The organism is Streptomyces sp. NPDC059582, from assembly GCF_042735715.1.
In the GTDB taxonomy this organism is placed as follows: Bacteria; Actinomycetota; Actinomycetes; order Streptomycetales; family Streptomycetaceae; genus Streptomyces.
Genome location: NZ_JBHWCC010000026.1, coordinates 1 through 48291, shown reverse-complemented (window position 1 = coordinate 48291; position 48291 = coordinate 1). Strand labels below are relative to the sequence as shown.

Annotated in this window: 42 protein-coding genes and 3 pseudogenes; 20 read left to right on the top strand and 25 right to left on the bottom strand. The window is 69.1% G+C overall.

Going from position 1 to position 48291, the window contains the following annotated elements:
* Positions 1-205: 205 nt before the first annotated feature.
* From ACFV0T_RS22375 to ACFV0T_RS22360, 4 genes are read right to left on the bottom strand one after another with little or no spacing between them, the layout of a single operon-like run.
* Positions 206-2224, bottom strand: a complete 2019-nt coding sequence (locus tag ACFV0T_RS22375) for an acetoacetate--CoA ligase (protein WP_385781796.1) — start codon at positions 2222-2224, stop codon at positions 206-208.
* Positions 2225-2240: 16 nt separating this feature from the next.
* Complete coding sequence (locus ACFV0T_RS22370) at positions 2241-3854, bottom strand: bifunctional 3-(3-hydroxy-phenyl)propionate/3-hydroxycinnamic acid hydroxylase (RefSeq protein WP_385781793.1); 1614 nt, start codon at positions 3852-3854, stop codon at positions 2241-2243.
* Positions 3851-4825, bottom strand: a complete 975-nt coding sequence (locus tag ACFV0T_RS22365) for a fumarylacetoacetate hydrolase family protein (RefSeq protein WP_385781790.1) — start codon at positions 4823-4825, stop codon at positions 3851-3853. The genes ACFV0T_RS22370 and ACFV0T_RS22365 overlap by 4 nt, the downstream gene beginning before the upstream one ends.
* Positions 4822-5967: a VOC family protein gene (locus tag ACFV0T_RS22360; protein WP_385781787.1), complete on the bottom strand. Its 1146-nt coding sequence runs from the start codon at positions 5965-5967 to the stop codon at positions 4822-4824. The genes ACFV0T_RS22365 and ACFV0T_RS22360 overlap by 4 nt, the downstream gene beginning before the upstream one ends.
* A gap of 137 nt (positions 5968-6104) precedes the next feature.
* Between ACFV0T_RS22360 and ACFV0T_RS22355 the strand changes: the two genes are divergently transcribed.
* Together ACFV0T_RS22355 and ACFV0T_RS22350 are read left to right on the top strand one after the other, a co-directional pair.
* Positions 6105-6740, top strand: coding sequence for a TetR family transcriptional regulator (locus ACFV0T_RS22355; RefSeq protein ID WP_385781784.1), 636 nt, complete (start codon positions 6105-6107; stop codon positions 6738-6740).
* Between the two features lie 188 nt (positions 6741-6928).
* The gene (locus tag ACFV0T_RS22350; protein WP_385781781.1) at positions 6929-9118 is read left to right on the top strand and encodes a SpoIIE family protein phosphatase; all 2190 of its coding nucleotides are present in this window, start codon (positions 6929-6931) and stop codon (positions 9116-9118) included.
* 375 nt (positions 9119-9493) lie between these two features.
* On the opposite strand, the gene ACFV0T_RS22345 is transcribed toward ACFV0T_RS22350, so the two are convergent.
* Positions 9494-10540, bottom strand: a complete 1047-nt coding sequence (locus ACFV0T_RS22345) for a zinc-binding dehydrogenase (protein ID WP_385781778.1) — start codon at positions 10538-10540, stop codon at positions 9494-9496.
* 130 nt (positions 10541-10670) lie between these two features.
* The gene (locus ACFV0T_RS22340; RefSeq protein ID WP_385781775.1) at positions 10671-13892 is read right to left on the bottom strand and encodes a cytochrome P450; all 3222 of its coding nucleotides are present in this window, start codon (positions 13890-13892) and stop codon (positions 10671-10673) included.
* Positions 13893-14825: 933 nt separating this feature from the next.
* On the opposite strand from ACFV0T_RS22340, the gene ACFV0T_RS22335 reads away from it, so the two are divergent.
* Together ACFV0T_RS22335 and ACFV0T_RS22330 are read left to right on the top strand one after the other, a co-directional pair.
* Positions 14826-15437 (top strand): TetR/AcrR family transcriptional regulator, encoded by a 612-nt coding sequence (locus ACFV0T_RS22335; RefSeq protein ID WP_385781772.1) that lies wholly within the window; start codon positions 14826-14828, stop codon positions 15435-15437.
* Entirely contained in the window at positions 15409-16365 is a 957-nt protein-coding gene (locus tag ACFV0T_RS22330) for a trehalase-like domain-containing protein (protein ID WP_385781769.1), read from the top strand. Before ACFV0T_RS22335 ends, ACFV0T_RS22330 begins: the two co-directional genes overlap by 29 nt.
* A 132-nt stretch (positions 16366-16497) precedes the next feature.
* On the opposite strand, the gene ACFV0T_RS22325 is transcribed toward ACFV0T_RS22330, so the two are convergent.
* From ACFV0T_RS22325 to ACFV0T_RS22305, 5 genes are all read right to left on the bottom strand, one after another.
* A complete protein-coding gene (locus ACFV0T_RS22325; protein ID WP_385781766.1) occupies positions 16498-17220 on the bottom strand; it encodes an alpha/beta fold hydrolase in 723 nt (240 codons plus the stop codon).
* 52 nt (positions 17221-17272) lie between these two features.
* Complete coding sequence (locus tag ACFV0T_RS22320; protein ID WP_385781982.1) at positions 17273-18025, bottom strand: TetR/AcrR family transcriptional regulator; 753 nt, start codon at positions 18023-18025, stop codon at positions 17273-17275.
* Positions 18026-18958: 933 nt separating this feature from the next.
* A complete protein-coding gene (locus tag ACFV0T_RS22315; protein ID WP_385781763.1) occupies positions 18959-19288 on the bottom strand; it encodes an NIPSNAP family protein in 330 nt (109 codons plus the stop codon).
* A 70-nt stretch (positions 19289-19358) separates the two neighbouring features.
* Positions 19359-19778: an SsgA family sporulation/cell division regulator gene (locus ACFV0T_RS22310; protein WP_385781761.1), complete on the bottom strand. Its 420-nt coding sequence runs from the start codon at positions 19776-19778 to the stop codon at positions 19359-19361.
* Positions 19766-20056 (bottom strand): hypothetical protein, encoded by a 291-nt coding sequence (locus ACFV0T_RS22305; protein ID WP_385781758.1) that lies wholly within the window; start codon positions 20054-20056, stop codon positions 19766-19768. The genes ACFV0T_RS22310 and ACFV0T_RS22305 overlap by 13 nt, the downstream gene beginning before the upstream one ends.
* Before the next feature lie 245 nt (positions 20057-20301).
* On the opposite strand from ACFV0T_RS22305, the gene ACFV0T_RS22300 reads away from it, so the two are divergent.
* Complete coding sequence (locus ACFV0T_RS22300) at positions 20302-20427, top strand: hypothetical protein (protein ID WP_385781757.1); 126 nt, start codon at positions 20302-20304, stop codon at positions 20425-20427.
* A pseudogene (locus ACFV0T_RS22295) lies at positions 20406-20552 on the top strand (FAD-dependent oxidoreductase); the annotation flags it as partial. The gene ACFV0T_RS22300 and the pseudogene ACFV0T_RS22295, both read left to right, overlap by 22 nt.
* Before the next feature lie 412 nt (positions 20553-20964).
* Here the strand turns inward: ACFV0T_RS22295 and ACFV0T_RS22290 are convergent.
* The gene (locus ACFV0T_RS22290; protein WP_385781754.1) at positions 20965-21600 is read right to left on the bottom strand and encodes a TetR/AcrR family transcriptional regulator; all 636 of its coding nucleotides are present in this window, start codon (positions 21598-21600) and stop codon (positions 20965-20967) included.
* Positions 21601-21987: 387 nt separating this feature from the next.
* Here ACFV0T_RS22290 and ACFV0T_RS22285 point away from each other — a divergent pair, with 387 nt between their 5' ends.
* Entirely contained in the window at positions 21988-24456 is a 2469-nt protein-coding gene (locus ACFV0T_RS22285) for a SpoIIE family protein phosphatase (RefSeq protein WP_385781751.1), read from the top strand.
* Between the two features lie 80 nt (positions 24457-24536).
* Entirely contained in the window at positions 24537-27020 is a 2484-nt protein-coding gene (locus ACFV0T_RS22280) for a SpoIIE family protein phosphatase (RefSeq protein ID WP_385781749.1), read from the top strand.
* Between the two features lie 305 nt (positions 27021-27325).
* Here ACFV0T_RS22280 and ACFV0T_RS22275 read toward each other — a convergent pair whose 3' ends face one another.
* The 5 genes and pseudogenes from ACFV0T_RS22275 to ACFV0T_RS22255 all read right to left on the bottom strand — a co-directional run bounded on the left by ACFV0T_RS22275 (position 27326) and on the right by ACFV0T_RS22255 (position 30485).
* Positions 27326-27511: a hypothetical protein gene (locus ACFV0T_RS22275; RefSeq protein ID WP_385781746.1), complete on the bottom strand. Its 186-nt coding sequence runs from the start codon at positions 27509-27511 to the stop codon at positions 27326-27328.
* Positions 27512-27910: 399 nt separating this feature from the next.
* Positions 27911-28537, bottom strand: coding sequence for a hypothetical protein (locus ACFV0T_RS22270; protein ID WP_385781744.1), 627 nt, complete (start codon positions 28535-28537; stop codon positions 27911-27913).
* Positions 28534-29109: an RNA polymerase sigma factor gene (locus ACFV0T_RS22265; protein WP_385781741.1), complete on the bottom strand. Its 576-nt coding sequence runs from the start codon at positions 29107-29109 to the stop codon at positions 28534-28536. The genes ACFV0T_RS22270 and ACFV0T_RS22265 overlap by 4 nt, the downstream gene beginning before the upstream one ends.
* A 321-nt stretch (positions 29110-29430) precedes the next feature.
* A pseudogene (locus ACFV0T_RS22260) lies at positions 29431-29725 on the bottom strand (DDE-type integrase/transposase/recombinase); the annotation flags it as partial.
* A gap of 238 nt (positions 29726-29963) precedes the next feature.
* Positions 29964-30485, bottom strand: coding sequence for a MarR family winged helix-turn-helix transcriptional regulator (locus tag ACFV0T_RS22255; RefSeq protein ID WP_385781979.1), 522 nt, complete (start codon positions 30483-30485; stop codon positions 29964-29966).
* Between the two features lie 276 nt (positions 30486-30761).
* On the opposite strand from ACFV0T_RS22255, the gene ACFV0T_RS22250 reads away from it, so the two are divergent.
* From ACFV0T_RS22250 to ACFV0T_RS22220, 7 genes are all read left to right on the top strand, one after another.
* Positions 30762-32435 carry a CocE/NonD family hydrolase gene (locus ACFV0T_RS22250; protein ID WP_385781738.1) on the top strand — a complete coding sequence of 558 codons (1674 nt, stop codon included), beginning with the start codon at positions 30762-30764 and terminating at the stop codon, positions 32433-32435.
* 857 nt (positions 32436-33292) lie between these two features.
* Positions 33293-34210: a pirin family protein gene (locus ACFV0T_RS22245; RefSeq protein ID WP_385781736.1), complete on the top strand. Its 918-nt coding sequence runs from the start codon at positions 33293-33295 to the stop codon at positions 34208-34210.
* Positions 34211-34249: 39 nt separating this feature from the next.
* On the top strand, positions 34250-34564 hold the full coding sequence (locus tag ACFV0T_RS22240) for an SDR family oxidoreductase (protein WP_385781733.1): 315 nt from the start codon (positions 34250-34252) through the stop codon (positions 34562-34564).
* A 388-nt stretch (positions 34565-34952) separates the two neighbouring features.
* The gene (locus ACFV0T_RS22235; protein WP_385781730.1) at positions 34953-36407 is read left to right on the top strand and encodes an MFS transporter; all 1455 of its coding nucleotides are present in this window, start codon (positions 34953-34955) and stop codon (positions 36405-36407) included.
* A gap of 237 nt (positions 36408-36644) precedes the next feature.
* Entirely contained in the window at positions 36645-37349 is a 705-nt protein-coding gene (locus tag ACFV0T_RS22230; protein ID WP_385781727.1) for a nucleotidyltransferase domain-containing protein, read from the top strand.
* Between the two features lie 240 nt (positions 37350-37589).
* Complete coding sequence (locus tag ACFV0T_RS22225; protein WP_385781724.1) at positions 37590-38348, top strand: hypothetical protein; 759 nt, start codon at positions 37590-37592, stop codon at positions 38346-38348.
* 144 nt (positions 38349-38492) lie between these two features.
* Positions 38493-38867 carry a hypothetical protein gene (locus tag ACFV0T_RS22220; RefSeq protein ID WP_385781721.1) on the top strand — a complete coding sequence of 125 codons (375 nt, stop codon included), beginning with the start codon at positions 38493-38495 and terminating at the stop codon, positions 38865-38867.
* Positions 38868-39050: 183 nt separating this feature from the next.
* Here ACFV0T_RS22220 and ACFV0T_RS22215 read toward each other — a convergent pair whose 3' ends face one another.
* A complete protein-coding gene (locus ACFV0T_RS22215; protein ID WP_385781719.1) occupies positions 39051-39818 on the bottom strand; it encodes a hypothetical protein in 768 nt (255 codons plus the stop codon).
* Positions 39819-39884: 66 nt separating this feature from the next.
* Between ACFV0T_RS22215 and ACFV0T_RS22210 the strand changes: the two genes are divergently transcribed.
* The 3 genes from ACFV0T_RS22210 to ACFV0T_RS22200 all read left to right on the top strand — a co-directional run bounded on the left by ACFV0T_RS22210 (position 39885) and on the right by ACFV0T_RS22200 (position 41162).
* Positions 39885-40115 carry a hypothetical protein gene (locus ACFV0T_RS22210; RefSeq protein WP_385781717.1) on the top strand — a complete coding sequence of 77 codons (231 nt, stop codon included), beginning with the start codon at positions 39885-39887 and terminating at the stop codon, positions 40113-40115.
* A 37-nt stretch (positions 40116-40152) separates the two neighbouring features.
* Positions 40153-40380, top strand: a complete 228-nt coding sequence (locus ACFV0T_RS22205; protein WP_385781714.1) for a winged helix-turn-helix domain-containing protein — start codon at positions 40153-40155, stop codon at positions 40378-40380.
* A gap of 410 nt (positions 40381-40790) precedes the next feature.
* Positions 40791-41162 carry an STAS domain-containing protein gene (locus ACFV0T_RS22200; RefSeq protein ID WP_385781711.1) on the top strand — a complete coding sequence of 124 codons (372 nt, stop codon included), beginning with the start codon at positions 40791-40793 and terminating at the stop codon, positions 41160-41162.
* A gap of 303 nt (positions 41163-41465) precedes the next feature.
* Here ACFV0T_RS22200 and ACFV0T_RS22195 read toward each other — a convergent pair whose 3' ends face one another.
* The gene (locus ACFV0T_RS22195) at positions 41466-42008 is read right to left on the bottom strand and encodes a TetR/AcrR family transcriptional regulator (protein WP_385781709.1); all 543 of its coding nucleotides are present in this window, start codon (positions 42006-42008) and stop codon (positions 41466-41468) included.
* Between ACFV0T_RS22195 and ACFV0T_RS22190 the strand changes: the two genes are divergently transcribed.
* Entirely contained in the window at positions 41904-42527 is a 624-nt protein-coding gene (locus ACFV0T_RS22190; RefSeq protein WP_385781707.1) for a hypothetical protein, read from the top strand. The two genes, ACFV0T_RS22195 and ACFV0T_RS22190, sit on opposite strands and share 105 nt — an antisense overlap.
* Positions 42528-42876: 349 nt before the next feature.
* Here ACFV0T_RS22190 and ACFV0T_RS22185 read toward each other — a convergent pair.
* From ACFV0T_RS22185 to ACFV0T_RS22160, 6 genes and pseudogenes are all read right to left on the bottom strand, one after another.
* Positions 42877-43575, bottom strand: a pseudogene (locus ACFV0T_RS22185) (IS701 family transposase); the annotation flags it as partial.
* Between the two features lie 112 nt (positions 43576-43687).
* Positions 43688-44125 (bottom strand): hypothetical protein, encoded by a 438-nt coding sequence (locus tag ACFV0T_RS22180; RefSeq protein WP_385781705.1) that lies wholly within the window; start codon positions 44123-44125, stop codon positions 43688-43690.
* 236 nt (positions 44126-44361) lie between these two features.
* The gene (locus ACFV0T_RS22175; RefSeq protein ID WP_385781702.1) at positions 44362-45015 is read right to left on the bottom strand and encodes an HAD-IA family hydrolase; all 654 of its coding nucleotides are present in this window, start codon (positions 45013-45015) and stop codon (positions 44362-44364) included.
* Positions 45016-45034: 19 nt separating this feature from the next.
* Positions 45035-45184, bottom strand: coding sequence for a hypothetical protein (locus ACFV0T_RS22170; protein ID WP_385781699.1), 150 nt, complete (start codon positions 45182-45184; stop codon positions 45035-45037).
* 147 nt (positions 45185-45331) lie between these two features.
* Entirely contained in the window at positions 45332-46081 is a 750-nt protein-coding gene (locus ACFV0T_RS22165; protein WP_385781696.1) for an SDR family NAD(P)-dependent oxidoreductase, read from the bottom strand.
* 326 nt (positions 46082-46407) lie between these two features.
* On the bottom strand, positions 46408-47481 hold the full coding sequence (locus ACFV0T_RS22160) for an alkene reductase (protein WP_385781694.1): 1074 nt from the start codon (positions 47479-47481) through the stop codon (positions 46408-46410).
* A 107-nt stretch (positions 47482-47588) separates the two neighbouring features.
* On the opposite strand from ACFV0T_RS22160, the gene ACFV0T_RS22155 reads away from it, so the two are divergent.
* Positions 47589-47960, top strand: coding sequence for a MerR family transcriptional regulator (locus ACFV0T_RS22155; protein WP_385781691.1), 372 nt, complete (start codon positions 47589-47591; stop codon positions 47958-47960).
* Positions 47961-48291: the final 331 nt, after the last annotated feature.

Below are 48291 nucleotides of genomic sequence, written 5' to 3'. Positions count from 1 at the left end.
AACATCTTTGCGGGGGGGGTGGTTTGTCACTGGGGGGGCGGGGGGTGGGTGTTTGTTAATTATCTTTTTTTTTTTTTTGGTGGGTTGGGGGGGGGGGGGGGGGGGGCCCCCCCCCCCCCCCACCACCCCGTGGGGACGGGTTTGCGGAGCCGGGCGGGGCACAAGGGCCCGGCGATGTCACATGGGCCGTGTCCCCTGGCCGACGTCATGTGTTGTGTGCTGACCGCTTGTGCCGCTCCGCGCCCAGGCGGGCGAAGTAGGCGATCAGGTCGGGGTTGTCGACCGCCGAGGGGTTCACGACCTGCTCGGCGGGAGCACCCTGGAGCAGTCGCTTGACGGGTACCTCGAGCTTCTTGCCGGTCTTCGTGTGCGGGAGCGCCGACACCGCGATGATCTCGTCGGGGACGTGGCGGGGGGAGGCGCCGGCGCGGATGGCGTCGCGGATCTTCTCGCGCAGGGAATCGTCCAGGCCGACCCCCTCGGCGAGGACCACGAAGAGCGGCATCCAGTAGCCGCCATCGGTTTCCTCCGCGCCGATGACAAGGGCCTCGGTGATCTCGGGAAGGCGTTCGACGACATCGTGGATGTCGGCACTGCCCAGACGTACGCCGTTGCGGTTGAGGGTGGCGTCGGAGCGGCCGTGGACGATCACCGAGCCGTGGGAGGTGAGCGTGATCCAGTCGCCGTGCCGCCACACGCCGGGGTAGGCGCCGAAGTAGGTCTCGCGGTAGCGGCTGCCGTCGGGGTCGTTCCAGAAATACAGCGGCATGGACGGCATGGGGCGGGTGACGACCAGTTCGCCGACCTGGTCGAGGACAGGGTTGCCCGCGTCGTCGTAGGAGGCCAGCGCCACGCCCAGGCCGGGGGCGGACAGCTCCCCCGCCCAGACGGGGGTCGTGGAGGCGCTGCCGGCGAAGCCGGAGACGATATCCGTGCCGCCGCTGGTGGAGGCCAGCTGGACGCCTGCGCCCACGTGGTCGCGGACCCAGGGGTAGGCGGAGGCGGGCAGAGCGGAGCCGGTGCAGCCGACGACGCGGATGGCCGACAGGTCGTGCGCGGAGGGTTCGATGCCCAGCTTGGCCATGGCCAGCAGGTATTGAGGACTGGTGCCGAAGACAGTGACCTTGTGACGCGCCGCCAGCTCCCACAGGACGTCCGGACGCGCCTGCGGTGCCGGGGTGCCGTCGTAGGTGCAGGTGGTGGCACCGGTCAGCAGGGTGGAGACGACCAGGTTCCACATCATCCAGTGGGTGGTGGTGTACCACAGCAGGCGGTCCCCGGTGCCCAGATCGGTGTGCAGGCCGAGCATCTTGAGGTGTTCGAGCAGGACCCCGCCGTGCCCGTGGACGATGCCCTTGGGCAGTCCGGTGGTGCCGGAGGAGAAGACGACCCACAGAGGGTGGTCGAACGGCACCGGGGCGATGGTGAGGTACTCGGCGCGGCTGGCCGCGTCGTGCCAGGGAACCGTCAGCCTGGTGTGCCCGTCCTCGGGCCAGGCGAGGCCCACGTGGTCCACGAGCACCGTGGCCTTCAGCGTCGGCAGGGCGGCGGCGAGTTCGAGCGAGGCATCGCGGCGGTAGTGGGTGGTGCCGTTGAAGAGATAGCCGTCCGCGGTGATGAGCACCGTGGGTTCGAGCTGGGCGAAGCGGTCGGCGGCGGCCTTGGGCGCGTAGTCCTGGCCGCACACCGACCACACCGCGCCCAGGCTTGCGGTGGCGAGGAAGGCGACGATGGCGTGGGGGGTATTGGGCAGATACCCCACCACCCGGTCGCCCTGTCCGACGCCCAGGTCGCGCAGGGTGGCGGCGACGGAGGCGACGCGCGCGCGCAGCTCCCGCCCCGTGATCTCATAGCCGGCTCCGGTCTCGTCCAGGGCGGTGATCGCGGGGGCGTCCGGCTGCAGGTTGCGCAGCGCGTGATGGGCGTAGTTGAGGGTGGCGCCGGGGAACCAGCGGGCGCCGGGCATGGTCTCCTCGGCCAGCACCTGCTCGTACGGAGTGGTCGCGTCGATCTCGAAGTACTCCCACACCGCGGCCCAGAACCCTTCGAGGTCGGTGACGGACCACTGGTACAGGGCTCGGTAGTCCGTGGGGCCCTGGATCGCTTCGGCGCCTTGGTGCCGAGCCGCCCATCGGGCGAAGTCCGCGATGCGGCTGTGGGCGGCCGACTCCGGGTCGGGAGTGAAGAAGGGTTCCGGATACGGCGCGGGGTGCGGGGTGGTCATGGTCTGGTGCTCCTCGTCAGGCGGGCCGGGCGTCGGCGGTACGGCGGGCCGTGTGCAGCAGGGGGGCCCAGGCGACGCTGTCCGTGAAGTCCCCGGCGCGGGCCGGGACGGTGTCCATCACGACGCGGTCGGGGCGCAGCAGGACGGCGTCCAACCGGCCGCGTGCCAGCCAGGCGGCCAGGGTGCCGTCGTCGCTCAGGTCGTCGACGTGGATCGTCGGGGCGCCCAGTGCCGTGGCCACGGCAGTCATCTGCGCCGTGGGCGGCACAGCGGTCAGGACGGCGAAGGAGTCCCCGAGGACGTCATCGAGGCGCACTCGCCTGCCGTCGTGCCGTACCCAGGGCTGCGGGCAGAAGGTGCCGGCCAGCACGCGGCCGGTCAGCCTGGGGCGGCGCCGTACGAGTGGACCGGCGGTCAAGGCGGGGCTGAGGTCACGGCTCACGGCCGCGGTCACGCCAGGCATGCGACAGGCCGCGCCCACGACGGCCCGGCGGAACGCCGCACCGCGGTCCTGTCCGCCGGTCATGGCCCAGCCGACGGCGACCGCCACGCGGATCACATGGCGGGCGTGCGGCTTGCGTTCGCGTTCGTAGGTGTCCAGTAGCCCCTCGTGTGCGCCCTGTTGGAGCACACGGGCGAGTTTCCAGGTGAGGTTCTGGGCGTCGCGCAAGCCCGCGCACAGACCCTGCCCGACGAAGGGCGGGGTGAGGTGGGCGGCGTCGCCCAGCAGGAAGACACGCCCCCTGCGCCACCGGTCGGCGAGACGGGCCCGGAAGGTGTACTGCGCCTGCCGCACCACCTCGAAGTCGTCGCCCGCCGAGGGAGCGGAGGACGGCAGGTCCACCCAGGGGGCGACCAGCTCGCGCAGGCGCTGCTGCCCTTCCGGGCCGTCCAGGTTTTGGTCCTCGGGCAGCCGGAACTCCCAGCGGTAGCGGTCCTCGCCGACGCGCATGAAGGTGGCCGGCCGGTTGGGACAGCAGATCTGCTCGGCGCCTTCCCAGCTGCGCACCTGGCGGGTGGTGCGCACGTCGATGACTCTCCAGCTCTCCTGGAAGTGCAGGTCTTCCCACACGGCACCGATGGAGTCACGGGTGAGGCTGCCCGCGCCGTCACAGCCGAGGACGGCATCGGCCCACACGTGCTCCTCCTCGTCGCTGCCGTCGCGGCGGAAGGTGACCCGGGCCGGACCCGCCGGATCGTTCGGTCCGTCGGTGTCCTGGGTGACGGACACGACCTCCACCCCGCCCTGCAGCTCGCACTCCGGGCGGCGGGCCAGGGCGTCGCGCAGCAGGCGTTCCAGCTCGGGCTGGTCGAACATGCTGGTTTCCGGGAAGCCGTGGTGTCCGCGCGAGGAGCGCGGGAACTCGGCGATCACGCGGTGCTCGGCATCGAGCAGCCGTAGCCCGCGCGCCGGGCGTGCGAGGGCGGCGAATTCTTCGTGGACACCGACGCTCTGCAGGATCCGGCGGATCTCGTCGTCCACGACGACGGCGCGCGGCAGTGGGTAGATGTCCCGGTGGCGTTCGAGGATCAAGCTGGGCACTCCGTGCCGGGCGAGCAGGAGGGCGGCCGTGACCCCGACGGGTCCCGCACCGATGATCACCACCGGTCTACGGGAAGCGGCCTTCATGCTGCGTCCGTAACGGGGGTCCGCTGCTCGCCGAGGTCGATCCGTCCGTCCGGGGTGGCGATCGTGGCGGTGATGAGGTCACCGCTGTGCAGGTACTTGGGGTTCTTGGCCTGCCCCTTGAAGAACGCCTTCCACTTCAGTGCGGGCGGCAGCAGCGCACCGATCTTCTCGGCCGCCTTGGGCGGGGCCTTCAGGGCCGTGCCGCCGGGAGTGCCGGTCAGCAGCAGGTCGCCCGGGTCGAGGGTCTGGAAACGGGCGAGCAGGGTGAGCGCCTGTGCGGGGCGTACGATCATGTCGGCCAGCGTGCGGTCCTGGCGCGGCACGCCGTTGACCGACAGCCGGAGCCGCAGGTTCAGCAGATGGGCGAAGTCCTCGGGCTCCAGCAGGGTCAGGTACGGACCCGTCGGGGTGAAGGTCGGATAGGACTTGCTCTCGTAGAACTGGGTCTTGGTCAGCTGGACGTCGCGGGCGCTGACGTCGTTGGTCAGGACGAGGCCGGCGACGTAGCGCGGCAGGTCGTGCTCCTCGACGACGGTGCCAACGGGCAGGGTGGCGCCCATGACGAGGCCGAGTTCCACCTCGTAGTCGAGGAACTTCACGTGCTCGGGGCGGATGATCGTGTCATGGGGGCCGCTCACCGAGCCGGACGCCTTGCGGAAGAAGGTGGGCGGAATGTCGCCGGTGAAGCCCGAATCCTTGGCGTGGCTGCGGTAGTTGACCATCTGGGCGACCACCCGGCAAGGGGTGGTGACCGGAGGCAGCGCCACCAGGTCGGCGACGGGCGTGCCGCTCTCGTCGGAGGCGGCGGCCTCGCGGACCGCGTCCCGGTCGGCGAGCAGTTCCGCCGTGGTGACCGCCTTGGTCGCGACGCGCACGGCGCGCTCGTCCCGGACGACCCACCAGCCTCCCCCACTCTCGGCTTCGCTCGAGCGGGAGGTGCCCCCAGTGGTGCGCAGAACGTTGGTGCTCATGAGCTCATCGCTTTCATCAGGCCCAGCAGGCGGGCGGGGTCGAGTTCGTTGTCGCCACGCAGGGCCGTCATGACCTCGCGCAGCTTGGCGGGGGACGGGTTGGCGCCCAGGAAGTCGCGGGTGACCGGCGGGCCCCACTGGGCCAGGCCGCTCGCCGACATCGGCGCCCAGCCGGGCTCCAGGTCGCAGGAGAACAGGTCGCCGTCGGCGAAGTGCTCCAGCATGAAGTGGTCGGGGTCGCGCCAGTAGTCGAACAGCTGGCTGCCCTGGATGTGCCGGCCGATGCCCCAGCTGCGCTGGTATCCGCGCTCGGCCAGGTACTCCCCGCCGGCGCCGATCGCGTCGAGGTCCGTGACCTGGTAGGCGGAGTGGACGTAGCCGGTTCCTGGCCCCAGGTGCAGGGCCAGCGTGTGGTGATCGACTGCCACGCTCCCCTGGTCGCACCGGATGAACGCCATCGTCGGCCCGCGTCCGCGCTGCCCGTCCAGGAACAGGAAGTCGGACACGATCATCCCGAGGGTGTCCAGGTACCAGTCCAGGGTGCGGGCGAACACCCGTGTCTCCAGCACCACATGGCCCAGCCGCTGGATACGGGACGGCTCACGGGGCGGACGCTGGGTGGCGTTCGTACGACGGTGATCGGTACCGAAGTTGAGAATCAGCGGCTCCTGCTCGGGCAGCGCGGGCAGCTGCTCGGCGCAGTGCACGACCCGGACCGGCAGGCCCGAGGGATCGAGCAGGGCGACCGACTGCCCACCGCCCGGTACGCCGACGTCCCGGACGGTACTGCCGGTGGCGCCGGCCAACCGGTCCAGGTCGGCCCGCTCGGCCGCGCGGAACGCCGGCCCGATGAACCGGGACGCACGCCCCCGCCGGATGACCATGCAGGGCGAACCCTCGAAGGTGCCGCGCAGCCACAGCTCCCCCTCGGTGCGGGCGGCGACCGCGAACCCGAAGTCACGCGCGAAGACCTCGGCCCGGTCCAGATCCGGCTTCTCGAACTCGAGCCAGGCCAGATCCGCCACCTTGATCACGGGATTCCGGGACCGTCCGGGGTGCTCTCCGCCCAGGGCGCCCTGCTCACTGTGGAGGTCTTGATGGGGGGTCTGGGGAGCGGCCTTGTTGACCGGGGTGTGGGACATGGTGTCCTCCAAGCAACACTGCTGTAATGAGGAAATCATCAACTTTGCTGTTACCCATCGTCAATAGGGAAGACCCAAAAAGTTGATGACTTCATCAGTAATGCCAGACCTATCGTGACGGTTGTTACACTCGTCGCATGCCGATGTCAGCCCCGCCCAAGAACCGCTTCGAGCGGCGCCGCGCCGAGACCCGTCAGGCGCTCGTCCGTGCGGCCCGGCAGATCCTCGCGGAGACCGGTGACACCAGCGCGAGCATCCAGGCCATCGCCGAGCGGGCGGACGTCGGTTTCGGCTCCTTCTACAACCACTTCGAGTCCAAGACGGAACTGTTCGACGCCGCCGTGACAGATGCCCTGGACGAGTTCGGGCAGGTCATTGACGAGCTGGTACAAGCAATCGACGACCCGGCGGAGCTCGTCGCCGCGGGCTTCCGGCTCACCGCCCGCATGGCCGACTCGCACCCTGAACTCATGCGGATCCTGCGCGACCGCGGTCTGGCACACATCCACTCCACCGGCGGACTCGCCCCGCGAGCGCTGCGCGATCTGGAGAACGGCATCGCCTCGGGCCGCTTCACCTGCCGCAACGCCACCACTGCCCTGTCCGCGTTGGGCGGCACCCTGATGTCCCTCGTGGCGCTGCGGCTGGCCCGCCCCGACCTGGACGGGGACGAGGCCGCCTCCGACCTGGCAGAGATGGTCCTGCGCATGCTCGGCGTCCCTCCGGACGACGCCCATGAGGTCACCCGGCGGCCGCTGCCCGACCTCGGTTGACCCGAGCACCAGCGGTTTCAGGCCCGTGGACGCCGGAAAGCCGTGGACGGCACCCCGTCCGCCGGTGACCGCGCGGACCCTCGTCCTCGACCACGCCCAGCCCGTGAGACCGGGTGCCTCCTGGCCACCGCGCAGCCAGATGCGGCCGACTGAGGCTTCGCGCGCCAGGGCGGCGTAACGTCGTCAGAGTGGACCTCACCGCGGACATTCTTCTGTCCCGTGCCGCGCATGAACTCAGCCCGCGAGCGGACGAGCTGATCCACGACATCGCGCAATGCCTCCGGCGCGAGGTCCCCGACCTGTGGGACGAACCGGGCATCGCGCGGATGACGGCGGACAACATCACTGAGCACGTCGGCGCCCTGCTTTTCGGCATCGAGCACGGCACCGAGGCAAGGCGGATCGAACCGCCGGCCGCCGACGTGGAGCGCGCTCGTCGGCTGGCTCAGCATGGCAAGCCGGTCACAGCGCTGCTGCGCGCCGTCCGGCTCGCGCAGGGCCTCATCCTCGACCGATTGCTCGAAGAGCTGCCCCGGCTGACCAGCGATGCCGAGCCGATCAGCGCGGCGACCCGCAAGCTGATCGCACTGGCTACCGAGTACACGGACCGCACAGCGGAGACGGATGTCCTGGCCTTCCAGGACGAGCGGGATCGCCAGGTGCAGTGGCGGCTGTCGGTCGTGAACGAGGCGAGCGTGCGTGTCGGCACCACCCTGGACATCGCCCGCACCGTCCAGGAGTTGGTGGACCTGGCCACCGAGCGCTTCGCCGACGCCGTCACCGTCGACCTCCTCGACACGGCCTTCGCAGACGAGCCTCTCGCGAAAAGCACCCTCATGGTCCGCCGGGTCACCCACCAGCCGGTGACCGACGGTGACCCCGGAACGGCCTACCTGGAAGCGATCTCCAAGGAATCGTCGGTTCCGCCGCAGCAGGTGCACACATATCCGGACGGATCACCACCGGCTCGCGCCCTGGTCACTGGGCGGCCCTCACACCACCGCCTCGGCCCGTCCGCATCCGTGCTGCTGATACCGCTGTGCGCCCGCGGCATCACGCTGGGTGTCGCTCAGTTCTTCCGTCACCACAGGTCCAACGCATACGGGGACGAGGACCTGCTCCTCGCCCAGGAGATCGCGGCCAGGGCGGCGGTGGCCATCGACAACGCCCGCCGATACACGCACGCGCGCGCCACCGCCCTCGCCCTCCAGCGCAGTCTGCTCCCCCGCAGCACACCCGCGCAGTCCGCCGTGGAGGTCGCCTGCCGCTACCTTCCTGCCGCCTCCCAGCTCGGCGTGGGCGGCGACTGGTACGACGTCATACCCTTGTCAGGTGCCCGGGTCGCACTCGTGGTGGGCGACGTGGTCGGCCACGGCATCCAGGCCGCCGCCACCATGGGCCGGCTGCGGACCGCCGTACGCACCCTCGCCGACATCGATCTGCCGCCCGACGAACTCCTCACCCACCTGGACGACGTCGTCATCCGTCTGTCCGCGGAAATCTCCTCCGAAGCCTCCGCCGAAACGGAACGCGAAGCCGCGGGGGACATCGGGGCTACCTGCCTGTACGCCGTATACGATCCCGTCGCCGGCTGCTGCACCCTGGCCAGCGCGGGCCATGTGCTGCCCGCCGTGATGACCCGGGACGGAACCGCCGACATCCTCGAGCTGCCCGTCGGCCCGCCACTCGGCCTGGGCGGCCTGCCGTTCGAGACGACGGAGATCGACCTGCCCGAGGGCAGCCTCATCGCCCTCTACACCGACGGTCTGGTCGAGGCCCTCGATCACGACATCGAGGCGGGCCTCACCCGACTGTGCCAAACCCTCGCACAGTCCTCCGCCTCCCTGGAGACGACCTGCGACACCGCCCTCGAAGCACTGCTGCCCGTGGACCGACCGCACGACGACGTGGCACTCCTCCTGGCCCGGACCCACGCCCTCGGGGACCGTCAGGTCGCCACTTGGGACGTGGATGCCGACCCGGCCGAGGTCGCCCGGGCCAGAGCGCGCGTCTCCGAGCAACTGACCGCCTGGGGACTGGAGGAACTCGACTTCACCACCGAACTGGTCGTCAGCGAACTGGTCACCAACGCCATCCGCTACGGCCGGCCTCCCATCCAGCTGCGTCTCATCCACGATCGCACCCTCATGTGCGAGGTCGCGGATACCGGCAGCACGACTCCGCACCTGCGCCGGGCCCGTGTCTTCGACGAGGGCGGCCGAGGTCTGTTCCTCGTCGCCCAACTCGCCGAGCACTGGGGAACGCGCCATGCCCGACGTGGCAAGACGGTCTGGGCGGAGTGCGCCCTGGGCTGCGCGCCGGAGCTCTTCTCGGACGCGGCAGTGCTGGACGTGGAGGCTATCTCCGGGATCGTATAGACACCATCGCGCCCGGGCCGCCGAGACGATCGCGAGGCTCCTCGGGGGCCTCGACCGGCTGACGATGCAGCGCCTGTCGGCATGCGTCCTGAATGCGGGCGAGGAGTCACGCGACTCCCCACTTCGGCGTGGCGCTCACCGGGAGACCTCGCGTTCCCCGTTCCTCGCACGGCGGCCAGCGCATCGGTGCGTCCCATGCGGTGGCATCACCCGGCTCGCTCTGCCCGGCTTCGCCCGCCCCGGAGTCGGTGTGCGCCGGACCCAGAGACCGGAAAGCCGTGGGCGCCGGTGCTCCCTCAAGCACCGGCGCCCACTCACCCCTGCCCGAGGTGGTCTTGATGAACTTTCGGTTCAGCTACGGGTTCTGTTCCGGTGTCAGGGGACGAGGATGAGGCGGATCGGGTCGCCGATCTTGTTCTCCAGGCGGTTGACCGCTTCGGCGGCCTCGGCGAGCGGGAGGTGGTCGGTGATGGAGGGGGCCAGGTCGAGGCGGCCGACCTCGGCGAGGCGGACCAGCTCGGTGACGGACTCGGGGCTGCCGCCGTAGTGGCCGCGCACCTGCTTGCCCAGGTAGTTGAAGGTCAGGCCCTCGGTGATGGTGAGGGGCCTGGGGCTGATGCCGACCAGGATGAGGACTCCGCCCAGGCCGAGTGCGGCGGCGGCCTGCTCGCGGACGGCGGGCACACCGGCGCAGTCGAAGGCGAAGTCGAGGCCCCGTCCGGCGGTGGCCGCGCGGACCTGGTCGGCGAAGTCGGGGGCGGCCGGGTCGAGGGCGAAATCCGCGCCGAAGGCCAGGGCGCGTTCGCGGGCGCTGGGCAGCGGGTCGACGGCGATGATCGGCGCGGCGCCGGCCAGCCGGGCGAGGCGTACGTTGTGCGCGCCGACTCCGCCTACGCCCCAGACGCCGACGGACTGTGCGGGGCGTACGCCCGCGGTGGTGACGACGGCGGCGTAGGGGGTGGAGACCGCGTCGGGGATGATCGCGGCCTGGTCGAACGGGAGGTTGTCGGGAATGGGGATGAGGGTGTCCTCGCGGGCGACGGTGTACTGGGCCCAGCCACCGTCGTAGTCGATGCCGGCGGTGCGCATCTGGGTGCAGGGGCGGCTGCGCACGCAGCCGGCGCACTGACCGCAGGTCTTGCCGGCTTCCAGGGTGACGCGGGTACCGACGGTCAGACCGCGCTTGAGGTCGGGGCCGAGGGTGTGGATCACACCGGCGACCTCATGGCCGACGGTGACCGTGTCGGAGGTGGCGAACAGCGGCACGAGGGAGCCGTCGATGAGGTGGACGTCCGAGAGGCAGACGCCTGCGGCCTTGACCTCGATGAGGACCTCGCCCGGGCCGGGCACGGGGACGGGGACCTCCTCCACGGCGAACTTCTTGCTGTCCAGGTGGAAGCGTCCGGCGAGCATGGTGTCCATGGTGCTCTGCTTTCTGTGAGCGGCACTCCGGCGGTTCGGGCCGACGGGTGCCGTGTGGTGCCTCGTGACGGGGTGGTGGCCGGGAGGGTGCGGGGTGTCAGGACCGCCGCGCCCTCCCGGTGTCTGGAGGTCAGGCGAAGACGTCCTGCTGGTAGCGCTCGTCCGCTTCCAGCTGGGCGAGCCACCGCTGGGCCGTCTCGTCGTCGCTGCCGGTGCGCTCGCGGTAGATGGCGGCGAGGGCCTCGCGGACGGCGGGTGCCATGCGGCGGCCGTCGCCGCAGACGTAGACGTACGCGCCGTCCTGGATGGCCTGCCACACGGTGTCGGCGGCGCCTGCGATGGCGTTCTGGACGAACCGGGCCGGGTGGCCGGTCACCGCGGAGTAGGCGGTGTGCACCTGGGCGATCCCGGCCTGCTCCCAGTCCTGCATCTCCTGGCGGTAGAAGTAGTCGTGCTCCGGGTGGCGGCAGCCGACGAAGACCTGGGACAGGCCGACCTGCGTGCCGTTCGCGTGCTGCCAGGCGCGCTCCTCGAGGAAGCCGCGCAGGGGTGCGATGCCGGTGCCGGGGCCGATGAGGACCAGCGGCGTGGCGGGGTCGGCCGGCGGGGCGAAGGTCGGGGAGGGCACGCGGACGTAGCCGTAGAAGACGTCTCCGGGCTTGAGGCCTGCGATGTAGGAGGAGCAGGTGCCGCGGTACTGGCCGTCGCCGGACAGGGCCGGCCCTTCCAGCAGACCCACGGTCAGCCGCACGTGGCGCGGGTTGGCCAGCGGGGCGGAGGAGATGGAGTAGAAGCGGGGACGGATCGGCCCCATCATGTCCAGGAAGACCGCCAGAGGCAGCTCGACCGCCGGGAACCGCTCCAGCAGGTTGAGCACGGAGACGCGCTTGCCCAGGACCTCGGTCTGGTAGCGCTCCTCGGCTTCGGCGGTGTCGGCCGTGTAGGCCTGCAGCTGCGGCCGGGTCCACGGGCAGTCGGTGTGCTCGGCCAGCGTCTGGATCTGGGAGCGGGTGGCCACGTCCTGCAGTTCCAGGAACTCGGTGAACAGCAGACCCGCGGTGACGGGTGTGCCCACCGGGAGGTGCGTGCGGCCGCCGGCGGGCTGGTCCAGGCGCAGGACCTGGTCGCGGTCGACGCCGAGCCGCGCGAGGGCGCGGTTGACCAGCGCGGGCTCGTTCTTGGCGAAGACGGCCAGGTGGTTGCCGGTGTCGTAGGTGACACCGTCGGGGAGTTCGATGGTGATGGACTTCGCGGCCGGGCGCGGCGGCTCGATGCTGAAGTCCCACAGGCCGGTGGCGTCGGCGACGAGTTCATCGTTGGCGACGACGGTCAGCGAGTAGGCCTGCTCGGAGACGATCGCGGGGCGCACGTCGGCCTCGGTCAGCAGCTGCACCTGGTAGCGCGGGCCGCTGGCCTGGGAGGTGTCGGCCGCGTACTCCTCGGCCAGGGTGGTCCACAGGGTGTCCATCCAGCGGCTGGCCATGCCGTCGAAGTCACCGGCCGCATCCGCGATGCCGCGCTCGATGACGGGGGTGGCGCCGGCGGCCAGCAGGCCTGCCTCGATCCGCTTGGGGAAGCCCTGGTAGGTGGCCACCCACTGGGTGTTGCCGGCACCCAGCAGCGCGAACCGCACGTCCTTCAGCGAGCCCTCCGGGAGTCCGGCGGCGATCAGGTCGTCGAAGCGCTGCGCGTTGTCCGGGGCCTTGCCGTTGTAGCTGGAGGCCACGACGACGAGCAGGCCCTCGGTGGGCAGGTTGTCGCCCAGCTCGTCCAGGCCGACCAGCGTGGTGCCGAACCCGGAGCGCTCGCTGCGGTCGGCGATGGTGCGCGCCAGGTCCTCGCAGGAGCCGAGGCTGGAGCCGTAGGCGACGGTCAGGTTCACACCCACACCACTGACCGCGGCCTGCTCCCGCGTGTCGTCCGCCTGCAGGTCCACTGCGCCGAACACGGTCCGCTCGTGCTCCCGACGGGCCCGCACCTTCAGTTCGAAGCCGCCGGGCTTGCGCGTCAGCGCCTCCTTGACGTCCATCTTGTAGTCGTCGGTGTCGGCGAACTTGAACTTCTGCAGCACCAGCGCCAGGGCCAGACGGGCCTCGGTGAGCGCGAACTGCCGGCCGATACAGGCACGCACGCCGTTACCGAACGGCTTGTAGGCGTGCGGGTGGTGGTCGACCCGGTTCTCCGGCAGCCACCGCTCGATGTCGAACTCCTCCGGCCGGTCCCACGCCTTGGGGTGGGTGTGCAACGGGCCCTCGAGGATGTTGACCCTTGCTCCCTTCTTCAGCCCGTAGCAGCCGCCGATGACGGTGTCCTCCAGCGGGGACTTGCCGATCAGCGGGATAGGAGCCCACAGGCGCAGGGTCTCCTCCAAAATCCGGGGGATGACGTCCATCTGCATGATCGTGTCGTAGTCCGGGACCGTGTCGCCCGGCAGCAGCCGGTCCACCTCGGCGTAGGCCTGGGCCAGCACCTGCGGGTTGCGCATCAGCGAGTAGGTGGCGAACGACAGCAGACCGCTGGTGGTCTCGTGACCGGCGATCAGGAACGTCAGCACCTGGTCACGGACGTTGTCGTCGTCCAGCCCCTTGCCGGTCTCCGGGTCGGTGGCCTCCAGCATCAGGCCCAGCAGGTCGTCCTCACCGGTGCCCTTCCCCTCACGACGCTCCTTGATCACACTCTCGACCAGGTCCCGCATCAGCTGGATGTTCGCGCGGTACTTCTTGTCATCGGCCTTGCGCATCTTGGTCATCATCGGCAGCTCCTGCGAGCGCCGCAGCGACTCGATCAGAGCCTCCAGCAGCGCGTTGAGGAAGGGGTGCAGATCCTCCTTGGCGAAGGAGCCGAACCGGTAGCCGAACCCCGACAGGGCGATGGTGTCCAGGGTCAGCCGGGTGTAGTCATCGGTGATGTTGACCGGCCGGCCCTCCCTGCGCTCCCACTTGCCCACCAGGTTCTGGGCGATCTCCAGCATCTGCCCGAAGTAGCCCTTCATCGCCCGCTGGCTGAAGGCCGGGAGGAGGACTCGGTGCGCCATGCCCCATTCCTCCTCGTGCTGGTGGGCCGTGAACAGGGCGGCTCCCGCGTAGTCCCGGACATGGGCCAGCGGCGTCTTGTCGATCTGCTTGAAGAACCGCGTCTCGTCGCAGACCTCGGCCACCAGGTCCGGGTCCCAGACGAAGACCTGCTCGATACCGGCGATCTCCATGCCGTAGATGCCCTCGGGGAACTGCTTGGACAGCTTGCCGAAGTACTCCACCGGGTTGGTACTGGGGACCTGCGGCGTGTGGCCGAGGATCGGGACGCCGCGCGGGGACCGAATGGGCCGCAGGCCGGTCTCGGACTGTGTGGTCATGGCTGGCTCCTTCAAGGGAAAAGGCAGGCAAGAGCATCGGGCGATACCGAGGTGCACCACGGAAACATACGCCGTATGGAATTATTACCATACACCGTACGGAAATTCGAGCGACGGGCCCCCGGGGGTCGAGAAACAGCCATGGTCGGCTCATCAGGAACGATGTCGCGCCCGCAAGGGGGCCGCAGCAATATCAGGCGCTTTCGAACGCGCTCCCGACTGGAGGAGGCGAGAGGCGAGAGGCGAGACCGGCCGCCGTCGGTCGGCGGCTCGACCGGGCTTTCCCAGCGGGGGCAGCCCATGGCGAACCCCGACGATCCGCGACGGCGGCCGCAGCAACATCCCGGTGAGCGGCCAACCCCCCTCCCTGCCCGCCGGCACGCATCGCGGAGTCGGGTCCGCACCCCTGCGCGTTGGCGGCTGACGGCAGCGCCGGAGAAGCAGGTGCGTGCGCCGCCTCGCGGCAGCGTCTCTACGTCTCTTCGCCGCGCTCGATCGGTCCGGCATCAGTCCGTGAAAGCGCACAAGGCAGGTTCGCCAGGGTCTCCTCAGCGGGGCATACCTGCGACCTGCTGCCGCAGGCGAGTACGCGGGGATGGAGCGGCCGACACGTCTCCCCCGGCCCTACGCCTGCACGCGACAGACGGCAGTGCGCCGCTGCTCGAGCGTCTTGTCCCCCCTCGACCGCGGCTTCCAGTCGAGCCTTCCGCTGTTCAAGGCGCGCCTTGGCGAGTCGTCGGCCACCACGCAAGGACTGTCCGCCGCCGGTCGGCGCCGCCCACCAGCGCGCGCAGCCCCGTGACCAGCCCTTCCGCGAAGCCGGAGGAATGGAGGACCTAAAAACGGCGCTGTCCCCACATGGCCGTCGGCGCTGATACCATACACCGTATGGTGACTGAACGGAAGCCCCCTCGGGGCACGAGGAAGAGGGACGTGCCGCTCACGAAGGACGGCATCTGCGCCATGGCGTTGCAGCTCATCGACTCCGACGGGGTCGAGGCGCTCACCATGCGCAAGCTCGCGGCGGCGCTGGACGCGAACCCGATGTCGCTGTACCACCACGTGCCGAACAAAGACGCCGTGCTGCGCGGCGTGGCCCAGCGGGTCGGTTCGCAGTTCAGCGCGGGAAAGCGGGAGGACGCCCCCTGGCAGGACCGGCTGCGTGAACTAACCCGGGACTTTCGCGAACTGTCGCACCGTCACCCGAAACTGATGGGGTATTCCTTCACGCGCCCCGACTACGTGCAGCCGGAGGACCCCTTCTGGCAGGCGCTGATCGACATCCTGGCCGCCGCGAAACTGCCCGAGGAGGAGACTCCGCGCGTCGCCGCGACCCTGGTCGGTGTGTTCACAGGTCTGCTGCTCAGCGAACTGAACGGGGCACTGCAGCGGTGGGCCACCCTGCCACCGGCACCGTCGGACCCCGACGAGGAAGGCGCACCCCCGCCCTCCAAAGACGTGATCGACACCATGTTCAACTCCGCGCTGGACGCCGCGGTCGCCGGAGTGGAGCACCATGTCGCACGAGCCCGCGAGGGGGCGTGACGGAAAGGGAACGGCTTCGTGGGGGGGCGCGCGGTCCGGCGGCGCCCCGCCGGGCCGACCTGATGGCGCCGCGATAGCGAAGGACCATAACGGAGGCAGGAACACAGAGAGGCTGCTGCGATGTCCGCGGCGCCGACACAGCACACATCGGCCCGGTACCTGCCGATCGCCGAGCACGGCTCGATCGGTATCCGCGCGCAGCGGCCCTGGTGGTACCGACGGGACCATCGACTGGTACTGCTGCCCGTCCTCCGACTCCCCGAGCGTGTTCGCCGCCGTCCTGGACGCGGACCTGGGCGGGGCGTTCCAACTGTCCGCGGCCGTGGGCGCCGGCACGAAACAGTTCTACTTCCCCGACACCAACGTACTGATCACCCGGTTCTTCACCGAGGACGGGCTCGGGAAGATCCAGGACTTCATGCCCGTGACGCACGCCGGCGAGTCCGGCCGTCACCGGCTGATCCGGCGGGTGGTGTGCGCCCGCGGGACGATCCCCTTCCGCGCGCGGGGGGGCTCCCGCTTCGGCTACGGCGCCCGACCGCACATCCTGCGGATACTGGAGGGCGCCGCCCTGTTCCGTTCCGATGCGCTGACGCTGACGCCCTGTCCCGTGTCACCGATGACACCCACTCAGAGAACCGGAGGGGGAGCTAGTGCCGCAGCAGGCAACGTTCGCCCCGTCCGACGCCCGGCACGCACTCCCGCCGCACCGGCCGAAAGCCCGAGTACGCCCGGTACGAGGACTTCCGGCCGGCACGCCGGGAGCACGCACCGGACGCCGCTCCTTCACGGGCGAACGTTGCCTGCCACGGCACTAGTCTTCATGTCCCAGTACCAGTTTCGTGTCTACACACTGCGCACCCCGAGGCGCTCGCCGCCTACGAGGCCATCTGGGCCAGACACGCACCGCTATTCCCCTCTGCGATGACCGGCGCGCAGGTCCCATCCCTGCCGTGGCCGAGATGAAGGGCCGGTCAGAAAATGGTCCCCCTGACTGGCCCCTCGGTGTCAGCGGCACCGAGGCCGGCCCCCGGTTGGCGAACCCGAGGGCGCCCCCTCGCTATGCAGTCCAGTGCGCCTCCAAGGCCGCAGCGACCTCGGCCGGCTTCTGGACTACCGTCCAGTGGTTGCAGTCCAGCTCGAGGACGCGCGACGCTCGCACGGCTCCGCCGAGTCTTCCGGCGAACTCGACCGGACAGGCGGGGTCGAGCGTGCCCCAGAAGACCAGGCACGGCGCAGACACGTTCGCCAGTCCCGGCTCCCACTGCGCACCCACCGTCTCGGCGGAACGGTACAGCTTGAGGATGCTGTCCCTCATGGTCCCGTCTACGCGCAGAACCATGTCCCCGGCCACCTCGGCCGGGAGATCGAAGCTCTCCATCAGATCCTTGGCGAAGGACGCCGGGTGGAGCTCGTCCATGAACCGGTCGCCCTTAACCGGGTCCTGCCAGATCTTGGCCAGCGGATGCCAGACGTACTCGACACTGACCGGAGCGCTACTGCCGGCCCACGTACGAACGAGGTCCGGCCGCAGGGAAGCGACGCGCGCGGTGAGGATGCAGCCCCAGTCATGGCCGACCAGGTCCACCGGCTCGCCCACCCGCTCCAGACGTTCGATGAGCCAATCGACGTACTCCTCTTTGGTGGAGCCGAAGCCGCTCGGCCGGGGCGTGCCGAAGCCGGGCAGATCCCAAGCCTCAACATCACTCCTGATCAGGTGTTGGCGCACGCCGTCCCACACGCGGTGGGTGTCGGGGACGCCGTGGATCAGAACTGCAGGCATGACTGAACTCCCTTATCGCTGAACAAAAACAGCATGTCGGGACTCTTGGTCCTCACTGCTCTTTCGGGTCGAAACCGGCCGCCATGTCCGAGACGGAGTTTCCCGGGGACTCTCCTTCACAGCGTGCGATTGGTGGGCGGAGTTGACGGGGGACGCGTCCGGAGAGACGCCCGGAGTTCTGCGGGGGCTGACCGTCGCGCCCACCGGCGTGATCAGCCGTGAGCCGGCTTTCCAGGCCGCCGATGATCGTGTCCAGCACCAGGCGGAACATGCGGTCCTCGCCAGAGCCCTCGTTCGTCGGCCCGTCCTCGCCGGAGGCGGGTGCGGCGGGCTGGAGGTTCGACCATCGGTGGAGCGCGCCGTTGAGCTCGGCGATCATCACGCCGATGACGACAGCGCACACGAGCGCGGCGAGCTGCGGGATCTCCGACTGCGGCACCCCTGCGGCGGCCAGTACGGCGGTTAGCGCGACCCAGAAGGGATCTTCGGGCTGGATGAAGTCCGGCTGGCTGAACGAGTAGGCCATGAGGTTGGGATGGCGGTGTGCCAGCGTCCGGAAATCCGTGGCAAGCAGGCGCACGCGCTCCTGCCAGGGAGCGTCCTCCAGTGTCACGGTGCGGAACCGGGTGCCGACCATTCTCGCCACACCACGCAGCAATGCGTCCTTGTTCGGCACGTGGTGGTACAGCGACATCGGGTTCGCGTCCAGCGCGGCGGCGAGTTTGCGCATCGTGAGCGCCTCGACCCCGTCCGCGTCGATGAGCCGCAGGGCGGAGGTGCAGATCCCCGCCTCGGTCAAAGGCACATCCCTCTTCCGGGTACCTCTAGGCGTTCGCTTCGCACTTTCCATACGATGTATGCTATCAAGCCGTACGTCGTATGGAAATGTCTTGCCCGGGTGGCCCGTGCGTTGCGGCGGCCGGGCGGGGGACTCGCCGCCCGTTGTGGCGTCCGGGGCGGACCAGCAGGTCGGCTGCCGGAGTTGTGGGCGGGCCGGCTGGCGCAGACGTTCTCCACGGCCCTTTTCCGCCGAAGGCGGTTCAGGCGCCGCTGCTGCCCGAGCAACTGGGCGCGGGACGAGTACGAGGACGCTGCCTCGGCGGGGCTCACTCCCCCGCTGCGGCGGCCCCTGCCGCGGTGAGAGCGGCGCCGCCGGCCATGGCATGCCTTTCCTGGGCTCCCTGTTGATCGCCTCGCTACGGGATCGCGCCCGGCCATGACGAGAACCGCGTCTCCGCCTGACGCTGGACACGATGATCATGGGTCTGGAGAGCCGCCTCGCCGCCGATGGTGACGGCCGGGACGCCGGTCATCGATCTTGCAGTCCTGCGGCGTTGCGGCCTGCGGTCGGCCTGGTCGGGCGGTCGGTCGGGCGGGCGGGCGGGCGGGCGGGCGGGCGCAGGCTGCCGCGCATGAGGAGGCACCCGTCACATCCCGAAAAGGGCTTGTGCACCGGCCGCCACAGATGCGCGGTGTGCTGCGGCTGTGCCGGGCGACCGACCTGCGAGGCCGACCTGATGGTTACACCGTCGGCGAATCCTCCACGTGCGCGCTCTACGGGCACACCCTGCCCTACGCTGACGCGCACTCAACCGGGTCTTTGGGTCACTGCGACCGTCCCCCCGACCTCACCGATCTCGTCCATGCCCGTTGCCGTCCGGCGACCGCCTTGGCGGGGTTGCGCGGCGCCCTGGCATGGACGAGAACTCACCGCAGACTTCGAGCGGCTCGGTGCCTGTCACCGCAAGGGTGAGTCCGCGGTGGGCGTCAGCACGGACTCGGCGACGCCGAGGATGTGGCCCATGTCGAAGCCCTCCATGTCCGCGCGGAATTCGGCGCTGGACAGGTACGCCTCCAGCCGCTCCTGAATGTCGTCGGCGTCCCGATAGGAAACGAGGGCGTACAGCTGGCGCTCCTCGCTCCCGGGGACCGCGGGCCCCGTCCAGACTCCGTGTGTGGCGATCCTGTGCTTGGCCATACCGGGAATGTGCTTGGACCAGATGTTCTCGTAGGCGCCGAGCGCCTCAGGGCTGCGCAGCGTGTAGACACGAAGCTGGTACTGGGACATGAACTCTCTTTCCTTCTCTTCTGTGGCCGGGACAAAGACCCCCATCCGCACGGCGATCGGGAGGCTTCTCTCAGCCTTTTGCGAACAAGTTCGCCAGTTCGAGGTCCCAGTCGATGTGTCCGGACTCGGTACCCCGTGGCACCAGCGCCTCCGTGTCCTCCAAGAACGCCTTGACGTCCCGCATGGGAACCTCGAGCAAGGCCGTGCCCGCGGGAGACCCGAGGACGATGTACACCGCTTGGTCACCACGGTCGACGGTCGACCAGACCCGGATGTCCCCACACCCTGCGGAACCTCTCAGGCCATCGGCCAGAAGATCACGCCCCAGGACCCATTCGGTCGGCTCGTCGGTGTCGGTGAAAAAGGCGGCACGGACGACATAGGGATCAGCGGGCTCGTACCGCAGGCTCATGCACATGGGCAGCGAGTAGGTGCGCGTGATGACCAGCTGCGCGGTCACTCCCCGCATGATGGTCTTCACAGACTCCATCGGCTTTCACTCCTGCCGCGGCGGCGGTCAGCCGTGATCTCGTCATGGCCGTCGCGGTGCCAGCCACGGATCTCGTCCCAGGAGTAGCCCAGTTCGAGCAGGTAGCCGATACCGCGGTCCCCTCGGTAGCCGTCGGCGTTGGCGCTGAGGGCCGGGCGCTGTACGTGCGCAGATGCAGAAGTCGCGGCCAAAGCGGTGCTCCCCGCGCCGAAAACGGCGGCACCCGCTACCGCCACGGAGGAAGCGGTGACGGCAACGTGCCTCATGAACGTCTTCATGGTCTTTCCTTCCCAAGTGATGCATCTGCACCATCAGCTGCATGCAGGCGAAGTGCGGCGCCTGGCGTGGCCCGAGCAAGCTCTTCCATACGCCGCACGGAAGCGTCATCCAGTAGTACCATACAACGTATGGAAATGTCGAGGCGTCCACATGGCCCGCACGGCATGGCAGCGACACGAAGAGTCGACGTCCTCTCCGGGACCGCGTCGGTCGCCTTGAGGGAGTCCGCCCGGCCTTCGAGAAGATGATCACCTGCACCAACCGTCTCGGACCCTCATGGCGGCTGGGCGTGCGCGCCACCGGGGTGGACCTGCTCGCGAAACAGGTGCTGCCGGCGGACGGCGAGTCCTGCCCTACGACCGACTGCTGATCACCACCGGGATCCGCGCGCGGCACTGCCACAACCTGGAGGAAGCCGCCCTGGACGAAACATTCACCCTGCGCACCCGAACCCGCGAGGACGCCGGCGGACTGGCCCGACGACTGACCGCCGGGCCGGAGCGCGTGCTGGTGATCGGCGGCGGCTTCACGGGCTCGGAGATCGCAAGAACCGCAACCCCAGGCGGTTTTGCGATCCCGACCACTTCGACCCCACCCGCCCGGACAACGAGTATCTCGGCTTCGGCAGCGGTATCCACCTCCGCTTCGACGAACCCGTCGTGCGCTTCGCACCCACTCGGCGCTCGGCGCGCCGCTCCCTCACCTGGGCACAGCAGACTTGGTCCAGGACCCGCCTCCCTACCGGCAGAACGCCATGCTCCGCGGCCTCCGCCACCTGCCCATCCAACTCTGAGGCTGAAGGACGGCGACAGTGGGCGGGAGAGGCCGGCCACCCTGGTCGATCACGCAGGCCGCGGGAGCCGGTGCGCAGTCGGCGCCAGTCGACCGGTGCGCGACAGGATCCTCTTCACGCTGCAGCGGGAAGGGGCCGCCGGGCGAGCTCACGGGCTTCTTCCGGGGAGAGGCCGAGCATGTGCAGAATCATCGCGGCCATGGTGCCTGCGGCCTGGTCGCTGTCGGCCTCGGGCTGGTTGCACCACAGTTCCAGGAGCGCCAGCAGGCTGCCGTTCAGCACGGTCAGGGCGATCACCGGGTCGACCACGGTGAACCGGCCTGCGGCCATGCCTTCCTCCACGTCGCGCTTCGCCCGCGGAGCCAGTCCGTCGCCGGCACATATCCGGCCGAGCTGGCTACGGCACAGCATCTCCATGATCTCCGGGTACGACTCAGCCATGCGCACGCTGAGCCGCACGCCCCCGGCGAGGCGCTCGGCGGGATCATCGACGCCGCGCAAGCGCTCGTCGACGGCTTGGGCGTACTCCTCCAGCGCATCGGCCACGGCCACGTCGAACAGGTCCGGCTTGCCCGTGAAGTGGTTGTAGAAGGAGCCGAGGCCCACGTCCGCGCGCTCCGCGATGGCATGGACACTGACGCCGACTCCACCGGACTCGGCCAGGATCTGCCGCGCGGCGCGGACGAGCGCCTGGCGGGTCTCGGCCCGACGGCGTTCGAATCGGTTCCTGCGTAGGGCTGGCATCGGCATGCCCCATGAATAAGAGCGGCAATTCTGATGGATTCATCATCACATCACCCGCCTCGAGTGTCCACCCGGGCTCACCAATCCCGAGTCGACGGCTGCGTGATCGGCAGGACACAGCCGCATCTGACGCTTTCATCAGTTTTGGGGGGCTTGACGAAGAAGCGTCTCGTATCTGACTATTTCATCAGAAGTGGACAAACCATTCCAAGGCTGGCAGGCGTCGCGCCGGTGGACCGCTCAAGGCCGCGCGCTCCATCACAGGCCCGGCACGGCGGTCCCGCCGGGCCGCTCCTCAGCCCCGGGCGACAACGTTCCACCACGGCTACAGCTCGCCCCGATGCCGCACATGCCGACGCCCTCTCACACCTCCGCACCGATGGGAAGAACCGGATGACCCAGACTGACCACACGCCACTCGCCGAGCCGGTGAGCCCCCGAGAGATACCCGATGCGGCAATAGCGATGCTCGATGCGGAGGGGACCGTCGTGGGGTGGACGCACGCCGCTGAGCAGCTTGTCGGGTACCCGGCCGGGGAAGTGGTGGGCCGGTCCGCCACCCACGTCCTGCGGCCCGCCCAGGACGCCCCGAGTGCTGCAGAGTTCGCCGAACAGTGTCGTGCCCAGGATGGCTGGTCCGGCTCCGTGACGGTCCGCCATCGCGACGGCCACGCCATCAATATGACGCTGCGGATCTCGCTACTGCGCGGGCAGGACGCCGGCACCCGGTGGCTGGTGTCCGTGACCGACATAGGCACCCTGTCCTCGGGGACGTCCAGCGGAGCCGTGCGGGAGTCGCTCCTGGCCCACGCACCGGTCGGCATCGCCGTCTATGACCCGCAACTGCGCTGTACCTGGGTCAACGACGTCATGGAGCGCCACGACCTCACTCCCCCGGAGCGACGGTTCGGGCGCCGCCTGCGGGACTCACTGCCCGCCGTCGAGGCCCACGCGCTCGAGGTGGTGATGCTGCAGGTGCTGGAGAGTGGCGCCACCATGGTCCACGAGTACCGGGCGTGGTCGTCGACGAAACGGCGCCGGGAACACGCGTACTCGGCCTCGTTCTTCTGCCTCCAGGACGCGGACGGCACGGCAATAGCGGTGTGCTCCATGAGCGTGGACGTCACCGGCAACCGGCGGGCGCGCGAGCGCCTTGCCATCCTCAGCGAAGCCGGCACGCGCATCGGCAGCACCCTCGAGGTCATGCGGACCGGGCAGGAACTGGCCGACCTCGCCGTGCCCCTGCTGGCCGACCACGCACTCGTGCACCTGATGGAGTCGGTGCCGTTCGGCGTGGACCCCTCGGCGGGGACCGGCAAGAAGAACGACCGCCCACTTGTGCTGCGCCGTGCCGGTGCGGCCTCCCTCGACCCGGGTGCCGTCAAGTTGCCGTGGGTGCGCGAAGAGGTGATCCGACCCTTCCCGACCTCGCTGTTCGCCACCGCCCTGCGCACGGGCAAGTCTCACCTGGAATCGGTGCTGGACACCCATTCAGGCCACTGGGGCTGGGCCCTTCACGAACCGGTGAGCACGCAGAAGGTCCGTGACAGCGGCATCCACTCTTTGATGGTCGTACCCATCCGTGCGCGGCACTGTGTGCTGGGACTGGCGGTGTTCGGCCGCTCCGAGGAGCCGACGCCGTTCCAGGAGGACGACCTCCTCCTCGCCGAGGAACTCGTCACGCGGGCCGCGCTCAGCCTGGACAACGCTCTCCAGTACGCTCACCAACGCACCGCGGCCCTGACGCTGCAACGCGACCTGCTCCCCCACCATGTGGGAGGCGGCGCCGCCCTCGATGTGGCCTCGCGCTATGTGCCGGCCGACATGGATCACGGCGTGGGGGGCGACTGGTTCGACGTGATCAAGCTGTCCGGCGCCCGGGTGGCGCTCGTCGTCGGAGATGTGGTCGGACACGGCATCAACGCCGCGGCGACGATGGGCCGATTGCGCACCGCCGTCCGCACGCTCGCGGACATGGAGCTGCCTCCCCACGAACTGCTGGCACGCCTCGATGACACGGTCAGGCGGCTGAGCGAGGAAGATGCCGACGCTGCGGACCAGCTCCCCGCGGCGGTGGGCGCCACCTGTCTGTACGCCGTCTACGACCCGGTCACCCGGCGGTGCACGATGGCGCGGGCCGGGCATCCCCCACCCGCGATCATCGACCCGCAGGGCCACAGCACTTTCGCCGACATGCCCGCCGGGGCCCCGCTCGGCCTCGGCCTCGGTCTGGTCCCCTTCGAGTCCGTGGAACTGGAACTGCCCCAGGGAACTCTGCTCGCGCTCTACTCCGACGGGCTGGTCGAATCCCGCGACGACGACATCGACGTGGGCCTGGATCGCCTGGGCGCCGCCTTGGCAGAGACCAGTTCGTCCCTGGAAGACCTGTGCTCTCGGGTGATCGAGTCCTTGCCGACTCAGTCCCCGGCCGATGATGTCACCTTGCTCCTCGCGCGGACCCGCGGACTCGAACCGGCCCAGGTCGCCTCCTGGGAACTGCCGAACGAGCCGGCCGCCGTCCGCATGGCCCGGCAGGCAGCCGCCCGTCAGCTCGGCGAATGGGGGCTCGAGTATCTGGTGAGCACCGTGGAGCTGATCGTCAGTGAACTGGTCACCAACGCCATCCGCTACGGAGAGGGACCGATCCGCCTACGGCTCATCCAGCACCAGCTCTTGACGTGTGAAGTCTCCGACAGCAACACCAGCCACCCACGCCCCCGTCAGCCCCACACCATCGACGAGAACGGCCGCGGTCTTTTCCTCGTCGCTCAGCTGTCCCGCAGGTGGGGCTCCCGTTCCGTAACGGACGGCAAGGTCGTCTGGGCCGAACAGGACCTGCCCTCCAAAGCCGCTGCGGTGTGACGCGCTGCCGACCGGGCCGCCGACGGCCGCCACAGCATGCGGTCTCCAGAGCCGCAGACTCTCCGTTGAGGAAGCCAAAGATGGATATAGAAAATGTCAAGAACGCCTGCTCGGCAGGCGCCACAGGATCAGCGGGCCTCTCCGGCTCCGGTCCCAGCGGCGGGTCGCACGCCTTCGACGGTCTGGCAGCCGCCGTGCTCGACACTCGAGGGGCGGTGGTGCGGTGGACCGGGACAGCACAGGACCTGACGGGGTTCCGCGCCGAAGAGGTCTGCGGCCGCCCCGTGCAGGAACTGGTGGCCTGCTTCCCAGACGACCTGAGCCGCGCTGCAAAGATGCCCATGTCCGGCCGGGTACGGCTGTGGCACCAGTGCGGCGACACCATCGATGTCACCTTCCGGACCACCGAGGTGGGAGGCTCCGGCTCGGCAGAGATCCTCGTCCTGGCGGCCCCTACCCACCACGTCACCCACCACGAGCAGGGCGCAGCGCTCCTGCGTGCGCTGTCCGCACAGAGCGGGATCACGATCGCCGTGCACGACACGAACCTCACCACCGTGCAGACGAACGCCACGCCGGGCACGCTCGACGGCCGTCCAGTACAGCCCGGAGCTCGGCTGAGCGACGTGCTGTGCGCCAAGGACGCCGAGCACCTCGAGGCAGTACTGCGCCAGGTACTCGAGACGGGTGCCCCAATCGTCCGCAGAAACCAGCAAGTGAGCTGGCGGCACGATCCGGCGCGGCAGCACGCGCTGTCGCTGTCCGCCTTCCGTCTGGAGGACACACGAGGACGACCCACGGGGGTCGCAGCCCTGTACATCGACAACGCCGACCAGATGCGTGCCCGCCGTCATCTGGATCTCGCCCGCGAGGTGGCCGAGCGAGTAGGGGGATCTCTGGATGTCCTGCGCACCGCGCAGGACCTTGCGGACGTTCTCGCACCTGCGTTCGGGGATTTCGTCGCAGTCGGCCTTGCGCACTCCGTTCTCGACGGGGACGAACCCGCGAAGCAGTTGGACGGTGGAAACATGTGCAGCGCGGCCCTTGCGCCGGCTACCGCGGTGTGGCCGGCCGGCATCAAGCGGGGCGAGTCCATCCCGCCCCTTCCGGACCACCCCCTGCGGCGCAGCTTCCGCCGCAGCGAGCCAGTCGTCGTCGGCCTTGACGACTTCATCGCCATGGTCGGCGACCCGCAGCTGGTCGAGTATCTCGTCCCGAAGGACGCCCATTCGATACTGGTGGCGCCGTTGCACGCCCGTGGGTTCACGCTCGGCGCCATAACGGCCTGGCGCTGCGGCCGATCCGACCCCTTCACCGAGGACGAGGCGGATCTCATGAAGCAGATCGCCTCACGGGGTGCGCTCGCCATCGACAACGCCCGCCGTTACACGCGCGAGCACAGGGCGGCCGTGGCCTTGCAGCAGAGCCTCCTCCCCCCGGCCACGACCGACACTCCGGCAGCCGAGACCGCCGGCGTCTACCTGCCCGCAGGCAGCGGAGCAGGAAGCAGCGGCGACTGGTACGACGCCATTGCTCTGCCCTCTCTGCGGGTGGCCCTTGTCGCCGGGGACGTGGTCGGCCACGGCATGCCCGCAAGCGCCACCATGGGCCGCCTGCGCGCCGCCATCCAGACGCTCGCGGACCTGGAACTCGAACCGGACGAGCTGCTCACCCGGCTCGCGGACCTGATCCAGCGCATCGCGGCCGAAGCCCCAACCGGCGAGCGCGACATCGTCGGCGGCACGTGCCTGTACGCGGTCTACGACCCGGTCACCAGGCGCTGCGCCATGGCCAGTGCCGGGCACCCGCCTCCCGTCCTGGTCCGGCCCGACGGGTCTGTCGAAGCCGTCGATATCTCCCCGGGGCCACCACTCGCCCTCAGCGGCATGCCGTACGAGACCACCGTGATCGACGTCGAGCCGGGCAGCGTCCTCGCTCTCTACACCGACGGCCTGGTCGAACGCGGCGATCGCGACATGGGCCAAGGCCTGCAGCGCCTGGCGGAAGCCCTCGCCGCGTCCTGCCGTCCGGATCGCGCCCTGGACGAAACCGTACAGGCTCTCCTCGCCGACCTGGCAGTCCAGGCGCCGCGCGACGACGCGGCCCTGCTGCTGGCCCGCACCCGCGCCGTCCCAGCGGCGGACACCGCTCACTGGGAGATCCCGGCCGACCTGGCCGCCGTCTCCAAGGCTCGAGAGTGGATAAGCCGCCAACTCACCATGTGGGGCCTGGACGACCTCCTCTTCACCACCGAACTCATCGTCAGCGAACTGGTGACCAACGCCATCCGCTACGGTCGCGCGCCGATGGACCTCCGTCTGATTCGCCACCATGTCCTGGTCTGCGAGGTCACCGACTCCAGCAGCACTCAACCCCGCCTGCGGCGTGCCCGCATCACCGACGAGGGAGGACGCGGCCTGTTCCTCGTCGCTCAACTCGGCGGACGGTGGGGCTGCCGCCACGGCCAGAACAGCAAGACGATCTGGTCCGAGCAAACCATCCAGGATTCCCCTGAACCTACGGCTTACCGAGGTGGGTCGCGGCAGCGTCACCCACAGCTCTGATGTCTCCCGACCCGCTGGCCGTGACAGCAGTTCCGAGGCCGGAGCCTGCGAGCAGGAGCAGACTCCCACCCCATGGCCGCGGCGCGGCTCGGCTCAACGAAGCCGCAGCGGCCCCCTGGTACCAGGCCGCGCACTCAGCCACACGCGCCAAGCCCTCCTCCTCGTCTAGACCCCTGCCGACGGGCAGAGGTCGGTTGTCGAGGACCAGGCGATGCACCGTCTCCGCCAGGCGTGACGCGAGCTCAGTGCCGATCGCGCGCAGACACGGGCCCGCCCGCGGCCACCGGTCCCGCCGCGGCAAGGACTCACTCCAGGGAGGCGTCGTCGACGGGCGCGGCCACGGTGAAGGCCCGGCGCAGCCGCTGGTCGATCGCCGTGCCGAAGGTGCCGCCCTCGGTGCTGCGCGACAGCTGTCGCGTAACGGCCTGGGTCCGGGGGACAGTTCGCGGTCCAGGCCGTTGCGCGAAGACCAGCACCACCAGACCGCTCATGCCGCTGCCGACGCACTGATCGCTGCCTGGCCCGCCATCGAAACCGACACCCCCTCGCCCGGACCCTGCGCGCCGGCACTGAAGCCCTCACGCCTGCGCCAAAACCGCACTGCGCGCCCCCGACGCACACGTCGGTGCTGTTCCGGGCAGGGCGCATTCTCGGGGAAGCCTGACAGGTCACCGCCGCCCGGGACCACTTCCACCACCTCGCTCAGACCGCCGCCGTCTTCCTGGGCCGCGACCATCCCGCCACCCTCACCGCTCGCAACAACCTCGCCCACTGGCAAGGTGACGCAGGCGCCCCCCGGCACAGGTCGCTGTCAAGGCCGCCCGCGGCTCGTGCCGCCACGGTGCGCCGGCCGTAGCCGTGTCCACCTTCCCGGGGGGGCTGCCGGGAGGTTACTTTCCGTACGCCTCGCGGAACGTGCTCCGGGTCTCGTCCGAAGCCATGTTCGCGCCGCACTGCGGGACGGTGCCGTCCTTGGTGGCGGCCACGATGTAGTGCTCTCCGACCAGGAACGTCAGGCTCTCCGGCTCGTTGGCGTCCGTGTCGAGCCGCACCGTGTCCACGTCACCACCGGTCAACCAGTGATCGACACGGAAGTGGACCGAGGAGCCCTTGACGGAAGTGACCGTTCCTTCGAAGAGCGTCGGGTACTTGCGCAGCCGGTCGGGGATCGGTTCGATGCACCGGGCCCGGGCAGTACCACTTTCGGCGGTGAGCATCAGTGGGCCGGACGCGGACGAACGACCGCTGTCCCCGTTCGCCATGACTACTCCTACGACGCCGCCTGCGAGCATCAGCAGACCGGCGGCCGCCGCGACTGTCAGGAGGCGGCGGCGTCCCCGTCCGCTGACGGGCTTCGCCGGGCGAGCGGTGATGCCGGCCGCGGTCTTCTCCGGCTGGGCAGTGGTGTCCGTGTTCAAGGCAGCCTCCACAAGACTGTTGATGTCGGGCAGCGGAGCGCTTGAGGTCAGTGCCGGGTCCGCGGCCCTCAGCCGGGCCAGCAGCTGGTCGTCATTCACTGACTGCTCCTTCCTTCATCTGCCTTGTGTCCGGACCGTTCGGCCTTCTTTCGTGTCAGCTCCAGCCGCACGGCGAGCTTCTTCTTCGCCCGGTGGAGCCGGATGCTCACCGCGTTGGGGGTGAGCCCGGTGACTTCCGCGATCTGACTCGGCGCCAGACCCTCCCATGCCCACAGTCGCACCAACTCGCGGTCCAGTTCACCAAGGCCATCGAGCGCGGCGTGCAGGTCGCTGTGATCGGCGGCCACGGTCGCAGAGCGCTGCTGTACCCGGATCAGCCGCTCCACCAGGCGGAGCCTGCGTCCGTCAGCGCGCCTGGCATTGGACAGACAGCCTCGTGCCACTCCGTAGCACCACGGCAGCACGTCATCGGGATCGGGCGTGGAACCGGCATTGAGCCCGGGCACATCGTCGATGCGGCGCCACAGCACCAGCATCGTCTCCGACAGGACGTCCTCGACCACGTCGGGGTTCGTCCGTCGCAGCAGATACTGATGCAGCGGACGCGCCACCACATGCGCCAGTCCCTCGAAGCGCGCCTGCCGGTTCCTGCGCGTCTCCTGTTCCGTCATGGATTTCACAACCTGTCCTGTCCGGCGGCGGCCGGTTCCTTTCACGGCCGTGGCAGAAGTCGACTGCCGCGACGCTTCACCCGTTCGGACCGGAACCATGCAGGCACGCCGGCAGGCTCCCGTGCCACGGCCCCCACAGACCTGGAGAGGGAGGGCCGGCCGCGGTCGTCGTCGAGGCGGCCTGCCGCGCAACGCCCGTCCAAGGGATACGGCACCGGTCCGACCGGCGCCCTATCTCTTGGACGGGCGTTGTCACATGGTTGGTTGTGCGAGAGCCTGATGGCGTGCCAGGGCGAGGTCGGCTCGGGTGTCATCCCTGGGTCAGGCCGTTGCGGCCGCGCCGAAGACTCCGGCGACGCGGTCCCAGATGGCGAAGCGGACGGTCATTTCGGCTCGGTGGTCGGGGGCGGTGAGCAGGTGGCAGCGGGGTCGGAAAGTGGGGTGAGATGCCGCTGAACACGGACAGGAACCGTTGGGCCGCGCCGATGCCGCGCAGGCCCTTCATCGCGCGTTCCCGCTGCCGGGTGGGCTGGTGACTGTTCTCGGCCCGGTTGTTGAGGTACTTCGACCGCCGGTGGAGCACGTTGCCGTCCTGGTCGACGGGCCGCCACAGATACGACCGGTACCGGTGCCCCCTGTACGGCGGCGACGCACTCCCCACGGACAACCCCCTCCACCATGACCGACCACAAGATCATCCCACCCGGTCAGTCAACGTGACAGCGCCGCCCGGACGTAATGATCGGCACCCGCAGGGTCCGGTTGATCGCGGCGAAGAGCATCGACCCGGCACGGAACCTGGACCAACCCGAATCAGGAAATAAAGGGACTAGACATTTGGGCGAAACACCCTCTCACGCGAGAGGGGCATGGCGTTCAGTGGCGCGGCTGAGGCTGTCCTCGATGCGGGCCAGAACGCGGAGCAGGGCGTCCTGTTCGTCGGCGCTCAGGTCGCCGACGGTGAGGTTTTCGAGCTCCGCCCACATCTCCTCGACTTCGTTGCGCAGGGCGAGGCTGGCGGCAGTGGGTTCGATGATCGTGGAACGCTTGTCGGTGGTACTGGGGCGGCGACGGACGAACCCGGCGTGCTCCAGCCGCTTGACCGTGCGGGTCATGGTGGCCGTGTCGGATCCGATCAGGCGTACAAGGTCGATCTGACGCTGGGGGCCGAGGTCCCAGAGTTGCATCATGACGAGCTCCTGGCCGGGGTACAGGCCGACGCGACGCAGGAGTTGACCGGCGAGCATGCGGTGCAGACGGGCAACGCTGAAGATCGCTTGGTTCGTCGCCCCTGCTTGAGCCGATGGCGGCAGCTGGGGGTTTACAGCATCGGTGGACGGACTTCCGGCTGACGCCGCGCCTCGGCCCTTCGGCATGTCACTCACGAGTTCTCCCCACCAGAATAGTGCCCGAACAGGTAAAGCGTATCCCACTATCGACGCAAAGACATGGCGCTCGCCCACCTGCAGCTTCGACTCAGATTGTGATGTAAACCACACCCGCCTGGACCGGAAGCCCACTTGCTGTTCGGACAGCTATCTGTGCTTTACTGTTCGAACAGGCAATGACGTCACAAGCGACGACATGCAACACCGGTAGCGATGAAGTGGGTAATTATGGTGCAGTCTGTCACGGGTTTTCCTGGGGTCACCGTGGAAACCGACGTACGGTGCCGGCTGAGCGACGGGGTCGAACTGCTCGCAGACGTATACCGTCCGGAAGCGGCCGGAGGGCCCTACCCCGTTCTGCTGCAACGCACCCCGTACGGGAAGCAGGGCGCCCAGTCGGAAACGGCGTTCGCGCACCCGGCCTGGTACGCCCATCAGGGGTTCATCGTCGTCGTCCAGGACGTACGGGGACGGTACGCATCGGGGGGCGAGTTCTACCCGTTCCGTGACGAGGGCCGTGACGGCTATGACGCCGTGGAGTGGGCGGCCGGCCTGCCCGGGTCGAACGGCCGGGTCGGAATGTACGGGTTCTCCTACGCCGGGTTCACCCAGCTCCTGGCCGCGGTCGAGCAGCCGCCCAGTCTGGCCGCGATCAGCCCGGCCATGACGAATTCCCAGGCCTACGAGGGATGGACCCACAACAAGGGTGCCTTCGCCTACGCGTTCAACGCCTTTTGGTCCTCCTACCTGGGCATTGCCGAAGCGGTCCGGCGCGGAGACCAGGAGCGTACAGAGGCGCTCAGTGGCGCCCTGATGCACGCGCCGGACAACTTCTGGATGGCTCCGGAGGCCTTTCCCGCCCTCGACCGGGACATCACGCCCTACTACTTCGACTGGATCGAGCACCCTACGTACGACGACTACTGGGCGCGCTGGTCCATCGACAGCGACTACAGCCGCATCCAGGTGCCCGCACTGCATGTAGCCGGTCTCTACGACGTGTTCGTGTCAGGGACCAAGCGCAACTTCGTCGGGCTCCGCAGCGGCGCGAGCACCGCCGAGGTCGCCGCCCGGCAGAAGTTCGTGGTGGCACCCTTCCACCACATGCCCTGGTACCCCGTTGTCGAGGTGGAGGACGCGAACTCCAAGGTCGTCGACGACTGGCAGGTGCGGTTCTTCACGGAGACGCTCAAAGAGACGGGCACCGGCACGTTCGAATCTCCGGTCAGTACCTACGTCCTCGGCGCGGGCTGGCGTGACTTCTCGGCCTGGCCGCCGCAGGAGGCCAAGACGGAGCGGCTCTTCCTGCACTCGGCAGGACGCGCCAACACCCGCTTCGGCGACGGCACCCTGGACACCCAGACGCCGGGTGACGAGTTGCCCGACCTCTACATCTACGACCCGAACGCGCCGGTCATGAGCGAGGGTGGCCATTCCTGCTGTGTCGAGGAACTGACGCCGATGGGCCCGGCCTGCCAGTGCCAGCGTGAGAAGGCCAAGGGCCTGCTCGTCTACACGACAGCTCCCCAGGAGCGGGATGTGGACGTGGTCGGCGATGTGACGCTGACCCTCTACGCGGCCTCCTCGGCCGCAGACACCGACTGGACCGCGCGCCTGTGCCTGGTCGACGAGGACGGCTGCTCGCGCAACCTGCAGGAGGGCATCGTGCGGGCCGCCTTCCGCGAGTCCCTGACCACGCCGCAGCCCATCACCCCGGGCAAGGTCTATGAGTACGTCATCGATCTGGGTCCGGTGTCGGCTCGCGTCCCGGCCGGGGCGCGGCTGCGCATCGACGTCACGAGTTCGGACTTCCCGCAGTGGGCGCGGAACTCCAACTCCGGCTACCCCGGCGACGGAGTGCCTCAGGTGGCCACCCAGACCGTCCTGCACACGGCGGAGTATCCCTCCCACCTCACGCTGCCGATGGTCCCCGCATAGACGGAAGCACCATCTCAATCGTTCACGGAACATGCGGACCGAGTGGCGGCCAGCAGTGCCTTTCGGTGGCCCGGGATGGGAATCCGAGCCCAGTGATACCGGGAGGCCCTGTTTCGCCCGCCCTCCGCAGCAAGGGCGGCGCGAAGCTGACCGACAGGTCCGTGCCGAACCGTCGCAGGAGGCCGCGTCGTCCACGCCGCAGGCGTATCTGCGACGCTGAGCCGCCCGCGATCAGCCCGCAATGGAGCCCAGGCGCCCACGTCGGCGGCTACCAGGCCGCCGTCATCGCCCTGCAAATGGGCATGCAACAGCTCCGCGCGCTGCTGCAACACCGGCGAGCAGCACCCGCTGATCCCGAGCTCCGGCAGCAACCCCGCCCGCACACTTGCCGGCAGCAAAAATCATCCAGTTTTGTCATTTCAGGAGAAGCCATGTCCCCATCCACATCGGTGACCGCAGGCGTACGGCCGCCGGAACTTGCCAGGCCCGCCAACGGCCGACACTGCGGACAAGCAGCGCCCGAACGCCTGCCGGACCTCAAGCTCCCCGGCCAGGGACGGCACCGCCGCCCCGCGGTTCTCAACGCCCCCGGAAATCGGACGTGAGCCGAGCACCCGCCCGCGCTTGGCTTCCCTCCCGGGACCGGCGTACAGACGGCAGACACCTCGAGGGAAGCCGCCGCATCCACACCGACGTCTTCCCGGATCACCATCGACGCCTCAACACCGCCCATGACACCGACACGAGCATCCTCGCCCCGCCCTGCCCCGGCAGTGCCACCAGCCCTCACACCCCACCCGGCCCTGCCGACAGAAACAAGAGTTGAGTTCGAACGACATGTCTCGAGAAGTACGACGATGAACGAACCCCAGGCCGACGCCACCGTGGAGATCCTGCCCCCTCGCGACGTACCCCTGGGCGGGCCCCGGGCGATGAACGTGCGGCGCACTCTGCCGCAGCGATCCCGATCGCTGATCGGTGCATGGTGCTTCGCCGACTACTACGGTCCGGACGAGATAGCGGTCACCGGCGGCATGGATGTCGCACCGCATCCCCACACCGGGCTCCAGACCGTCTCCTGGCTCTTCAAGGGTGAGATCGAACACCGCGACAGCCTGGGGACGCTCTCGATGATCCGACCCGGCGAGCTCAATCTCATGACCGGCGGACACGGCATCTGCCACTCGGAGGTCTCCACCGCGAACACCGACGCCCTGCATGGCGTGCAGTTGTGGGTGGCGCTCCCGGACCGGTGCCGCGACACCGGCCCCGACTTCCACCACTACGTCCCGCGGACCACCCCCCTTGACGGAGGCGACGTCAAGGTGTTCTTGGGCTCCCTCGCCGGTGACACCTCACCGGTAACCACTTTCACCCCCCTTCTCGGCGCCGAACTTCGTCTGGACCCCGGTGCGACCGTCACCCTCGCGGTCGACCCCGCCTTCGAGCACGGTCTCCTCGTCATCAGTGGGGACGTCTCCCTGGCCGGCACTCGGCTGATCCCGCCCCATCTCGGCTACCTCCCCTTCGGCAGGGACGCCTTGACCGTGACCAACCACTCGGACGCACCCGCGGTGGCCATGTTGCTCGGCGGGCCCCCCTTCGGCGAGGAGATCCTCATGTGGTGGAATTTCGTCGGCCGTACCCAGGAGGACATCGAGAAGGCCCGCGAGGACTGGATGAACGGCACCCGCTTCGGCGAGGTGATCGGGTATCCGGGGGATCCCCTTCCCGCGCCCGCACTCCCGCGGGTGCCCATGAAGCCGCGATCCTGACACGCCCGTTCCGGCAAGCCGCGGTGCAGGAACTCCTCGGTGGGCGGGCAGAGCACCGCTCATCCCTTCCGGCCCCAGGGTGGTGCCGCCGCCCACGTGTCTGCCAAGGCTGGCGTGGCGGGCCTGACGAAGGTTGCGGCGATCGACAACGGAAAGCACGGCGTCCGGGACAATGCTGTCGCACCGGGTGCGATCGACACTCCGATGCCGCGTGCGGCGCTCGACGCAAGAGGTACGAAGGGTGGGGAGTTCGCTCCCGAGCTGAGTCTTCTCAACCGCTTGGGCAGGGTCGCGAAATCGCCCAGGCCAGTCTGTGGCTCGCGTCCGATACATCCTCTTACGTCACCGGCGTGACCGTCCTGCTGGATACAGGCTGCTCCAGCCGGTGATCTGGTCGTCCGAACGCCGCTCGCTCATGGAGCCATGGAGCGTATGCCCGCGATCGAGGAGTCATGGGTGCGCCGCCGACCGGTCTCCTCGCCGGCACGGAAACGGTCGCCGCGAGATGAGGGAACCCCCAACCGACGCGGGGCATCGGCTTCCTGAGCCACTCGGCACCGGACAGATCGAATGGTCCAGCGGCTCGTGCCGGCGCTGAGGTGAGAAGTCGATTCTGGTTCACCCACACCACCTCAAGTCGGGGGTTCCGGTGGATTTGCATTTATTGCAGTCGATCAAGACCTGCGATGCCTTTCACCGTACTTCTATGCAATCCGAAAGATTGACCTGTGTGGAGATTTGTATGAAGCGTTCGGGTTCTCCCTCGGCCACGGTTGCCGTTCTTGCCGTCACCAGCCTGCTGGCGACGCTGCTGCAGACGATGGTCATCCCGTTGGTCCCTGACTTTCCGGCCCTCTTGAACGCCTCGCCCACGGACGCATCCTGGGTCGTCACCATCACGCTTCTGACCGGTGCGATCGTCACGCCCGTCAGCGGGCGCCTCGGTGACCTGTTCGGCAAGCGGCGCGTACTGCTGGTAACACTCGCTGTGACCATCGTCGGTGCGGTGATCTCCGCTCTCACCAGCTCCCTGTGGCCGATGGTGATCGGCCGTGGGCTGCAGGGCTCCGTGATCGGGGTCATCCCGCTCGCCTTCGGCCTCTTCCGGGACGCACTTCCGCCTCGACGGATCGGCGGGGCGATCACGCTCCTGAGTGCGACGCTGGGTCTCGGTGCTGCGGTTGGGATACCCCTGGCCGGCCTGATCGTCGAACACTTCGAATGGAACGTGCTCTTCTGGGGAGCGGCTGGGCTGGGGCTGCTCTGCACTCTCCTGATCGTGCTGGTGGTGCCGGAGTCGCCGCAGCGCGCCGAGGGGCGCTTCGACGTAGTCGGTGCTGTCGGGCTGACTGCGGGACTGATCGGCCTGCTCCTGCCGATCGTCAACGGCGGGCAGTGGGGTTGGGGCAGCACCCGCACGCTCGGCCTTGGCGCAGCGGCCGTCGTCGTCCTGCTCGGCTGGGGCTGGCACCAATTGCGTACCGCCTCCCCCTTGGTCGACCTGCGAGGCTCCGCACGGCGACCGGTGCTGATGGCCAATCTGGCCACTGTCTCGGTCGGGTTCGCGATGTTCACCATGCTCTTCGCGTTCCCGCAGGTCCTGCAGGCACCGACCGCCACCGGCTACGGATTCGGACAGAGCCTGGTGCGTTCGGGGCTCGCTGTCGCCCCGAACGGAGTGGTGGCGCTGCTGCTTACTCCCGTTGCGGCCCGCCTGATCACCCGGTACGGGGCTCGCTCGTCCATGTTGCTGGGAGCCGTCGTCGTCGCCGCCGGCTACGTCTTTGTCGCGCTGAGGATGGAAAGCATCGCCGTGTTCGTCATCGCCTCGGGCGTCATCGGGGCCGGCGCCGGCATCTCGGCTGCGGCCACGACAAAGCTGATCACTGATTCAGCCCCGGTGACCGACACAGCCTCGGCCAACGGAGTGAACGCCCTGATGCGCTCGGTGGGAAGTGCCGCCTCAACCGCGGTCCTGCCCGTGATCCTGGCACACGCCACAATCACGGTCGGCCCGGCGACGCTGCCCTCGGCGGACGGGTTCCGGACCACATTTTACGTCGGCGCTGCGGCGGCCATCGTCGCCCTGGTTCTCACGGCACTCGTCCCAGCCTCTACGCCGACGTCCGGCGTCCTGGCGAGACAGCACTCGACGCCTGTTGCCAAGCCTGACGGGGGCGTGCTCGCACGGCGGTAGCCGACGGGGTGAGGTTTCCCGAGCCGGGTGGTTGGAGCTCGTCACACGCTCTTGTTGAGGTGTGCCGGTCGAGCGTGACCCATCTGATGATCTGGCCGCTCGGGAGGATGTGAGGACTCGGCCGTGGATCGGGTGGGCGTCTCGCGGACGGCGTGTGGGTGGCCGGCAGACCGACACCGCCAGCAGCAGGTAGGAATCCCGGTGCCCTGTAGCTACTGATAGCGCCACACTGTCACAATGGATCACGTGAAGATCGCCAGGGAACTGGTGCGGAACCATTTCCCTGAAGCCCGGGCCGCCTTCCTGGCCGGCAGCGTACTGACACACCGCCGCACACACACCTCCGACCTTGACATCGTGGTGCTGCTGGCGGGCCCGCCTGCTCCCTTCCGCGAGAGCCTGGTGCATGAAGGCTGGCCGGTGGAACTGTTCGTCCAGACTGAGGCCGACTGGCGTCTCTTCGCCGAGCGGGAGACAGCGGCCCGTAAATCTCCGCTGCTGGCCATGTGCGCGGAAGGCATGCTGCTGGTCGATGCGGACGGGCTCGGAGCTGCACTGCAGGCGGAATCCCGGGAACGGTTGGCAGCGGGGCCTCCTCTCGCGTCAGCGACAGAATTGGAAGACCTGCGGTACGCGCTCACCGACACCTTGGACGATCTTCGCGGCTGTACCGACCCGCTGGAGCGGACATACATTGTCGCCGACCTGCTGCAGCGCGCCTCAGAACTGGCCCTGCTGACGGGCGGGCACTGGCTCGGCGGCGGCAAGTGGCTCTCACGGCGACTCGCTGCAGCCGAACCCGAATTGCACAGTCGCCTGACAGCAGGCGCGGCTGCAGCGATGTCCAACACGGTCGACGGAACAGGTCACTTCACAGAAGCAGTGGCAGAAGTCCTGAACTTGGCCGGCGGCCCCCGGTGGGCTGGGTACAGCCGCAGATGAGACTGGACGACAGCCGCCATCGGCTGGGAAGTCTCGCGGCGGCGCGTTCAGGAGGCGCGCCGGTGGACGGCGAGGGGTCCTGGACAGCGGGCCACGGTCGAAGACGCCACCTCGTAGCCCACCCAGCGTATGGGCACCCTCCGTGCCCCCGGGCCAGGCTCTCGCGACCCGTACCGTACCGTCCGGTCCCTGTCACCGCCATGCCGCAAGCGTGCCCTCGCTTCAGGGAACGCATGACACGTGACCTGGACGACCCGCCCCTGTCCGGCTGGCGTTCACCGCGTTCCCACGGCCAGATCTGGCGGCATGGACGTGCCTCATCTGGGTTTTCACGGTGCCGCTTTCGGGTGCGGCGGGCGATGCGTCCGGGCGTGCCGCCCGCAGCTCGTCGGCGGCGCGAAATTCCGCACACCGCTTCCACGCTCCGGGCAGGATGCCTCTGCGCATCACCTCCTGTGCGGGCTCGCCGCCAATCCAAGCCTGCCTGATATCGATCGCGGACGACGGCAGCGCCACGAGCCTCGCCGCTCGCGCGGACTCAGCCGCGCACAGGCGCTCGCGTTGGCCGAGCGCGTCGGCCAGATCGCCGTACAGCTCACGGACGAGGGCTGGCTGGCCGCCGCCGACATCGATCCCTCTGTCTGGCCGGATGACGCCCTCGCCCTGCTCGACCAGGGTGCCGACCGCCCGCCGTGGGCGCGTCAATTCGCGGCGGACCCGGTCCGTGCGCGCCGGGAGAAGCCGACGGCCTGCCCTGGCCTCCCGTCCGACGTGGTCGACACCCTCGCGGCGGACCCGGAGGTACACGTCGTCGCCGAGCTCGCGTTGTGGACCACCCCGGCCTGCTGCCTGCCGGTCCCGGACGATGTCGGGCAGCCCGATGACCGCGGCCAGCAGTGTGAGGCCTGCGTCTGCGAGAAGGCTCTTCTGCCCGCCCGCACACGAAGTCTTCGCGACCGCCCGCACCATGACCGTCGATCACATGTGCGGCCTGTGTGAAACCCTACCGTGCGCGGGCTTGTCGCCGCGGAAGACGGCGAGCACCCCGACGCCCTAACCTGTGCCCGGCACGGCGTTCGTTGTCCCCGCGGTCGAGCACCGCTCACCGAGGGGCCCGAACCGAATCAAATCCCTGGGGGACTAATGAACTCCATCATCCGTAAAGCGGCGAACCTCGCCGTCGTCGCCGGTGCGGTCGCGGCCGCGTCCATGGCCGGTGCCCCGGCCGCAAACGCGGAGCCGGTCCAGCACGGCTGCGCGTACCCGTACGTCTGCTTCTACGTGAACCAGGCCGCCGTCACTGCTGGCCACCCCGCCGCCAAGTTCCAGGTCATCACCAGCGGATTCCAGGGCGTCACGTCCCGCGAGGGATACATCATCCTCAACACCCGCAACGACGACGTGGCCTATTTGCGCAGCAACGCGGGCACCCTCTGCGTCGGACCGAACACGACCACCGTGATGAGCCCCGGCCTCACCGTCAATGGCGTGAAGATCTCCAGCAGCGCGACCTGCTGACCCCGCGGCGGGGCGCGCCCGTTACGCGCCCCGCCCACTCCGCGCACAGCCGACCTGCGCGGCACGCCCCTCTCATCCTGTCCCCGCGACAGGCCGCAGAACTCGCCGATGATGTAGATGCGCCACGATGACGCGGGGATGTGTCATCGCGTTGCCTCAGAGCCGTAAGCCGGAAGATGCCGCCTATGACCGCTGCGAACGGCAGGGTGCCGACGGGGTCTCTGGGCGCCGGGACCTGGATGATGTAGAAGAGTGCTCCCACGACGACCCCTGTGCCGGCGGGATACTTTGCGGCCCATCGGCGGGTGGACGGGCGTGGATCCACTTGACTCCTCGTGCGGCCAGGTCGTTGGTGTAGTAGCCGATGGTGGCGCCGGAGGCCTGGGTGGTGGTGCGGCCGAATGCGTCGTAGACGGTGCCGGCGGTGGTGAGCCGGTCGGCGCTGTCGTAGGTGTACGGCGTGGTGGTGGCGCCGGTGGAGGTGCAGGCCGCGCCGGCGCCGCTGGTGGCGACGGCGAGGGCGGTGCGGTTGGTGTTGTTGTCGAAGGTGTAGTCGCGGCGGGTGCAGGCTCCGCCCGGGGCAGTGTCGTCTGCCCGGGTGAGGCGTCCGGTCGCGTCGTAGGTGTAGCTGCGGTCGCGGCTTTGCCCTGCGGAGTTGGTGTCGGCGACGACCTGGCCGTGGACGCTTTCGCTCGTCTTGTCGGAGGCGATGACGGTGCTGTCGCCGTCCTTGGTGTAGATCCGGGACGTTGCGGCGCCGGTTTCGTTTTGGGCAACGGTCAGGGTGTAGCCGTCGGCCAGGGACTCGGTGGCCAGTTCGCCGTCCGCGTCGTAGGTCGCGGCGAAGGTGCCGGCGACTGAGCCGGCGCGGGAGGTTTCCAGGCCGCGCGGGTCCTTGGCGGTGTCGCAGGTGTAGGTGGTGGTGGACGGTGCGGAGTCGGTGGACTTCACCAGGCGGCCGAGCGGTTCAGGTCTTTCACTTTGCTCGATAATCGAACATACGCTCTCATCGCGGGTATGGACGCCACCTCCTTCCCCCGCGACCGCGTCCAGGCCCAGACCGCCTGGTACGCCACGTACCGGGACCTCGCCCACACCCCGGCCACCCACGGCACCGCCTCGCAGCGGCGGCGCCTGCAGGAGCTGTCCCGGCAGATCGCCGCACACCCGTACTGGCATGGTCCGGCCGGGACGCCGGCGGCCCGCATGGCACTGAAGGAACTCGCCCGGCAGCAGGCCCACGCATGACGCCCGGCGCCGAGCGGCGGCCCGCCGCTGGGCGCTGGTGCGTGCCCATCGCGAATGGGTCGCCACGTACGCGGAGGAACCCTCAGTGCGCGAACTCGCCGCAGCAGTCGGCCTGTCCCCGTCGACGGTCAGCCACCACCTGGCCCGCATGCGGGCCGCGGGGCACCAAAGTCGCAACCCGGGGATGGCACAGCCGCCGGTGCCCGCAGTGCGGCCACTGACGCCACCCACGTGCCGCGCGACAGTGCGGGCCTGGCGCCGTTGATAGGGCACCCCAGAGCCGGACTCCGGGCTCCTCAGCCTCCGGGGCCCGGCGCAATCCCCCAGTGCTCGCCTGCGAAGCCGTCCGGGCGACCGCAGGCCGGTGTGGCTGTGGCGCATGACGGCGTGCATTCCGCATGAGGGCGGGCCTACGCTCTGACTGCGGCCATCGCACTGGTCTTCCGGCTCCACCCTCCGTTGTTCACCGGTGGCCGCGCCCCGTCCCACCACCAACTGGCCAGCGAGCCATAGTGTCGGTCCAGGACCGCGTGAAAACGTCCGCGGGAGGTCGTCTCGCGGCTGCGCAGAGCGTCGGGCAAGCTGTTAGGTGTCCTGTGACGACGTGGGCCGGCCAGGGCTGCGGGCAGGATGACCCGCTCCAGTGCAGGCCGCAGAGCGAGAACAGAGGAGACCGTGCCCGACAGCATGCACGGGGGTGGGCCGCCCCGGCTGGTCATCGGCCGCCGCGTGGCCGACGGCATCCGTGTAGTCACCGTGCGTGGCGCGCTCGACTACGACGTCAAAGGCGCCTTCAGCGACGCCCTGTTCTCCCCGGACAGCGCGGCATCACCGCTGCGGATCGTGATCGACCTCAGCGGCGTGACCTTCATGGACTCCGCCGGCCTCAGCGTCCTGATCGCCACCCACCACACGGCCGCCTATGAGCAAGGCTGGCTGCGCATCGCCGGCGCACCACCGCCCGTCCAGCGTCTGCTGGAACTGACCGGCGTCGACAGACTCATCCCCTGCCACCCCACCACCGAACACGCCCTCACCACGCCCTGACCCGCACCTGCATGGTCGGGCCCGTGGTCGGCCGTCCGGCATCACGCCGTGACGCCTGCCGGTGACGGCGAGGCTGTCGTCGGGGTTCAGCGGCTGCGCATGGACAGTACGGAGAACATGCCCGGGTGCTCCCGAGGGACCGGACGCGATCGAACTCGACGAAGACGGCGCGGAGGAGTGGAGCCCTCAACCCGGGCAGGCCGATCAGCCTTGTATGGAGCGTGTCCATTCCCGCGCCTGTCGGGGCCGGGCCGTCTGTCGCGAACGCCTCAGCTCCACGTCCCGCAGCGGCCCAGAGTCGCATCAGTCGAGGGCGTGGCTACGGCCGGTCTGCAGGATCTCGTCGGAGAGCTCGGGCTCGACGCGGCGTAAGGCGCGGGCGAGCATCAGCGCGCCGACCATTTCGCTGAGCAGGCGGATGGCCCTGTGGCGGGCCTCGGCCGGGTCGAGCTCGTGGCCCTTCTCCTCGGCTTCGCGCAGGAACTCGGCGGCGAAGCCGGTGAGGTAACCCTCGACGCCTTCGGCGTACGCGCTCTGCACTGCTTCGCTGTGCCGTGCGGCGTCGGTGACCAGGGAGGCGGAGGGACAGCCGCCGTCCGGGGCGTCACGGTGCGCGGTGGACAGATAACCGGCCACCACCTGCTCCAGCGGAGAGCCGGCCTGGCCCGGACCGTCCTCGATCGTCCGGGCCAGGCCCCCGAGCGAGGCGGCGTAGGCGGCGCCGTACACCTCCACGGCCAGGTGGTCCTTGGAGGCGAAGGGGTTGTAGAAGCCGCCGTGGGTGAGTCCGGCTTCCTTCATCAACTCGGCGATGCCGACCGCGTCGATGCCCTGCGAGCGGAACATGCGGCTCGCTGCTTCGAGGATGTTTACGGAGGCAGCAGCGAGAAGCGGGCCCAGTTCCTCCTCGACATCCTCGACGCCGTCAGTGACGTGTGGGACAGCGACCGCATCAGCGTGAAGATGTCCCCGGGCTGGAACAACGGAACCACGTTCACCGCGGACGAGGGGACACTCGCCGCCTACGACCAGTTGTTCAAGAAGCTCAACGACAGCAACCTGGCATACCTGCACCTCCTGGGCACCCCCGGCACCATCGAGGAGCGCATCGCCCTCTTCTCCCGCTACCGCACCCACTACCTGGGCGACATCGTCGCCAACCTCGGCTTCACCCAGGCCCTCGGCAACGAGATCCTCGACCACGGAATCATCAACGCGGTCTCCTTCGGCGCCCCCTTCATCGCCAACCCCGACCTGGTCGAACGCTTCGCGCAGGGCCACCCGCTGGCCGACGGCGACCGGGACACCTACTACGCCGGTCACACCGAGGGCTACACCGACCACCCCGCCTTCACGGCCAACTGAGCAAGGAAGATCTCCGTGAGCAGCAACATCCGAGCAGTCGCCGGGACGGACGTCACGGCCGTGTCCGTACAGCCGCTCGCAACGACCCGGACGCCCGCCGACGCCGCATTCGATGGCAGCCAGGACCGGGCCGGGTGTGTCGAAGAACGGCATGAAGCTGGCTGAACCACAGGACGGCGGCCCGTCGCGCACACGGGGACGCGTCACGAAGCCGCGGGATGACTGGGTGGGCGGATATGTGCCGGGCCGCCCACAGACGACAGCCGCACCCGCAGTCACCGGCAGATGTGCCGGTGACCACCAGACACCAGTGACGGCGACAGGAGGCCTGGGCATCCGGATGCCGCAGCCGCCGCGCCCAACGGCCTGCCGGCATGCCTGCTTCGAAGACGCCCGCACCCGTGCGGATCGGCCGTCTGCGTGAGACGGCCAGGACGTAGCCGATCTGTCGGCTCTCCAGCTCGGCGCTCAGGTGGGGATCGCCGCCGTAGACCTCGTCACCGGTGACCCATGCGGCCGATACGCCGGCGTCCAGGGCCTGGGCGATCATCTCGGTGGCCAGGGCGAGCTTGGTGGCGAACCTCAAGTCCTCTGGGATTCCAGCGGCCCGGCACCGGTTGGGGTCCTGCGTCCAGGAGCGCGGGACGTACAGGCGCCGGTCGATGGCAGCATGCCCGGCTGGGGAAGAGTAGACGAGGTAGACGGCGACTTGGGCGTTCTCGATGCGGCCCGCGGTGCCGGTGTACTGACGTTGCACACCGACACTCGCGGTTCCCTGCTTCAGATCGCCGGTCTCGTCGACCACCAGGACGGCGTCCTGGTGGTCGAGGTGCTCGACCACGAAGTCCCGTATGTCGTCATGGACTCGGTCGGCGTCCCAGGATGCACGGCTGAGCAGGTGCTGCATACCGGCTGGGCTGGCGTCACCGACGTGCTCGGCGATCGTCCAGCAGTTCTTCCGCGGCAGTTCCGCCAGCAGGCCCAGCACGAATGCCCGCGCCCGGCGGCGAGGCTCCACCCGGGCGAACCGGCCCGCCACCCGCGCCACCAGGTTCTCGAACACGGGCTGCCATCGGGCAGGGTCTACGCTGTGGCCTGCGGTCCCAGGGTGATCTTCGTCTGTCCACACAATCGACGATGATCACGGTGGCCGTGTCGGTCTATGCCATCCAGCAGTACAGGCCCGCTTCCCCTTCACCGATGGCACGCGCGAGGCCAGCCACGCCACTCAGGATCCAGGCGGCAATCTCGTGGTCGAAGGCCTCGCCGTCCGCCGCTCGCTCAGCAACCCACAGCCGGCTGACCTCGACAAGCCGGTGCTCGTCAGCGGCGGCAAGCGCGTCCTGGAGGACCCGGGAAGCGGCGAGGACCACCGGGCCCTCACCGTCGCCAGGATCGGCAACGAACTCGGGTTCGTCAGCGGCGACGAGTTCTTCGAAGCTTCGACCAGTGAAGATGCTCTCCCACTCGATGAGAGCCTCTTCGGCGTCGAAGTTGCCGAACGTCAGCGAGTCGAAGACTCTATCCGGGCCGCCTTGCGCGACGGCAGCGGCAGCCTCGTTGTCCGGCGCCACGAAGAACTTGATGACGATGCTCACCTGGGCATAGTGCCCACTCCACACTCACGGGTCCACCCGTCGAAGGTCACCAGAGCGCAGCCAACCAGACCGAGTCGCCCTTGTGCCCGATCGCCAAGATCAAGATCTACAGCTGGAGCACTAACCGGGAACCGGCATGGGGCCGCGGCGCATGCCAGCCGGTGGACTTTGTCGGAAAGCCGTGCGCAGGAGACCGCGTGCACGGTTTGCAGTGGCGGGGACTTGGAAACGGAGCTTCAGCCACCGCGCCGGTCCCCACCGCGGACCGCTCCGAGCAGCGTGACGTCGAGGAGGGCCTCCAGCTGGGAAACCGTCCGCTCGGGATCTTCAGCAAGGATGGTTTCCATGCCCAAATCCGCAGCAGGTGGGAGGTAATGGCGGCTGTCGTCGACGAACACGCACGCCTCACCTGGGAGTTCCATCATGTCCAGCATGAGCCGGAAGATCGAAGGGTCCGGCTTGCGAATGCGGTGATGCTCTGAAATCAGTATCGCATCGAATCGCTCGTCAAGATCGTAGCCTTCGTAAAGGTTCCACGGCGTAAGTCCGACGCTGTTCGAGAGAACTCCCACCCGCACTCCTGCCTCTCGGGCCGCTTGCGCTGCATCTAGCATCAGAGGCTCGGGACGTAGGTCGGAAAAGATCCTTTCCATGAGGCTGTCTGGTCGGACACCAAGACTCTTCGCAGCATGCGCGTTCCACTGATCTTGCGTGATGTCGCCCCGTTCCAGCTCGTGTGTGACGCGGGTTCCCTCGGGGTCGAGGTACAAGGCGTTGACAACACTGCCCTCAGCCAGCCCTTCGCGCTGCTCGAAGGCCAGGACGGCGGGGAGCAACGGGGTGGTGAGGACGCCGCCGAAGTCGAGAATCAGACCCGTACGGTTGGTCATGCGAGAGCTCCAGTTGAGATCAAGATGCGCGTGCCTGGACGACGGTGCGGCCGGCGGCGATGCCGACCGTGACCTTGTCACCGGTGATGAGAGTGACCGTGTGCGTGCTGCCGTTGCCGGGTGAGCGCGGTACGGCGCCGACGGGCGGCAGCGAACTGGTTGGGCCCACGGGTCGGCAACAGTGACTTCGACGCCTGCCGGCGCTACCACGCCGAGTGCGGATGCCTCCGCACCCACGCGGCTCGTCACCACGACCAACTGCGCCTCTCAGGCTGATCAGCGAGGCCGGTCGCTCACAAACGCACCCGCCGACCAACTACTTGGCGAGCATGCCGCCGTCGACGACTATCTCCGCGCCGGTGATGTAGGAGGAGTCGTCGGAGGCCAGGTACAGCACGGTCTGGGAGACCTCGCGGGGGTCGGCCATGCGGCCCATGGGCACGAGGGCCGCGATGGCTTCCTTCTGCTCCTCGGTGATCTGGGTGGCCATCATTTCGGTGAGTACTCCGCCGGGGTGGACGGAGTTGACCCGGATACCCTGGCGCGCGTACTCCACGGCGGCGGCCTTGGTCATGCCGCGGACTGCCGCCTTGGAGGCGGTGTAGGCGATGTTGGGCGTGCCGGGTGCGTGGGCCATGCCCGCGACCGAGGAGATGTTCACGATCGAGCCGCCGCCGGCCGCGATCATGCCGGGGATCACCAGGCGCATGCCGTAGAAGATGCCGTGTTCGTCCACGGCGATGGTGCGCAGGTAGTCCTCGATGCTGAGCTCGGTGGTGAAGGCGTTCGGTCCGGCGATTCCGGCGTTGTTGACCAGGACGGTGATCGGGCCGAATGCCAGGGTGCCCTGCTCGACGACGGACTGCCACGAGGCGGCGTCGCTGACGTCGTGCTGAAGGTAGAGCACCTGGTCGCCGAAGTCGCGGATGAGGTCGACGCAGCCTTCGGCGCGGATGTCGGTGGCGATGACCTTCGCCCCCTCCTCGGCGAACAGCCGAGCGTGGGTGGCGCCCATGCCGGCGGCGGTCCCGGTGATGAGCACGACCTTGTCTTCCAGGCGCTTCATTGTTCCTCATTTCCTTCCCGGCGGGGTGCCGGGGTGAGTGGGCGGTGATTGGTGACCCTCGCTCATATCAAGGGCCATACAGGGGCAACGGGTGTTTCCTCGGCGCGAGGTACCAGGTCTGCTCGCCGACGCGCGCTCGAGGATCTCGCTGACGGCCACCCGGCGGCCCCGGGTGGCGATGCAGGAGATCGCGTCGGCGGTGTCCTCAGGGCGCAGCAGCCCGGGGCCCTCGATCTGGCGCTTGATCGCCTGCCGTACGCCGTTGCCCGGCCGGGCCGTCGACCAGCGCCTTGGGGCGGGTGCGGCCCGGCCCCGGACCGGGTGGTTCAGTGCTGGTGGCCGACGTAGTCCAGGTAGCCGGCGTCGCCGCCGCCGTACCAGGTGTCGCGGTCGGCCTCGTTCAGGGGGGCGCCGGTGCGCAGGCGCTCCACCAGGTCGGGGTTGGCGATGTAGGCGCGGCCGAAGCTGATCAAATCGGCGCCGCCCGCGAGCCACTGGTCGGCCCACGCCCGGTCGGTGTACCGCGGACCGAACGCGCCGCCCGGATTGACGATGAACGTGTTGGGCCATGCCTTGCGCAGCGCGAGCAGCACATCGTCCTCCTTGGTGGCGGCGATGGCGTGGATGTAGGCGAGACCGATCGGTGCGAGCGCGTCGACCAGGGCCGAGTAGAGCTGCGGGACGTCCTCTTCGACCATCTCCCAGACCTGGCCCCCGGGGGAGACGCGGATGCCGACGCGGTCTGCGCCGATGGCGTCGGCGACCGCCTCGGCCACCTCGACGGCGAAGCGGATGCGGCCCGTGACGGAACCACCGTAGGCGTCGGTGCGCTGGTTGGCGTTCGAGGACAGGAACTGCTGGATGAGGTAGCCGCTGGCGCCCTGCAGTTCGACACCGTCGAAGCCCGCGTCGATCGCGCGGCGCGCCGCGTCGGCGAACGCCTGTACCTGATCCCTGACCTCCTGCGCCGAAAGGGCGCGGGGGACGGGAGCGGGCAGGAGCCCCTTAGGGCCGGTGAACACGTCGGCGTTCAGGGCGATCGCGGACGGTGCGACAGGATGCTGGCCGGCAATCTCGGGGTGGCTGACCCGCCCCGCGTGCAGCAGCTGTGCGAAGATCCTCCCCCCGTTGGCGTGTACGGCGGCGGTGACCGTCCGCCATGCGGCGACCTGCTCGTCGTTGTGGAGTCCGGGGGTGTTAGGGGCCGACTGTCCTTGCAGGCTGGGCTGGGTGGACTCGGTGACGATCAGTCCGGCGGTGGCGCGCTGGGCGTAGTACATCGCCATCGACGGCGTCGCCAAGCCGTCCGAGGTGGCCCGGTTCCGGGTCATCGGCGACATCACGATGCGGTTGGGCAGCTTGAGGCTTCCGAGCTGGAAACCGTCGAAAATGCTGATCACAGTCGTCCTTCTTGCCCTTGCGGTGGTCGAGCCGTTCACGGGTACGCTAAAACCTGACGTTGACGTCAGAGGCAAGGTCTGTGGCCTGTCTCACACGGGAGGCATCGATGCGCATCGGCGAACTCGCCGCCAAGGCAGGGGTCAGCGTGCGAGCCCTGCGCTACTACGAGGAACAGAACCTGCTCGCCTCCGAGCGCAGCCCGGGTGGGCAGCGGCACTATCCGGACAGCGCGGTCAAGCAGGTCCGTCTGATCCAGGAGATGTACCAAGCAGGGCTCCCGAGCAAGTCGATCGCGGAAATCCTGCCGTATCTCGCGACCGGCATGGTGACGCCGCCGCTGCTGGAGCGGCTCGCGGCCGAGAGAGACCGCATCGACCAGCAGATCGACGCCCTGATCGCAACCCGCGAAAGGCTCGACGCCGGCATCGCCGAGTCCGCCGCGAACGCGGCCGCGGGTGCGCCGTGCCGCCTTGCGTGAGCGGCGTTCCTTCCAAGCGGCCTCCGGACTCCGGTGGGCTGGCGGCACAACAGACGGCTCGCGCGTACCCACCGAGCGCCGGGCGACGCCCACCCGGGCCTGGCGGCCCAGGTCGCCGTGCTGCGCCGCCGTCAGCTGCTCGGCCTTCCGCAACTCTGCTCGTCTCGTTGGCCGTCCGTGTCACCTGGGGCGGAAGGACCAGCCGACCCGCGACACCTGACACGGCGGCGACGACGCCGACTGCCTGGACCACGTCCACGAGCACCGATCCAGCGAGTCCCGGGCCGGGCCGCACCCGCCGCAAGGCGCTGGGGCACCCCGACCTCCTGGT

What these genes read in the sequence shown, in the direction of transcription:
- ACFV0T_RS22265 (WP_385781741.1), bottom strand. Translation starts at nt 29,109, where the DNA reads ATGACGGAACAGGAGACGCGCAGGAACCGGCAGGCGCGCTTCGAGGGA.
- ACFV0T_RS22275 (WP_385781746.1), bottom strand. Translation starts at nt 27,511, where the DNA reads ATGAGCGGTCTGGTGGTGCTGGTCTTCGCGCAACGGCCTGGACCGCGA.
- ACFV0T_RS22280 (WP_385781749.1), top strand. Translation starts at nt 24,537, where the DNA reads ATGGATATAGAAAATGTCAAGAACGCCTGCTCGGCAGGCGCCACAGGA.
- ACFV0T_RS22315 (WP_385781763.1), bottom strand. Translation starts at nt 19,288, where the DNA reads ATGTCCCAGTACCAGCTTCGTGTCTACACGCTGCGCAGCCCTGAGGCG.
- ACFV0T_RS22175 (WP_385781702.1), bottom strand. Translation starts at nt 45,015, where the DNA reads ATGACCAACCGTACGGGTCTGATTCTCGACTTCGGCGGCGTCCTCACC.
- ACFV0T_RS22285 (WP_385781751.1), top strand. Translation starts at nt 21,988, where the DNA reads ATGACCCAGACTGACCACACGCCACTCGCCGAGCCGGTGAGCCCCCGA.
- ACFV0T_RS22355 (WP_385781784.1), top strand. Translation starts at nt 6,105, where the DNA reads ATGCCGATGTCAGCCCCGCCCAAGAACCGCTTCGAGCGGCGCCGCGCC.
- ACFV0T_RS22370 (WP_385781793.1), bottom strand. Translation starts at nt 3,854, where the DNA reads ATGAAGGCCGCTTCCCGTAGACCGGTGGTGATCATCGGTGCGGGACCC.
- ACFV0T_RS22345 (WP_385781778.1), bottom strand. Translation starts at nt 10,540, where the DNA reads ATGGACACCATGCTCGCCGGACGCTTCCACCTGGACAGCAAGAAGTTC.
- ACFV0T_RS22245 (WP_385781736.1), top strand. Translation starts at nt 33,293, where the DNA reads ATGAACGAACCCCAGGCCGACGCCACCGTGGAGATCCTGCCCCCTCGC.
- ACFV0T_RS22360 (WP_385781787.1), bottom strand. Translation starts at nt 5,967, where the DNA reads ATGTCCCACACCCCGGTCAACAAGGCCGCTCCCCAGACCCCCCATCAA.
- ACFV0T_RS22210 (WP_385781717.1), top strand. Translation starts at nt 39,885, where the DNA reads ATGGACGCCACCTCCTTCCCCCGCGACCGCGTCCAGGCCCAGACCGCC.
- ACFV0T_RS22310 (WP_385781761.1), bottom strand. Translation starts at nt 19,778, where the DNA reads ATGGAGTCTGTGAAGACCATCATGCGGGGAGTGACCGCGCAGCTGGTC.
- ACFV0T_RS22220 (WP_385781721.1), top strand. Translation starts at nt 38,493, where the DNA reads ATGAACTCCATCATCCGTAAAGCGGCGAACCTCGCCGTCGTCGCCGGT.
- ACFV0T_RS22300 (WP_385781757.1), top strand. Translation starts at nt 20,302, where the DNA reads ATGATCACCTGCACCAACCGTCTCGGACCCTCATGGCGGCTGGGCGTG.
- ACFV0T_RS22290 (WP_385781754.1), bottom strand. Translation starts at nt 21,600, where the DNA reads ATGCCGATGCCAGCCCTACGCAGGAACCGATTCGAACGCCGTCGGGCC.
- ACFV0T_RS22375 (WP_385781796.1), bottom strand. Translation starts at nt 2,224, where the DNA reads ATGACCACCCCGCACCCCGCGCCGTATCCGGAACCCTTCTTCACTCCC.
- ACFV0T_RS22165 (WP_385781696.1), bottom strand. Translation starts at nt 46,081, where the DNA reads ATGAAGCGCCTGGAAGACAAGGTCGTGCTCATCACCGGGACCGCCGCC.
- ACFV0T_RS22365 (WP_385781790.1), bottom strand. Translation starts at nt 4,825, where the DNA reads ATGAGCACCAACGTTCTGCGCACCACTGGGGGCACCTCCCGCTCGAGC.
- ACFV0T_RS22325 (WP_385781766.1), bottom strand. Translation starts at nt 17,220, where the DNA reads ATGCCTGCAGTTCTGATCCACGGCGTCCCCGACACCCACCGCGTGTGG.
- ACFV0T_RS22195 (WP_385781709.1), bottom strand. Translation starts at nt 42,008, where the DNA reads ATGTTCCGCTCGCAGGGCATCGACGCGGTCGGCATCGCCGAGTTGATG.
- ACFV0T_RS22305 (WP_385781758.1), bottom strand. Translation starts at nt 20,056, where the DNA reads ATGAAGACGTTCATGAGGCACGTTGCCGTCACCGCTTCCTCCGTGGCG.
- ACFV0T_RS22155 (WP_385781691.1), top strand. Translation starts at nt 47,589, where the DNA reads ATGCGCATCGGCGAACTCGCCGCCAAGGCAGGGGTCAGCGTGCGAGCC.
- ACFV0T_RS22235 (WP_385781730.1), top strand. Translation starts at nt 34,953, where the DNA reads ATGAAGCGTTCGGGTTCTCCCTCGGCCACGGTTGCCGTTCTTGCCGTC.
- ACFV0T_RS22230 (WP_385781727.1), top strand. Translation starts at nt 36,645, where the DNA reads ATGGATCACGTGAAGATCGCCAGGGAACTGGTGCGGAACCATTTCCCT.
- ACFV0T_RS22255 (WP_385781979.1), bottom strand. Translation starts at nt 30,485, where the DNA reads ATGCCGAAGGGCCGAGGCGCGGCGTCAGCCGGAAGTCCGTCCACCGAT.
- ACFV0T_RS22340 (WP_385781775.1), bottom strand. Translation starts at nt 13,892, where the DNA reads ATGACCACACAGTCCGAGACCGGCCTGCGGCCCATTCGGTCCCCGCGC.
- ACFV0T_RS22330 (WP_385781769.1), top strand. Translation starts at nt 15,409, where the DNA reads ATGTCGCACGAGCCCGCGAGGGGGCGTGACGGAAAGGGAACGGCTTCG.